Annotated in this window: 50 protein-coding genes and 2 tRNA genes (1 of these 52 running past the window's edge); 15 read left to right on the top strand and 37 right to left on the bottom strand. The window is 38.0% G+C overall.

Going from position 1 to position 57,671, the window contains the following annotated elements; all coding sequences use genetic code 11:
- The 5 genes from sucA to sdhC all read right to left on the bottom strand — a co-directional run.
- Window positions 1–1,320, bottom strand: the start of a protein-coding gene (sucA, locus tag I6F43_RS15195) for a 2-oxoglutarate dehydrogenase E1 component (protein ID WP_010552673.1). The gene continues 1,500 nt to the left of window position 1, outside the view; only the first 1,320 of its 2,820 coding nucleotides appear in the window; it begins with the start codon at window positions 1,318–1,320; the stop codon falls past the left edge of the window.
- A gap of 94 nt (window positions 1,321–1,414) precedes the next feature.
- The gene (locus I6F43_RS15190; RefSeq protein ID WP_007375751.1) at window positions 1,415–2,131 is read right to left on the bottom strand and encodes a succinate dehydrogenase iron-sulfur subunit; all 717 of its coding nucleotides are present in this window, start codon (window positions 2,129–2,131) and stop codon (window positions 1,415–1,417) included.
- Window positions 2,132–2,141: 10 nt separating this feature from the next.
- Entirely contained in the window at window positions 2,142–3,914 is a 1,773-nt protein-coding gene (gene sdhA, locus I6F43_RS15185; RefSeq protein WP_007375750.1) for a succinate dehydrogenase flavoprotein subunit, read from the bottom strand.
- Window positions 3,915–4,262 carry a succinate dehydrogenase, hydrophobic membrane anchor protein gene (gene sdhD, locus I6F43_RS15180; RefSeq protein ID WP_007586873.1) on the bottom strand — a complete coding sequence of 116 codons (348 nt, stop codon included), beginning with the start codon at window positions 4,260–4,262 and terminating at the stop codon, window positions 3,915–3,917.
- Complete coding sequence (gene sdhC / locus I6F43_RS15175; protein WP_076914908.1) at window positions 4,253–4,630, bottom strand: succinate dehydrogenase, cytochrome b556 subunit; 378 nt, start codon at window positions 4,628–4,630, stop codon at window positions 4,253–4,255. The genes sdhD and sdhC overlap by 10 nt, the downstream gene beginning before the upstream one ends.
- A 420-nt stretch (window positions 4,631–5,050) precedes the next feature.
- On the opposite strand from sdhC, the gene I6F43_RS15170 reads away from it, so the two are divergent.
- The 3 genes from I6F43_RS15170 to I6F43_RS15160 all read left to right on the top strand — a co-directional run bounded on the left by I6F43_RS15170 (window position 5,051) and on the right by I6F43_RS15160 (window position 8,129).
- A complete protein-coding gene (locus I6F43_RS15170; RefSeq protein ID WP_007586875.1) occupies window positions 5,051–6,337 on the top strand; it encodes a citrate synthase in 1,287 nt (428 codons plus the stop codon).
- 115 nt (window positions 6,338–6,452) lie between these two features.
- On the top strand, window positions 6,453–7,679 hold the full coding sequence (locus I6F43_RS15165) for a SufS family cysteine desulfurase (RefSeq protein WP_197102987.1): 1,227 nt from the start codon (window positions 6,453–6,455) through the stop codon (window positions 7,677–7,679).
- A gap of 33 nt (window positions 7,680–7,712) precedes the next feature.
- Window positions 7,713–8,129 (top strand): SufE family protein, encoded by a 417-nt coding sequence (locus tag I6F43_RS15160; RefSeq protein ID WP_008172666.1) that lies wholly within the window; start codon window positions 7,713–7,715, stop codon window positions 8,127–8,129.
- A 6-nt stretch (window positions 8,130–8,135) separates the two neighbouring features.
- On the opposite strand, the gene tcdA is transcribed toward I6F43_RS15160, so the two are convergent.
- Genes tcdA through I6F43_RS15125 form a run of 7 tightly spaced genes read right to left on the bottom strand, consistent with a single transcriptional unit; the run spans window position 8,136 to window position 15,597 of the window.
- Complete coding sequence (tcdA, locus tag I6F43_RS15155) at window positions 8,136–8,933, bottom strand: tRNA cyclic N6-threonylcarbamoyladenosine(37) synthase TcdA (RefSeq protein ID WP_024603405.1); 798 nt, start codon at window positions 8,931–8,933, stop codon at window positions 8,136–8,138.
- On the bottom strand, window positions 8,934–9,614 hold the full coding sequence (locus tag I6F43_RS15150) for a TIGR01621 family pseudouridine synthase (protein WP_024604817.1): 681 nt from the start codon (window positions 9,612–9,614) through the stop codon (window positions 8,934–8,936).
- Window positions 9,611–10,372 (bottom strand): 3-deoxy-manno-octulosonate cytidylyltransferase, encoded by a 762-nt coding sequence (kdsB, locus tag I6F43_RS15145; protein WP_197102985.1) that lies wholly within the window; start codon window positions 10,370–10,372, stop codon window positions 9,611–9,613. The genes I6F43_RS15150 and kdsB overlap by 4 nt, the downstream gene beginning before the upstream one ends.
- Window positions 10,360–10,557: a Trm112 family protein gene (locus I6F43_RS15140; protein ID WP_197102983.1), complete on the bottom strand. Its 198-nt coding sequence runs from the start codon at window positions 10,555–10,557 to the stop codon at window positions 10,360–10,362. The genes kdsB and I6F43_RS15140 overlap by 13 nt, the downstream gene beginning before the upstream one ends.
- The gene (gene lpxK / locus I6F43_RS15135; RefSeq protein WP_024594729.1) at window positions 10,547–11,527 is read right to left on the bottom strand and encodes a tetraacyldisaccharide 4'-kinase; all 981 of its coding nucleotides are present in this window, start codon (window positions 11,525–11,527) and stop codon (window positions 10,547–10,549) included. Before lpxK ends, I6F43_RS15140 begins: the two co-directional genes overlap by 11 nt.
- The gene (gene msbA, locus I6F43_RS15130) at window positions 11,524–13,269 is read right to left on the bottom strand and encodes a lipid A export permease/ATP-binding protein MsbA (protein ID WP_197102981.1); all 1,746 of its coding nucleotides are present in this window, start codon (window positions 13,267–13,269) and stop codon (window positions 11,524–11,526) included. The genes lpxK and msbA overlap by 4 nt, the downstream gene beginning before the upstream one ends.
- Before the next feature lie 60 nt (window positions 13,270–13,329).
- Window positions 13,330–15,597: a DNA internalization-related competence protein ComEC/Rec2 gene (locus I6F43_RS15125; RefSeq protein ID WP_197102979.1), complete on the bottom strand. Its 2,268-nt coding sequence runs from the start codon at window positions 15,595–15,597 to the stop codon at window positions 13,330–13,332.
- Here I6F43_RS15125 and I6F43_RS15120 point away from each other — a divergent pair.
- Window positions 15,577–16,083 (top strand): DUF2062 domain-containing protein, encoded by a 507-nt coding sequence (locus I6F43_RS15120; RefSeq protein WP_007586895.1) that lies wholly within the window; start codon window positions 15,577–15,579, stop codon window positions 16,081–16,083. The genes I6F43_RS15125 and I6F43_RS15120 overlap by 21 nt on opposite strands.
- A 120-nt stretch (window positions 16,084–16,203) precedes the next feature.
- On the opposite strand, the gene I6F43_RS15115 is transcribed toward I6F43_RS15120, so the two are convergent.
- The 24 genes from I6F43_RS15115 to I6F43_RS15000 form a co-directional block, all read right to left on the bottom strand.
- On the bottom strand, window positions 16,204–17,949 hold the full coding sequence (locus I6F43_RS15115; RefSeq protein ID WP_197102977.1) for a DUF3466 family protein: 1,746 nt from the start codon (window positions 17,947–17,949) through the stop codon (window positions 16,204–16,206).
- Between the two features lie 11 nt (window positions 17,950–17,960).
- Complete coding sequence (uup, locus tag I6F43_RS15110) at window positions 17,961–19,874, bottom strand: ATP-binding cassette ATPase Uup (protein ID WP_197102975.1); 1,914 nt, start codon at window positions 19,872–19,874, stop codon at window positions 17,961–17,963.
- Window positions 19,875–19,889: 15 nt separating this feature from the next.
- Window positions 19,890–20,129, bottom strand: coding sequence for a glutaredoxin family protein (locus I6F43_RS15105; protein WP_007586898.1), 240 nt, complete (start codon window positions 20,127–20,129; stop codon window positions 19,890–19,892).
- The gene (gene rlmKL / locus I6F43_RS15100) at window positions 20,122–22,239 is read right to left on the bottom strand and encodes a bifunctional 23S rRNA (guanine(2069)-N(7))-methyltransferase RlmK/23S rRNA (guanine(2445)-N(2))-methyltransferase RlmL (protein ID WP_007586899.1); all 2,118 of its coding nucleotides are present in this window, start codon (window positions 22,237–22,239) and stop codon (window positions 20,122–20,124) included. The genes I6F43_RS15105 and rlmKL overlap by 8 nt, the downstream gene beginning before the upstream one ends.
- A gap of 357 nt (window positions 22,240–22,596) precedes the next feature.
- A complete protein-coding gene (locus I6F43_RS15095) occupies window positions 22,597–23,127 on the bottom strand; it encodes a cell division protein ZapC (protein ID WP_007586900.1) in 531 nt (176 codons plus the stop codon).
- A gap of 117 nt (window positions 23,128–23,244) precedes the next feature.
- Window positions 23,245–24,255 (bottom strand): quinone-dependent dihydroorotate dehydrogenase, encoded by a 1,011-nt coding sequence (gene pyrD, locus I6F43_RS15090; protein WP_197102974.1) that lies wholly within the window; start codon window positions 24,253–24,255, stop codon window positions 23,245–23,247.
- Window positions 24,256–24,375: 120 nt separating this feature from the next.
- A complete protein-coding gene (locus tag I6F43_RS15085) occupies window positions 24,376–29,217 on the bottom strand; it encodes an NAD-glutamate dehydrogenase (RefSeq protein WP_197102972.1) in 4,842 nt (1,613 codons plus the stop codon).
- Window positions 29,218–29,425: 208 nt separating this feature from the next.
- Entirely contained in the window at window positions 29,426–31,747 is a 2,322-nt protein-coding gene (locus I6F43_RS15080; RefSeq protein WP_007586903.1) for an efflux RND transporter permease subunit, read from the bottom strand.
- Window positions 31,747–32,742, bottom strand: a complete 996-nt coding sequence (locus tag I6F43_RS15075) for a WD40/YVTN/BNR-like repeat-containing protein (protein WP_197102970.1) — start codon at window positions 32,740–32,742, stop codon at window positions 31,747–31,749. Before I6F43_RS15075 ends, I6F43_RS15080 begins: the two co-directional genes overlap by 1 nt.
- Window positions 32,743–32,868: 126 nt before the next feature.
- Window positions 32,869–34,233 carry a DUF1329 domain-containing protein gene (locus tag I6F43_RS15070; protein ID WP_165726186.1) on the bottom strand — a complete coding sequence of 455 codons (1,365 nt, stop codon included), beginning with the start codon at window positions 34,231–34,233 and terminating at the stop codon, window positions 32,869–32,871.
- 13 nt (window positions 34,234–34,246) lie between these two features.
- The gene (locus I6F43_RS15065; RefSeq protein WP_197102968.1) at window positions 34,247–36,346 is read right to left on the bottom strand and encodes a DUF1302 domain-containing protein; all 2,100 of its coding nucleotides are present in this window, start codon (window positions 36,344–36,346) and stop codon (window positions 34,247–34,249) included.
- Between the two features lie 252 nt (window positions 36,347–36,598).
- Window positions 36,599–36,820, bottom strand: a complete 222-nt coding sequence (locus I6F43_RS15060; RefSeq protein WP_010552655.1) for a DUF2835 family protein — start codon at window positions 36,818–36,820, stop codon at window positions 36,599–36,601.
- The gene (gene pepN, locus I6F43_RS15055) at window positions 36,821–39,415 is read right to left on the bottom strand and encodes an aminopeptidase N (RefSeq protein ID WP_101216250.1); all 2,595 of its coding nucleotides are present in this window, start codon (window positions 39,413–39,415) and stop codon (window positions 36,821–36,823) included.
- A 47-nt stretch (window positions 39,416–39,462) separates the two neighbouring features.
- Complete coding sequence (gene nhaC, locus I6F43_RS15050; RefSeq protein WP_007586912.1) at window positions 39,463–40,926, bottom strand: Na+/H+ antiporter NhaC; 1,464 nt, start codon at window positions 40,924–40,926, stop codon at window positions 39,463–39,465.
- Window positions 40,927–41,107: 181 nt separating this feature from the next.
- The gene (gene prc, locus I6F43_RS15045) at window positions 41,108–43,132 is read right to left on the bottom strand and encodes a carboxy terminal-processing peptidase (RefSeq protein WP_007586913.1); all 2,025 of its coding nucleotides are present in this window, start codon (window positions 43,130–43,132) and stop codon (window positions 41,108–41,110) included.
- A 26-nt stretch (window positions 43,133–43,158) separates the two neighbouring features.
- Window positions 43,159–43,809: an RNA chaperone ProQ gene (gene proQ, locus I6F43_RS15040; RefSeq protein WP_007586916.1), complete on the bottom strand. Its 651-nt coding sequence runs from the start codon at window positions 43,807–43,809 to the stop codon at window positions 43,159–43,161.
- Between the two features lie 15 nt (window positions 43,810–43,824).
- Complete coding sequence (locus tag I6F43_RS15035) at window positions 43,825–44,103, bottom strand: hypothetical protein (RefSeq protein ID WP_002961910.1); 279 nt, start codon at window positions 44,101–44,103, stop codon at window positions 43,825–43,827.
- Window positions 44,103–44,561: a GAF domain-containing protein gene (locus tag I6F43_RS15030; protein ID WP_007586917.1), complete on the bottom strand. Its 459-nt coding sequence runs from the start codon at window positions 44,559–44,561 to the stop codon at window positions 44,103–44,105. The genes I6F43_RS15035 and I6F43_RS15030 overlap by 1 nt, the downstream gene beginning before the upstream one ends.
- Before the next feature lie 128 nt (window positions 44,562–44,689).
- A complete protein-coding gene (locus I6F43_RS15025; protein ID WP_007586920.1) occupies window positions 44,690–45,070 on the bottom strand; it encodes a hypothetical protein in 381 nt (126 codons plus the stop codon).
- A gap of 174 nt (window positions 45,071–45,244) precedes the next feature.
- A complete protein-coding gene (locus I6F43_RS15020) occupies window positions 45,245–45,490 on the bottom strand; it encodes a hypothetical protein (RefSeq protein WP_101216248.1) in 246 nt (81 codons plus the stop codon).
- Between the two features lie 13 nt (window positions 45,491–45,503).
- Entirely contained in the window at window positions 45,504–46,316 is an 813-nt protein-coding gene (locus I6F43_RS15015; protein WP_101216247.1) for a CPBP family intramembrane glutamic endopeptidase, read from the bottom strand.
- A 118-nt stretch (window positions 46,317–46,434) separates the two neighbouring features.
- The gene (locus tag I6F43_RS15010) at window positions 46,435–47,319 is read right to left on the bottom strand and encodes a LytR/AlgR family response regulator transcription factor (RefSeq protein WP_101216246.1); all 885 of its coding nucleotides are present in this window, start codon (window positions 47,317–47,319) and stop codon (window positions 46,435–46,437) included.
- Window positions 47,320–47,701: 382 nt separating this feature from the next.
- Window positions 47,702–47,792, bottom strand: a tRNA-Ser gene (locus tag I6F43_RS15005).
- A gap of 83 nt (window positions 47,793–47,875) precedes the next feature.
- Window positions 47,876–47,966 (bottom strand) — tRNA-Ser (locus tag I6F43_RS15000).
- Window positions 47,967–48,217: 251 nt separating this feature from the next.
- Here I6F43_RS15000 and I6F43_RS14995 point away from each other — a divergent pair.
- Genes I6F43_RS14995 through I6F43_RS14965 form a run of 7 tightly spaced genes read left to right on the top strand, consistent with a single transcriptional unit; the run spans window position 48,218 to window position 51,357 of the window.
- A complete protein-coding gene (locus I6F43_RS14995; protein ID WP_007580214.1) occupies window positions 48,218–48,883 on the top strand; it encodes a Bax inhibitor-1/YccA family protein in 666 nt (221 codons plus the stop codon).
- A gap of 55 nt (window positions 48,884–48,938) precedes the next feature.
- A complete protein-coding gene (gene tusD / locus I6F43_RS14990) occupies window positions 48,939–49,292 on the top strand; it encodes a sulfurtransferase complex subunit TusD (protein ID WP_165735216.1) in 354 nt (117 codons plus the stop codon).
- On the top strand, window positions 49,289–49,645 hold the full coding sequence (tusC, locus tag I6F43_RS14985; protein ID WP_007580210.1) for a sulfurtransferase complex subunit TusC: 357 nt from the start codon (window positions 49,289–49,291) through the stop codon (window positions 49,643–49,645). The genes tusD and tusC overlap by 4 nt, the downstream gene beginning before the upstream one ends.
- Complete coding sequence (locus I6F43_RS14980) at window positions 49,642–49,908, top strand: DsrH/TusB family sulfur metabolism protein (RefSeq protein WP_197102966.1); 267 nt, start codon at window positions 49,642–49,644, stop codon at window positions 49,906–49,908. Before tusC ends, I6F43_RS14980 begins: the two co-directional genes overlap by 4 nt.
- Before the next feature lie 3 nt (window positions 49,909–49,911).
- Window positions 49,912–50,241 (top strand): TusE/DsrC/DsvC family sulfur relay protein, encoded by a 330-nt coding sequence (locus I6F43_RS14975; protein ID WP_007580207.1) that lies wholly within the window; start codon window positions 49,912–49,914, stop codon window positions 50,239–50,241.
- The gene (locus tag I6F43_RS14970; protein WP_101163788.1) at window positions 50,241–50,927 is read left to right on the top strand and encodes a pseudouridine synthase; all 687 of its coding nucleotides are present in this window, start codon (window positions 50,241–50,243) and stop codon (window positions 50,925–50,927) included. Before I6F43_RS14975 ends, I6F43_RS14970 begins: the two co-directional genes overlap by 1 nt.
- On the top strand, window positions 50,920–51,357 hold the full coding sequence (locus I6F43_RS14965; RefSeq protein ID WP_024592558.1) for an NUDIX hydrolase: 438 nt from the start codon (window positions 50,920–50,922) through the stop codon (window positions 51,355–51,357). The genes I6F43_RS14970 and I6F43_RS14965 overlap by 8 nt, the downstream gene beginning before the upstream one ends.
- 45 nt (window positions 51,358–51,402) lie before the next feature.
- Here I6F43_RS14965 and I6F43_RS14960 read toward each other — a convergent pair whose 3' ends face one another.
- The gene (locus I6F43_RS14960; RefSeq protein ID WP_024592557.1) at window positions 51,403–52,674 is read right to left on the bottom strand and encodes a sensor domain-containing diguanylate cyclase; all 1,272 of its coding nucleotides are present in this window, start codon (window positions 52,672–52,674) and stop codon (window positions 51,403–51,405) included.
- Between the two features lie 360 nt (window positions 52,675–53,034).
- Here I6F43_RS14960 and mnmA point away from each other — a divergent pair, with 360 nt between their 5' ends.
- The 4 genes from mnmA (at window position 53,035) to I6F43_RS14940 (ending at window position 57,379) form a co-directional block, all read left to right on the top strand.
- The gene (gene mnmA / locus I6F43_RS14955; RefSeq protein ID WP_165722975.1) at window positions 53,035–54,135 is read left to right on the top strand and encodes a tRNA 2-thiouridine(34) synthase MnmA; all 1,101 of its coding nucleotides are present in this window, start codon (window positions 53,035–53,037) and stop codon (window positions 54,133–54,135) included.
- On the top strand, window positions 54,135–54,737 hold the full coding sequence (gene hflD, locus I6F43_RS14950) for a high frequency lysogenization protein HflD (RefSeq protein ID WP_101216242.1): 603 nt from the start codon (window positions 54,135–54,137) through the stop codon (window positions 54,735–54,737). The genes mnmA and hflD overlap by 1 nt, the downstream gene beginning before the upstream one ends.
- A 31-nt stretch (window positions 54,738–54,768) precedes the next feature.
- Window positions 54,769–56,139, top strand: coding sequence for an adenylosuccinate lyase (purB, locus tag I6F43_RS14945; protein ID WP_010552649.1), 1,371 nt, complete (start codon window positions 54,769–54,771; stop codon window positions 56,137–56,139).
- Window positions 56,140–56,227: 88 nt separating this feature from the next.
- A complete protein-coding gene (locus tag I6F43_RS14940; protein WP_169043730.1) occupies window positions 56,228–57,379 on the top strand; it encodes a ribosomal protein uL16 3-hydroxylase in 1,152 nt (383 codons plus the stop codon).
- Window positions 57,380–57,671: the final 292 nt, after the last annotated feature.

The raw sequence follows: 57,671 nt of genomic DNA, 5'->3' as shown, positions 1-57,671 counted from the left end.
AGCAAGTTGAGTAACAAATGCAACGGCTTCAGGATCATCAGAATTAACATGGAATATTGGAGACTGAACCATTTTAGCAATGTCAGTACAGTATGGCGTTGAGCGAACGTCATCTTGCTTAGAGGTTGTAAAACCTACTTGGTTGTTGACAACAATACGAATACTACCACCACAACTAAACGCATTAGTTTGTGACATGTTAAACGTTTCTTGAACAACACCTTGTCCAGCAATAGCAGAATCACCATGGATGGTAATAGGAAGTGCTTTAATGCCTGACTTATCACCTAAACGGTCGAGACGACCACGCACAGAGCCCATTACAACAGGGTTTACGATTTCTAGGTGAGATGGGTTAAACGCAAGCGCCATGTGTACATTGCCACCTTTGGTAGCAAAGTCAGACGAATAACCCATGTGATATTTAACATCACCAGAACCTAACGTTTCTTTATGTATACCAGCAAATTCATCAAATAATTCTGATGGGTTTTTACCAAGTACATTAACTAAAACGTTTAAACGACCACGGTGAGCCATACCAATAACAGCTTCTTGTTGGCCGCTTTCACCAGCGCGGTGAATAAGCTCTTTAAGCATTGGAACTAACGCATCGCCACCTTCAAGTGAAAAGCGCTTAGCACCAGGGAACTTAGACCCTAAATATTTTTCTAGACCATCTGCTGCAGTAAGCCCTTTAAGGATACGTAGCTTTTCATCTTTTGAGAATTTAGGCCTAGACTGGACAGATTCTAGACGTTGTTGTAACCAACGTTTTTCCTCTGTTGATGTGATGTGCATATACTCAGCGCCAATTGAACCACAATATGTAGTTTTTAGTGCTTGGTATAGTTCACCTAAAGGCATAGTATCGCGCCCTACGGCAAACGATCCTACGTTAAACTCGCGGTCAAAATCACTTGAAGATAGGTCGTGGTACTCTAGCTCTAAATCTCGTACACGCTCTCGTTGCCAAATACCTAATGGATCTAGGTTTGCATTTTGGTGCCCACGAAAACGGAAAGCATTAATAAGTTGTAGAACTTTAACCTGTTTAAGGTCACCGCCACTACCCTCTGCTACCACTACTTCTCTATGCTTGTTTTTTGCAAGCTGTGCAAACTGTGCTCGAACCTCTGAATGTTTTACTTCAACATCCACACCATCAACTTTAGGTAATTGTTCAAACACTTCTCGCCATTCGTCTGGCACAGAAGTCGCATCGTCTAAATACGCTTCATAAAGCTCTTCTACATAAGCAACGTTGCCGCCGTTTAAATGTGAAGATTCTAGCCATGCCTTCATCACACCTTCGTGCATTTATAAGCCCTTTTTTTTAGCGCAGAAATTAATAGTTATTATAACAAGATGGCTAATATAATTTAATATTAGCCATCTTACCTTTACTAAGCTATCAAACCGCTCGGTTTAGTAACATAGATTTGATTTGTCCAATTGCTTTGGTCGGATTAAGACCCTTAGGACAAACGCTAACACAGTTCATGATACTGTGACAACGGAACACACTGAACGCATCGTCTAAATCCGCTAAACGTTCTTCAGTTGCTGTATCTCGGCTATCAGCCAAGAAACGGTAAGCATGAAGAAGGCCTGCTGGACCAATGAACTTGTCTGGATTCCACCAGAACGAAGGACACGATGTTGAACAACATGCACACAAAATACACTCATAAAGCCCATCTAATTTATCACGTTCTTCAATAGTTTGAAGACGTTCGCCTGCTGCAGGCTGATCATTAATTAAATAAGGTTTAACTTTTTCGTACTGAGTGTAGAACTGACTCATGTCAATAACAAGGTCACGAACCACAGGTAAACCTGGTAATGGACGTACTACGATTTTACCTTTGCCATTTTTTTGTAGCGTAGATAAAGGAGTAATACATGCTAAACCATTTTTACCATTCATGTTAACACCATCAGATCCACACACACCTTCACGGCATGAACGACGGAAAGATAATGTAGGATCTTGTTCTTTTAGAAGAATAAGTGCATCCAACACCATCATGTCGTGACCTTCCTCTGTTTGCAAGGTGTATTCTTGCATACGAGGAGCGTTGTCAACATCTGGATTATAACGATAAACTGAAAATTGTACTTGTGCCATCGTCTATCTCCTAGTAAACACGTGCTTTAGGTGGGAAAGCTTCACGCGTTTTAGGCGCATAGTTTACATCACGCTTGCTCATTTCATCCGTTACAGGATTGAATACTGAGTGACATAACCAGTTTTCGTCATCACGATCTGGGTAGTCAAAGCGAGAATGTGCACCACGGCTTTCTGTACGGAAGTTTGCAGCTACTGCAGTCGAGTAAGCTGTTTCCATTAAGTTGTCTAGTTCAAGACATTCGATACGCTGCGTATTGAAGTCTGATGATTTATCATCAAGACGAGCATGTTGCAGACGTTCGCGAATTTCTTTAAGTTCTTGAAGACCTGCAGCCATTGAGTCACCTTCACGGAATACCGAGAAGTTAAGCTGCATACATTGTTGTAGGTCTTTTTTGATTTGAACTGGATCTTCACCTTGGCCAGCCGTTGAATTTTCCCAACGATTGTAACGTGCAAGAGACGCTTCTAAGTCTGATTCTGAAGCAGCTTTAGATATTTCAACGTCATTTAGGTACTTACCTAAGAAGTTACCCGCAGCACGACCAAACACAACTAAATCAAGTAATGAGTTACCACCTAAGCGGTTTGCACCGTGTACAGATACACAGGCAATCTCACCTACTGCAAATAAACCTTGAACTACTGTTTCGTTGCCTTGAGCATCGATTTGTAGCGCTTGTCCATTTACATTAGTAGGAACACCACCCATCATATAATGACAAGTTGGAATTACTGGAATTGGCTCTTTTGCAGGGTCAACGTGAGCAAATGTTTTAGCAAGGTCACATACGCCAGGAAGACGTAAGTTAAGTGTTTCTTCACCTAAGTGGTCAAGTTTTAACTTAAGATGTGGACCCCAAGGACCATCACAACCACGACCTTCACGGATTTCAGTCATCATTGAACGTGCAACAACGTCGCGAGACGCTAAGTCTTTTGCGTTTGGTGCGTAACGTTCCATGAAGCGTTCGCCATCTTTATTTAAAAGATAACCGCCTTCACCACGACAACCTTCAGTTACTAGCGTACCAGCACCTGCGATACCCGTTGGGTGGAACTGCCACATTTCCATGTCTTGCATAGAAATACCAGCACGTGTTGCCATACCAACACCGTCACCAGTGTTAATGTGAGCATTAGTGGTTGATGCAAATATACGACCTGCACCACCAGTAGCTAATACAACAGCTTTAGATTTGAAGAAGGTAACTTCACCTGTCTCAATCTCAATTGCAGTACACCCTACTACATCACCATTATCGTTTTTAACTAAATCAAGTGCATACCATTCAGAGAATACATTTGTTTTGTTTTTAACGTTTTGTTGATATAGAAGGTGTAATAAAGCATGACCAGTACGGTCAGCAGCTGCTGCAGTACGTGCGGCTTGTTCACCACCAAAGTTTTTCGATTGACCACCGAAAGGACGTTGGTAAACACGGCCATTTTCAAAACGAGAAAATGGTAAACCCATGTTTTCTAATTCGGTAATAGCTTCTGGGCCAGTTTGACACATGTATTCAATAGCGTCTTGGTCACCGATAAAATCGGAACCTTTAACGGTATCGTACATATGCCATTCCCAGTTATCTTCGTGTGAATTACCAAGCGCAACCGTAATACCGCCTTGAGCAGATACAGTGTGTGAGCGCGTTGGAAATACTTTAGATATTAATGCACACGTTTTGCCAGATTCTGTAATTGCTAAAGCAGCGCGCATACCTGCACCACCTGCACCAATTACTACGGCGTCAAATTCACGAACAGAATATTTCACTTAAACACCCCATAATACGATTAGACCAATAGCTACGTAAGCAACGGCCATTAGGTTTAATACAAAACCTAAAACTGCACGAAGCTTTGCGCACTTAACATAGTCTGTAAGAACTTGCCAAAGGCCAATGCGGGTATGAACCATAATGCAAACAAGGGTAATTAACGTAAACCCTTTCATTGCTAGGTTAGAGAAGAGGCCTGTCCAGGCTTCGAAAGTGACTTCTGGCGTCGCTAAAAAATAGCCGATAATAAAAATCGCGTAAGCGCTGATTATTAATGCCGTGGTACGTAAAGATACGAAATCTTGTACACCATCACGTTTTAGAGTTGCTTGATTTAAAACCATATCCACACCCCTGCCAATACGGCAAACACAACACCAAGAGCCATTGAAACTTTAGCGCTGAGGTTACCTGATTCAAGTTCTTCCCAATGTCCCATATCCATAATCATATGACGGATACCACCAATAAGGTGATAACCTAATACAGAAACAGTGCCCCAAGCTATAAATTTGGCAATGAATCCGTTAAACAGACCCTTGACGAATTCAAAACTTTCAGCTGAAGAGAGAGACTCAGACCAAGCCCAAATGACAAACGTTAAAGCAAAAAATAATGCAACACCGGTGACGCGGTGAAAAATTGAAGCTTTAGCCGTTGCCGGCATAGATATAGTTGTTAGATCTAGATTTACAGGTCTTTGCTTTTTCACAGTTACTTGCCCATCTTTGCTCACAGTGGAGCTCATCTACTTGTTTTTCTAAAAACCCACCAAATATTACTGATGGAACTATCAAAATAAACGTACCAAAACAATTAAAGTTCACAAACCTGTAAATTTTAAGCTGTTAAGAATATGTTTACCCAAATACAATACGGTTTAAAACCACCGTTAGTATATATACCCACAGGGCTTTTTACAATTCTTGTTTATTTAGAGATGTTTGCGAATTAGCCAATAGTATTATATTTAATTAATACCGAATATTTATTATACATATATGCATAATGTTTATAAAAATTGACTTTAACCCCCTCTTTCACGTTAAAATGAGAAGATGTGCTTAAAACAGATTTCAGAACTTTAAAATCTAAAAATCAGAATAGATATCTTAATAGGAGATACATAACGATGGCAGATAAAAAAGCCACAGTCCAAATTGATGGACTAGATCCAATCGAACTTCCAATTTATCAAGGCACTGCTGGCCAAGATGTAATCGACGTACGTACGTTAGGTTCACACGGTCACTTTACTTATGACCCAGGTTTCATGTCGACTGGTTCTTGTGAATCTGCAATCACCTATATTGATGGTGGTAAAGGTGTACTACTTCACCGTGGTTACCCAATTGAGCAATTAGCTGAAGACTCAAATTACATTGAACTTTGTTACTTACTTTTAAATGGTGAGTTACCTTCTAAAGAACAATATGAAGTTTTTAAGAATGAAATCACTACAAGCACTATGCTTGACGAGAAGATTGCTAACTTTTTCCAAGGTTTCCGCTTTGACGCTCACCCAATGGCAATGCTTTGTGGCGTAGTAGGTGCATTATCATCTTTCTATCATGAAGACCTTGATATTACTGATGCTGAACAACGTAAAACAAGCGCAGTTAAGCTTGTTGCTAAGTTACCAACAATCGCGGCAATGGCTTATAAAACAAATATCGGCCAACCGTTTGTATACCCACGTAACGATTTAAGCTACGCAGAAAACTTCTTACACATGATGTTCTCTGTACCTGCTGAAGAATATAAAGTTAATCCAGTAACTGCAAAAGCGATGGATAAAATCTTTATGCTTCATGCAGATCATGAACAAAATGCATCAACTTCAACAGTTCGTCTTGCTGGTTCATCTGGTGCTAACCCGTATGCATGTATTGCAGCTGGTATTGCATCTTTATGGGGCCCTGCTCACGGCGGCGCTAATGAAGCATGTTTAAACATGTTAGAAGAGATTGGCTCTGTTGACCGTATTGATGAATACGTAGCTAAAGCTAAAGATAAAGCTGACCCGTTCCGCCTTATGGGCTTTGGACACCGTGTTTACAAAAACTTTGACCCACGCGCTACAGTAATGCGTCAAACGTGTCACGAAGTTTTAGCTGAGCTGAATATCCAAGATCCACTTCTTGATATTGCTATGAAGCTTGAGCAAATTGCGCTTGAAGACCCATACTTTGTAGAGAAAAAACTATACCCTAATGTAGATTTCTACTCTGGTATTATCTTAAAAGCGATTGGTATTCCAACAAGCATGTTCACTGTAATCTTTGCAATGGCACGTACTGTTGGTTGGATCACTCACTGGGATGAGATGCTATCTCAACCTGGTCATAAGATCAGCCGTCCTCGTCAACTTTATACTGGTTACACTCAACGTGACTACGTATCAACTGACAAGCGTTAATTAACGTTGGTTAGTTTAAAAAGGCCGCATTTTGCGGCCTTTTTTATTAACAACACTTGAGAATTATCATAAACCGATTACAATTCCTGCCTTAAAAACACTATGTAGATGAGCCATGCTTGCTTTAAAGTTTGATATAAATAAAATTAGAAACGACTTCCCAACATTAAATCAAACAATAAACGGCTGCCCGCTTGTTTATTTAGACTCAGCAGCAACCTCACAAAAGCCTCAATCAGTTATAGATACAATTACTGAATTCTACACGTTTCAAAACGCTAATGTACACCGTGGACGCCATACACTTAGCGAGCAAGCAACTTATTCATATGAACAAGTACGGGATAAAACTGCAGAGTATTTCAATGTATTTAGTAAAGAGATTGTATGGACTAAAGGCGCTACAGAAGCCATTAACTTGGTCGCTAACGGATTAAAAAAGCGCTTAAATGAAAGTCATACCATAATGATATCTCCGCTTGAGCATCATGCAAACATAGTGCCTTGGCAAATAGTGAGTCAACAAACGGGTGCTAAATTAATAGCGCTTCCACTAAATAAAAATGGCACGCTGAACACCAAAGAATGCTGTAAATTTATAAAAGAAACAAAACCTGCCCTATTAGCTATTACACAAGCATCTAACACACTGGGTAATATAACCGATTTAAAACCACTAATTAGAGCTGCAAAAGACGTCAATTCTCTTGTTCTAGTGGATGGTGCACAAGGTGCACTGCATTTAAAACCCGATTTACGTGAATTAAACTGTGACTTTTATGTCTGCTCAAGCCATAAAATGCTCGGCCCAACAGGATTAGGTGTGCTTTATGGTCGATATGAGCAATTAAATACCCTTGATATTTACCAATCAGGTGGGGAAATGATCGATAAAGTGTACTTAACTCACAGTACTTATCGTCCTGCGCCTGCAAAATTTGAAACTGGAACACCAAATATCTCTGGAGTTTTAGGCTTTGGTGCCGCATTAGACTATTTAAATGAATTAGATCACGCAAAAATCCAGCAATATGAGCAAAAATTGTTTAGTTATGCCGCTCAAAAATTGGTAAAGGTTGATGGTATTACAATATATAGCAACCTATCTGACAATATTGGTACACTCTGCTTCAACTTAAATGATGAACATCCTTATGATTTGGCAACTTTACTTGACGGGTACGGGGTTGCATTAAGGAGTGGACACCATTGTACACAGCCATTAATGACACATTTAGGGCTTAATGGAACGCTAAGAGCGAGCTTTTGTTTTTATAATACCTATGAAGATGTAGATATATTCATTGATTCACTTAAAAAATGTATCGCTTTACTGTACTAAACGTCACTTTAATAGAATTAATTAGGATAACTCATGACAAATACGTTTAACAAAGTCACAGAATCTATAAAAAATGCGCCCGCTTGGCAGCAAAAATATCGTGAGATAATGCTTTTAGGAAAAACTTTACCTGTTTTAGCTGATGTTTTGAAGACTGATGATGCACTTGTACCAGGCTGTGAAAGCAAAGTATGGATGTTTGTTGAATTTGATTTAACAGAAAATACACTTGTTGTAATTGGTGACTCAGATACACGTATAGTAAAAGGATTATTAGCCATTATTTTAGCGCTTTACAATGGCCTCACACCAGAGCAAGTAGTGAATAAAAATGCGTATGAAGAATTTGAAAAGCTCGGCCTTATAAGCCACTTAAGCGCATCACGTGGTAATGGTATTAAAGCCATGGTTGATAAAATACAAACCATGGCACAACACAAGCTTAGTTAGCAAAAACTAAGCTTGCGAGCGTTGTTTTTTATCTAGATATTTACGCACCGCTTTTGCCGCAACAAAAAAGCCAAAGCTTCCTGTGATCATAGTCACAGATCCAAAACCATTATTACAATCCATATTCATCGAGCCATCAGCACTTTGCTTTGCATGACATACGCTGCCATCGCTTCCTGGGTAAACCAATTGCTCTGTTGAGTAAACACAATCAATATTAAATTTACGTTTAGGATTATTACTAAAATTATATTGCTTACGCAAAATATAACGTACTTTTGCAAGCAATGGGTCTTGCGTAGTTTTGGCTACATCACCAAACGTTATTTGGCTAGGATCTGTTTGCCCGCCAGCACCACCAGTTGTAATTATAGGTAGTTTATTACGTTTACAGTGAGCAATTAATGCTGCTTTTTCTTTAACTGCATCAATACAATCAATTACATAATCAAAACCTTGAATATGCTCTTGAATATTATCAAGCGTAATAAAGTCATCTATTACATTAATTTGGCACTCTGGATTAATAAGCTCGCAGCGCGCTTTCATTGCATCTACTTTAGCTTGACCAATAGTGCCCGTTAACGCATGAATTTGTCTATTGACGTTAGTCGCGCAAATATCATCCAAATCAATCAATGTTATTTTACCAACACCAGTACGTGCAAGTGCTTCTGCTGTCCAGCTCCCTACACCACCAATCCCTACTACACAAAAATGTGCTTCTTGAAGCCAATCAAACTGTTGATGACCATATAAACGTTTAATACCACCAAAACGTATATCTGTAACTTTTTCGCTCATTTACCAATCCAGTTGCCATGGCGATTGCCATGCTTGAAAATCTTGATGTTTAATTAACGCCAAATACTCATCACCATTATCGGGTAATAAAGTTAGCTGTATTTGTTCACCTAGCCATAAAAAGCTCAATGCATATGCATGTAAATAGGTACGATTTGATGGCGTGCCTGAATACATTGCATCGCCTAAAATAGCAGAGCCAATACTTTTTAGTGCCACTCTTAATTGATGCGTCTTTCCTGAATAAGGCTTTAAAATATACCCTCTAAATCCCGGCTTATAACTTAGCGAATAAAATCGGGTGATTGCAGGGTTAAGCTTACTCGTTAGTAACTTAAACGAGCCACGGCGAGATTTAGCCATATCGCCTTTAATCCAACCTTGCTTCTTTTTTGGTTTAGCGTCACTAATCGCTAAATAAAATTTAGCAATCGCATGCTCAGTAAACATAACAGTAAAGCTGGCCGCAGCGGCTTTGTTTCGCGCTAAAATAATCAGCCCTGATGTCACTTTATCTAAACGATGAACGGCATAAAGCTTTTGCGCTAATTGTTGTTCGGCTAACACAACAAAGCCGGGGCCCTCTTCCGAATGAAAATTAAGACCCGCTGGCTTTTCTAAAATATAAAAATCGTTATGTGTAAAAACGATTTTTAATATTTTACTTACTTGTTCACTCACGCGCTTGTACTTTTAATATGCGCTATCACTTTCGCTAAGTCATCGGGCGTATCGACACCTGCATGAGGGGCTATTTGAGCTTGTTCTATTTTGATTTTATAACCATGATACAACACACGTAACTGCTCAAGCGATTCAAGTAGCTCAAGTGGCGATACGCTCAATTCTATATATTGTTTAATAAAACCCGCTCTGTACGCATAAATACCTACGTGGCGCTGAAATGGCGCTAAATTAAGAGCACTGCTGTCATTCATCATTGTGCTTCTATCAAACGGAATACTTGCACGAGAAAAATACAGCGCATTTTTATTTATATCGCTAACCACTTTAACGGCATTAGGATTAAATACTTCATCACGCTCTTCAATAGCAACACTTAACGTTGCCATTGGTGCTGTTGAATCACTTAATAGTGCAGCAACTTGAGATACGTTTTCTGGCGCAAGTAAGGGCTCATCGCCTTGTACATTAACCACAATTGTATTGCTGTCGAGATCAAGTAAATCAACTACTTCGGCTAAACGCTCAGTACCCGATTGGTGATCTTCGCGAGTCATTACAACATCACTAGTAAATAAACTTACTGCATCAAACACTTTTTGATGATCGGTTGCTATAACCACTTTACTTGCACCTGATAAACATGCTTTTTCGTAAACATGTTGAACCATTGGCTTACCGCAAATATCAGCAAGCGGCTTACCAGGTAGTCGGGTTGATGCAAAACGTGCAGGAATTACAACTACGAATTCCACTTTTCAACCTCTTCTAAAGATAACTCACGTGCTTCGTTTTCAAGCAATACTGGAATATCATCTTGAACGGGGTAAGCAAGCTTAGCTGCAGTACTAATTAGTTCGTTGTTTTTTCTATCAAAGCGTAATTTACCCTTACAAACTGGGCAGGCAATTATCTCGAGTAATTTTGTATCAAAGGCCATTGAGTATTCCTTTTTCTTTTAATAATGAATTTAATGTGTTTATTACGCTATCGGAAGGCTCTGCATCTACAGGTAAATAATACCAATTAGGTTTTGCAAAGGACTTACATTTAACCGCGTCTTTTTCGGTCATTATAATGCAATCATCACCAAACTGAATAAAATCATCTGCTGTATAAGCATAATGATCTCTAAAGTGATGAGTCGACAATAGCTTAATATTTTGTGCTTCTAATGAGTTTTCAAACCGTTTAGGGTTCCCAATTGCACTTATTGCATGCGCCTCGCTTACGTTACTTTTTGCATCATCACTTGAATTAACTAAGCGAAGGTTACTTACTTGCAGCACGTAGCTATTATTAGCCTCACCGCCATTTTCAATTACTATATCAACACTTTGTAAGCGTTTAGTTGTTTCGCGTAGTGGCCCTGCGGGCATAACAAAACCATTACCAAAGCGGCGTTCACTATCAACAATACAACACTCAATGCTACGAGGCATTTTATAATGCTGCATCCCATCATCAGAAATAATGACATCTAGCGTATAATTTTTTTCTAATAAATCGATATTGTGTTGTCTATTAGGGCCAACTGCTATTGGGCACTTTAAACGATGGTATAAAAGTACAGGCTCATCTCCAGCCTGTTGGGCGTCAACAACTGAAGTGACTAACAGCGGGTAATTATCTGATTGCCCACCATAACCTCTACTAATAATACCCACTGATAAACCTTGCTGTGTTAAATGACTATACAGCCACAAAACAAAAGGCGTTTTACCATTACCGCCAACGCTTATATTGCCAACTACAATTACAGGCGTTTTGCACTCAAAAGATTTAAGTATTTTAGCGCTGTATAAGTATTTTCGAAATGACGATACAACCCAAAACAAAGCACTTAATGGTAATAACAGTAAAGTAATTAGACCAAATGGTTTATACCAGCTTTGCTCTATTTTGCTCACGCCTGATCACCAAACTGCATTTTGCAAAGTGCTGAATAAGTACCGTCATTTGCTAATAAGCTACTATGATCGCCACTTTCTATCACACTACCGTTATCAATAACATAAATTCGGTCACTGTTTTCAATAGTAGATAAGCGATGTGCTATAACAATAGAGGTTTTATCTTTCATTAGCGTTTCTAATGCTTGCTGAATAAGCTTTTCTGATTCGGTATCAAGTGCTGATGTTGCCTCATCTAAAATCAAAATAGGTGCATCTTTTAATATTGCACGCGCTATCGCTATTCGCTGGCGTTGACCACCTGAGAGCATTACCCCATTTTCGCCTACCATGGTGTTTAATTGCTCTGGCAGGTCTTTAACAAATTCCCACACGTGCGCTTGTTTGGCAACTTGTTCTAACTCTTCAACAGACACATCGTGCTTTATGCCATAACAAATATTATTGGCAATCGTATCGTTAAATAACACAACTTGCTGAGACACTAAAGCAAATTGGCGACGCAGATCAGTTAATTTATAGTCCTGCAGTGCTATGCCATCAAGTAATATTTCACTCGGTAGTTCTAAATCATAATAGCGGGGTAACAAGTTAGAAATTGTTGACTTACCAGAGCCTGAGCGCCCTACTAAGGCAATACTTTCACCCGCCTCAATCGTTAGCGACAAATCGTTTAATACGGCTTCATCTTTAGTTGGGTACTTAAAGGTTACGTTCTTAACTTCAATTAAACCTTTAACTTTATCAACCGAAACAGTGCCTGTATCTTTTTCCATTTCTTCGTCTAAAACTAAAAATATACTTTGCGCTGCAGAGATACCACGTTGCATATCACTATTCACATTGGCAAGTTGTTTTAGCGGACGTAATAACATCATCATTGAGGCAATTAATGCCATGAAGTCACCAGATGTAATCGTATCAATCATTGATGGCAACGACACCGCCCACAAAATAACTGCCATGGCACTTGCCGCTAAAATTTGAATTATAGACACACTAAGCGCTTTAGTTGCGTCCATTTTGATACGTTGCTGACGATTATGATTATTAATTTTCGAGAAGTGATTAATCTCTTGATCTTGACCACCAAAACCATGAATAACTTTATGTCCGCTCAGCATTTGTTCTGAGCTACGGGTAACTTGCCCCATGGCAGATTGAATGTTTTTAGAAATGTGGCGAAAACGTTTAGAGACGACGGCGACAATAATAGCAACAAGTGGGATGATCACTAAAAATATCAGTGATAGTTGCCAACTGGTATAGAACATTACCGCAAGTAAAAATACAACAAATGCCCCTTCACGTACAACTATTAGCAAGGCTTTAGTAATCGCCTGTTGAACTTGTTCTGTATCAAATGTGATTTTTGAAATTAAATCTCCCGTTGAGTTTTTGTCATGAAAAGAAACGGGTAAGTGCAATATGTGCTCAAATAACTCTTGGCGTAAAGAACGTACAACTTGGGAGCCTACATAACTTAAGCAGTAAGAAGACATAAAGTTAAAAACACCACGCCCTAGAACTAACGCGATAACGACAAAAGGAGCGTACTTTAAAACTTCTGTATTACGCTGGTTCAAACCTTGATCAATAAACGGCTTCATTAATTGAATAAATAAAGCATCCATTGCTGAATAGCCTATCATCCCAATAATTGCGACAAATGCGACGCTTTTGTAGGTGCCAACATATGAGACAAGACGTTTATAAATTTGTGTAGTACTTTGATCCATAACACTCTCTAAATACAGTAACAATCTGTATTGTATCCTCCGATGAGATAAAACTAAACGTCAATCTTTGATAAACCAGTAACTTTCCTGCCCTCTTGCTGTTTCTATAGCCAAATTCTTTGCATAAAATTTAATACTAATTTGCCCTTCAACGCCTGTCGTAAATTGCTGAGCGTTTATTTGGTTATAACGTTCGACGACAAGAGGCTTAGGGAATTCCCATTGCCCTTTATAGGCACTTGAATGAATAACTACTTGGGGAGCAACGTTATTTATAAAATTAACACTTGAGGATGTATCGCTGCCATGATGCGGGCTTAACATTACTGTACTTTTCAACGATTTATTATCCGCTAATAGCGATGCTTCACGCGCCTTTGATATATCACCGGTAAGTAACACGCTATGAGTATTATCTGATACCCTAACAACGCATGAATCATCATTTTCATTTCCAAACCCTTTTGTACTAAAGCTTTGTACTTTTAATCCAGCAAAATCAATGTTTATGACTTCACATACATTATGTGTATTTTTAGGATGAAATTGTTGTAATGTTTCACCAAAGCCAGCATCTATGAAATGTTGTAATCCTCCAGCGTGATCATTATCTTCATGACTTAGAATCGCCGTTTTCACTGTTAAATTATTTGCTTTAATATAAGGCAATAAAATACTTCGCGCACGGCTAAAGCGATTGAAATAACTGGGGCCAAAATCATAAATAAGCACTTGTTTATCTTTTTCAATTAATGCCATAAGTCCATGCCCAACATCAAATACATGTAGTTGCCACTTAGACTTTTCTGTTAGCCAATAATTTAATAAAAGCGTTATTGCTGGAATAAAAGCGAGCCATTTATAAGGAAGAAAATAAACCATCAACATAATAATATAAGTAAAAACGACAAATATTGAGTCAATTCTGCCAGTCGTTATCCATCTTAACGATTCTGGTATTTCATTAAGCAATTTAAATAGCGCATATAAGCCTGTATCAAACAGGTTTATTAAAATACTTATATCTAAGAAAATACTCAGTAATGTAAAAACAATTAAAAAAGGTAAGATAATGATTGAAAGCAGCGGTATAGCAATTAAGTTTATTATCAAACCTGCAATACTTACCCCATTAAAAAAATAGAGTGAAAGTGGCAATAAACCAATAAATAACGCTATTTGAATAACAAACAGTGAAATAACTTTGTTTTTTATGCGAGTGTTTAATATTGGTAATTTATTAATAACTGTAAAAATGATAGCAACAGCTAAAAATGAAAAGTAGAGACCTGGATTGAGTAAATTAAATGGGTTAACAATAAAAACAATAACCAAGGCAAATAAAATGCTCCGCCAACGCAGCGGCTGCTTAGCAAGAAAATACAATAATAAATAACAACCCAGCATGATAAGCGCTCGCGTTGCCGATACTAAAAAGTCACTTAAGTACACATAAACCAAGGCTACTAAAAATCCGCATGAACTGTAATAAAGAGTCAGGTTGAATGATTGCCCAATCGAAGAATTAATTTTTGCAAAAATGAATCGAGTAAATAGATAACCGAAGCTAAAAATCAAACCAATATGTAACCCCGATATAGCAAGTAAATGACTTAGCCCAAGAGATTGCATTAATTGTTTGTCAGCGTAGCTCATCAAAGATTTTTCACCGCTAAGCAATGCATAATAGAGCCACTGTAATTTTGTATCCGTATAAGTGTTTTTAAGGAAGTGCTGATAATCTAAAATTATGCTTTGTTTGTCGCTATTTATAATATTAAGATTTTTATTAAGCACTTTACCTTTAAATAATATTCTACTTATAAAAGCATAACGTTCATTATCAAATACATTAAAATTTTTATTACTACGAAAATGTTTTAAATGAATTAAAGCAGAAAATTCATCACCTACTATTAAAGGCTGTGCAGAATTAACACTGAGCATTGCTTTGGGTGCTCTAAAATCCGAAAAATTACTCCCTTCTAATGCCACTATTTTAACTTTAATATATTGAGGTTTTTTGTCAGAAATAACCTCTTCAACAATTAATGTAGAATCAAGTGCATACTTTTCATCCGGTTTTGGTATTTCAAAACTATAAAAAACGTAAAAATGCAGACCAACGAAGCAAATTGCACAAATAAAGCCTAACAATACATTTAAAAACGGCTTAAAATAAGCGCTCACTATAACAATGAAAATTGTAAATACTGTAAATTCGAGAGTTTGATAATAAAATACGGTTGCTATACAGCCAATTACAAACCCAAGACTTATCCACACTGATGTAAATGGTTGCTTTAAATGGCTAAAAAAACGATCCAAAGATTTTTACCTGATCCAAATAAAATTAGACATCATAAATCACTAAGAATATTTGGACGCCTTTTACAAGATGCAAATCTTTGGCATTTAAATAGACGTTCTGCTCGAGGTGCATTTGCAGTCGGGTTATTTTTTGCTTTCATCCCTGTTCCTTTTCAAATGGTTTTAGCAGCAGCCGGCGCTATATTATTTAGAGTTAATTTACCTATCTCAGTAGCATTAGTATGGCTTACAAACCCTCTAACTATGCCACCTATTTTTTATGGCTCATACTTAGTGGGTACATTAATACTTAATCAGCCTGAGCAACACTTTGTATTTGAAGCTAGTTGGTCTTGGTTTCTTGAGAGCATAGAAACTATTGGTCCTGCATTTTTACTAGGTTCGTTAGTATGTGCTTCTATTGCATCAATTATCGGCTATTTTGGTATTGATATTATTTGGCGCCGTTCTGTTAAAAAGGCTTGGTTATCGCGAAATAATTAGTAGCGTTAAAGCTAAATAATAATTATAAGATTCATGGCAATCCTAATCTTATAAAATATTATAGACGAAAAAAAACCAACTTTATTAAGTTGGTTTTTTTATAATCAATATTATTAAACTTTAAAAGCGAAATATACGTCTTAAGCCAACTAATGGTAATAGCAATAATGTATACCAAGGAAAGCTAGCAGAGTTACGCTCATACACTTCTGCTTCTACTGGAGCACAGTTTTCTACTTCACCATTTGCAATTGGCGTTAACTTAACTGCAACTGCAATACTTTCGTATTCAATTTCACCATTGATATCAGTTACAGCACCGCCTAAAGAATCAAGTTTTTCAACTGTCTTAGTCGCAGTACCAAATATTTCATTATTTTCATTGATAGCTGTTGCTTCAACCATTGAGTAAGCGTAGTCAGTTTCGCCATCAGTGTCATAACAAGGCAGTAAATCATTCAAATTAGTGATTTTATCTTCACCAATTTTGTAAATAAAGGCTTCTTTGAGTCGTGAACTATCAGATACACCCACTTCCCCTTCGCCTACAATATATCCTTGATTATTTATATCGTTGCCATAAGAACTTGAACTTGAAAAATAATCAGTTGGAAAAACTGTATTACCTGTTTCGATGTCATGATAGAAGAATTTATTACGAAGAGTGCCTTCAATACGCTTTGTCGCATAACCTGTAATTACATCATTATCATTAATAGCGATTGATTTACCAGCCTGCCAATCGTCTTCTTGATTAATAAAGTCAGTGACTGCACCGTCTTTAAAATAGACTGGCATTGTAAGAATCGTATCATCATTTTTGTAATAACGCGTATTTGATGAACCTACAATTGTACCGTTGTTGTTCACTGCTAAAGCAGTACTCGTAAATGCGTCATCTTCCGTTTCACCTTCATCAGGTGTAAGTGCCATACCAAGCTCTTCAACAGAAATAATATTTAACGATTCATCAAGTTCCCATTTAACAGCACGCTTATTAAATAAGCCTCGTGAAATATTAGAATTTAATAAGTTGATACACACTGACGTTGGTTCGTCTTCATTATCACAGTTATCATCAATATTATCTTGTCTGTCATCAGGAATACTTGTAGAAATATTACCTACAACAGTGTAACCACTATTTGTTTTGACTATATCGTTAGCCCGGCTTGTGCCGCCATATTCATTAAACTCAGGCTCTAACTCAACACTTATACTGCCATCAGCACTTATTACAATCCCACGTTCTATAAACTCATGTGTGAACCACGTTTCTGCATCATCTTCACCATCAGGTGTAAAAGACACTTTATCGTAAGGAGCACCGCCCCAACCAACAGTAACGCCGTCTTCACTTACAGCATTAAAAAGGTTAATAGTTGAACGCGTTAAGCCATCATAATCAACAGATGCAACATCAAATAACGGTTGCTCTGTTACTTGTGTGTCATTGTACTTTATGCCAACTAATGAGCTTAATTTTTGATATTCAAAATTTGTAGAAATTGAAGATAAAAAACTAACCATGAAAGTATGTGCATCAGAATTAGTAAGTACTGCATCATTATTTTCAATGTCATCAAGTGTAAAGGTAATCTCTTTATCACTTAAATCAAATGCAGCCTCTGTATTATCGTAGCTATTTTCAATAATATTTTCAGTAAAATCTATATAGCTGATATCAATAGGTAAATTGTATAAACCATTTGCGAAACCAATAATATGCCCGCTTTCGCTTACATCTGTTACATAAGAATATTTAGCGTCTTCAAGAGTCCCTAATTCACTTAACTGGTACGTAGCACTTGTTGCTGAAGTGCTTAATGTCGCTAAAATACTGGCAGCGAGTAATTTATATTTCATTTTAGTCCTTACTACTGATTCTGTAATTCTTCAAGTTCTTCCCAGCGCTCAAGCGCAGCTTCAAGGTCAGACTCAAGTTGTGCCAAATGGTTCAATGCTTTAGTTGTTACATCACTCTCTTGTTTAAAAAAGTCTGAGTCACTAACTACAGCTTGTTGAGCTTCAATTTCAGCTTCTAGTTTTTCCATTTTATTCGGTAGTTGCTCTAATTCAAGTTTTAATTTGTAAGAGAGTTTATTTGTTTTAGCTGCAGGTTTAGCAACTGGAGCGACTACTTTTTCAACTTTTTTTACTGGTTGCTGCTGCGTTTTTTTTTCTTGTTCAGCTAAATAGTTAACGTAAGCCTCATAGTCGCTATAGCCACCTACAATATCTGTAACTTTACCGTTACCTTCAAACGCCCATACACTTGAACATGTATTATCAATAAATTCACGGTCATGGCTTACAATCAGCACTGTACCTTGGTATTGATTAATGATGTCCTCTAGTAACTCTAACGTTTCAATGTCTAAGTCATTTGTTGGCTCATCGAGAACAAGGATATTAGACGGTTTTAAAAACAATTTAGCTAATAGTAATCTGTTTTTTTCACCACCAGAGAGTGCTTTAACAGGGGTTCGAGCACGTGCTGGCGGGAATAAAAAGTCTTGTAAATAACCTAAAACATGACGTGAGCGGCCGCCCATCATCACTTCTTGTTTACCTTCGGCAACGTTATCTTGAACTGTTGCTTCTTCATCAAGCTTTTCACGATATTGGTCAAAGTAAGCAAACTCTAAATTAACACCTTGCTTAGTTATGCCGCTATCTGGTTCTAAATCACCAAACATTAGCTTTAATAGTGTTGTTTTACCAATACCATTTGGGCCTACTAGACCGATTCTGTCACCGCGCATTACCAGTGTAGAAAAATCATCAGCAATAACTTTGTCTTTAAATGCATGACAAAGATTCTTAGCTTCAAATACTAACTTACCAGAGCGATCTGCTGTTTCAATATTGAAATCAGTTTTACCAACTTGGTCAACACGTTGCTTACGCTCTGTACGAAGCTGCTTTAACTCACGAACTCTACCTTCGTTACGCGTTCTACGCGCTTTAACACCTTGGCGGATCCATGTTTCTTCTTCGGCTAAACGCTTATCGAACAATGCATTTTGGCTTTCTTCTACTTTTAAATCATGGGCTTTTTGCTCTAAGTACGTAGCGTAATCACCAGGGTACGAAATAAGCTTACCACGGTCTAAATCTAAAATACGCGTAGCAACAGCGCGAATAAACGCACGGTCATGCGATATAAATACGATTCCGCCCTTAAACTCTTTTAAAAATTGCTCAAGCCACATGACGCTTGCCATGTCTAAATGGTTTGTTGGCTCATCAAGTAATAATAAATCAGGCTCACTAACAAGTGCACGTGCAAGTGCTACTTTACGTAACCAACCACCAGAAAGAGACTCAAGTTTAGCTTCTGGCGTTAATTCTAATTGTGTTAGCACTAATTGAATTCGGCTATCAAAGCGCCAGCCATCAGCCGCCTCTAGTTGATTTGATAAACGTTCAAGTTTGTTTAATAACTTATCGTTACACTCTGTTTGAAGCTCATTACTTACATGATGAAAATCAATGAGTAAGTTTGCAATCTCAGGCATACCTTGCGCAACATAATCAAATACAGTGCCATTTGCGCCTTTTGGTGGATCTTGTTCTAAACGAGAAATTCTAATCCCGCCTAGCTGATTTATTTCACCATCATCTAAAACAACTTCGCCATCAAGCACTTTTAATAGAGTTGACTTACCCGCGCCATTTCGACCAACAACACACACTCTTTCGCCACTTTCTATAACGGCATCTGCTTTGTTAAGCAAAGCATGCGTACCAAAAGCAAGTTGTGCTTTTAAAATTCTAATTAAATCCATAGTTCTTATTTGCTCTTATTCTGCTTGTGCTAAAAATTCGCGCACAGTGTGTAAAGTAAAAGGCCAAAATAATTGCTCGCCTTTTTCACTTTTTAATACAGGAATAGTAATTTGATACTCAGCTATAAGCTGCTCATCAGTCATAATATCGATTAGTAATAACTCACTCGTATTACTAAGTACCTCAGTGATAAGTTGCTCAGCTTGCTCGCACAAGTGGCAACCATCAGTGTGGTATAAAACCCATTTAGCCATGTGTGATTAACCAGCTATTATGGATTTTTTTATTACGTTTAAAGTCTGGTGATAACGTTTTATCTGAAATATTAATGGCTTTTAAACCTAAACCAATCAGACCAACTTCATCTATCACAAAGCCACGTTTGTTATTAGAGAAAATTAAGGTACCTGATGGGCTTAAAATCTTTTTAACCCACGTTAATAATTTAATGTGATCGCTCTGTACATCAAACGCGTCTTTCATACGTTTTGAGTTTGAAAACGTTGGAGGATCTAAAAATATCAAATCATATTGTGCTGTCGCGTGCTCTAACCATTTTAAACAATCAGCTTGTTCAAAACGGTATCGTGTATTACTAATACCATTTAAATCAAAGTTATCTTGGCCCCATTTTAAGTAGGTCTTTGATAAATCGACTGTAGTAATGGCTTTAGCACCACCAAGAGCAGCATGTACAGAAGCTGTACCTGTGTATGCAAAAAGGTTTAAGAAACGTTTATCTTTAGCATTTTCTTGAATATAACGGCGCATTAAGCGATGGTCTAAAAACAAGCCTGTGTCTAAGTAGTCAAATAAATTAACTTTGAACTTAGCACCAAACTCTTCAACAACCATAGTACGGTTTTGTTTAGACATAGCGGTGTATTGATCTTCGCCCTTCTGCTTTTTACGTACTTTTACAGCAATGTTTTCAGGTGAAATCTCAAGCTGTTGAGCCGTTAAACTTATTACGTCTTGCAGGCGTTTTTCTGATGTTTTTTCATCAATTTCTTTAGGCGCTGCATATTCAAAAATTACAGCAGAGTCACCATAAATATCTACAGCAACATTGTATTCAGGGATATCTGCTTCATAGACGCGATAAGCATCTATTTTATTTTGTTTAAGCCAGTTTTTTAAGCCTTGCTTATTTTTTTTCAATCTATTTGCGAATGACGTTGAGCCTTCAAAATTGAGTGCTTTTTTGTCATCTGTGGTCAAACTTACTTGCTTATCATCTAATTGATATAAGTTAAGTTCTACATCAAGCGGGCCATTTTTAAATTTATAACGCTTGAGGCGCACAAGTTTTAAAAGTTTAAATAAGCTCTCGTCCATACCCAATAAGGCAAGTTTCCAGTGATTGAAGTGCTTTTTAAAGCCAACGCCTAAATTACGGTGTAAATCAACAAGCTCAGCCATAGAGCCAATACGCTCACCATAAGGTAAGTTCGAAATTACAACACCCGGTAATTTTGCAACAGCTGTAAGTTTAGTTGCATCACTTTGCTTAAACTTAATCACGTCGTCAAGCTCGGCTCGTTTAGCATTATCAATTGCTTTACTTAATACTTGCTCATCGTAATCGTGGCCAATTAACCACAATTTAGGATCAGTAATATTAGCGAGTAACTCTTCTTTAAGCTCTTTAAACTTAGCGGCTCTAAAACTGGGTAAACGCTCAAAAGCAAAACCTTCACGGAATAATCCTGGCGCTTCGTTTCGCGCCATACCGGCAGCTTCTATCAAAATAGTACCCGCACCACAACATGGATCGAATAAAGGCTGTTTTACATTTTCAAGCCAGCCACTTCGCTTAATTAATGCAGCAGCTAAGTGCTCTTTAATTGGCGCTTTACCTTGGCCTTGGCGGTAACCACGTTCTGACAAACGAGGACCTGAATAGTCAATATACATCGATACGCCGTAACGATTTAATCGTGCAACTACGCGCACGTTAGCATCTTGCTTATCAACGTTAGGACGTTGCTCGTATAAATCATTAAAATAGTCAACAATCGCATCTTTGATTACAAGACCCGAAAATTGCGTGTTTTTTAATGAGTCATTGGTACCGTTGAAGTCGACAGCGAATGTTTGCGTAGGTCCAAACCATTCTTGCCAAGGTTGCGAGCGCGCAAAATTATACAGGCTATTTTTGTCATCTACGCCTTCTTTTTCTTCAATAAGCATAAGCACACGCGTTGCAAAACGAGTTGATAAACAAACCTTTTGCGCAAGTAATGAGTCAGCCTCAAAACGAACAGAACCAACAGTTTGCTTAGACACGGTTGCGCCAAGTTCTGTTAGTTCATCAACCAATAAATTTTCGATTCCGATAGAAGTAAGTGCGATAAATTGCAAAGTAATAACCCTTAATAGCTAATTGCGCAGGATTATAACATAGGTTGGGCGACAAACACGCCATAAAGACACGCTTAAAGCTTAATTTTGATGAGGGTCTGTTGAACTTTCAAGGTTAAATTTGCAGCAGTCTGTTTGGTATTTAGGCAAGGCAGAGCCTATGCAGTGTGGTTATTCCCCATAAATGGGCGAGAACGTAGCATTAATGCCAAACAGGCGCTGCCCAAAGGGTTCTTCCTAGGGACTATTTACTCTTTGTTGCTCGGTTTTTACTTAGCCCACTAGGTTACAAATCTCGCGCTGCGATTAAATAGCCCCTAGTTTGAACAAATTTTAATCCGCAAAGATCAACAGACCCTACGCGGTTTGACTTTGATATTGCTGATTTAGGATGGGGTGGACTCGATTATTCAAAATACGGATTACTTCAAATTGCGCTAAAGATAAGTTTTCGTCTAATTTAAAGGTTTCACTTAAATTCAAACAAATAGATGCATCAGGACAATGCTCTACAATTAAAAAATCACCTGACTGCGCTTTAGATGTTAATTTTACTATTGCCTCTACGCTTGGCTCTGTCCCGGTATATTCTTCAAAAAACCAACTTTTTGCTAAAACGGGTTTTAAGTGATACTTAACAGCAGTAGCATTTAATGATATTTGACAAATTTGAGCCGCAGACCACAATTCAAATCCATCCAGATAATTATAAACTTGTTCGTAAAATGCAGCATCTTCGAGACTAAAACGTGGATTTTTAAAAACAGAATCGGTGAGCTGTCTTAATTTATAAGGCGTGCATAATTGCATGTCGTCATTTAAATCAAGTAACAAACGATTTTTATCAGGACAAGTAATCCACTGCCATTGCTTTGATGCTTGTAACATTTACTCCTCCTTGGGTATGTTGAATAATTATTGCTCAGAGTATAACCGCTTTTGACCACTTTTAAAATGTTTGCTTAGAACATTTAGCTAACGATCAAAAGCTTAGATAACTGATCCTTATAAGCCGTTAACGATCGACTTTACCAATTGTGGACCTTTGTAGATGAACCCAGTATAAACCTGAACTAAATTTGCGCCTGCATCTAACTTTTCTTTTGCAGATATAGCATCATCAATACCGCCGACTCCGATGATTGGTAGCTGACCTTGTGTTAAGCGTTTTAGTTCACTTACTACCTCTGTAGAGCGCATTCTAACAGGGTGACCTGATAAACCGCCCGCCTCTTGTGCATATTGCTGCCCCATGACTGCGGCTCGTTCAAGCGTTGTGTTTGTGGCAATTACACCATCAATTTTATTATTTAAAAGTGACTCACTTACTTGCTCTATTTGTATTTGATCGAGATCCGGTGCAATTTTTACAAGCATAGGAACTTGCTTATTATGCTTTGCAATTAAATCTAACTGTTCATTTTTAAGACTTTGCAATAAATCATCAAGTGCAGCACCATATTGTAAATCACGAAGCCCTGGGGTATTTGGTGATGAAATATTTACCGTAATATATGAGGCATGCTCAAATACTTTACGCATACAATGAATGTAGTCATCTTTACCTTGCTCGTTAGGTGTATCTTTATTTTTACCAATATTGATACCGAGTATGCCACTGTACTTTGCTGCTTTTACATTTTCGACTAAATTATCAACACCTTTATTATTAAAACCCATACGGTTAATAATTGCGTTTGACTCTGGAAGTCTAAAAATACGTGGCTTGTCATTACCAATTTGAGGACGCGGTGTAACCGTTCCAACTTCAATAAAACCAAATCCCATTTGACTAAATGCATCTATACATTCTGCATTTTTATCCAGGCCAGCGGCAAGCCCTACTGGATTTTTAAATTCAAGACCTAAAAAGTTTACGGGTTTATCTGAAACACTTTGTGACCAAGCTATATTTAGAGGCGTATTAGCAAAACGACGAAGATTATTAAGTGCAAACTCATGCGCCCACTCCGCATCACGGGTAAACATAAAACGGCGAGCTAAATCATAAAACATCAATATAATCCTCTTTTTAAATTTCAGACAAAAAAATACCTCAGACAAGGCTGAGGTATTGTATAACAATTTTAACAATCAGTTATTTATTTACTAAACAAATAACTGATTAAAGCTAAATTATTTTCCTGATGTATCACAGTTGTGACTTAATAACATAAGTTCACGAAGTGCAACTGAGAACTTAGCAAAGTCATGGCTTTGTGATGTTTTAAACTCAGCCAACATTTGTTTCCAACGCTGAAGTAATAAATCTTGGCTATCCATCCACTCATCTATTTGGCTATCAACATCGCTCTCGTCACCTTCAAAGCTATTTAGCACCACTTCAGATAACGTACGTTGCTGCCAATCAAGCTCTTCACGGTAAGATGAACGAGCAAGTGCTTGCCAATGATTTGCTACTGGTTGCTTAGTTATTTGCTCTAAGAACCAATGCAGACCCATTCTCGCGCCTAGTTTAAAGTAAGTATTCGATACCATCGAAATACTCTTACCTGAATTATTAGCAACCTCAGCTAAATCCATCACAGAGAATAAGCTTGATAACGAAACAATACGCTTAGCTATATCTGCAGGAACGCCGGCATCAATTAACTTATTAGCTTCAATTACAATACGGTCATTTTCTTTTTCAATCATGTATGTATTTAAATTATCGCTTAAATCTTTAAACGTTGGCGCAAAGAATTCAATTCCTTGTTCAATCGTTTGTGACTTATTACGATGACGTAAGAACCAACGCGTAGTACGGCGAACAGTACGACGAAGTTGGTAAAGCATTTCAGTTTGTACCGCTGCTGGTATTTTATTATCCAGTGCGCTGATAGAAGACCATGTATCGCGCATTTCAAATATTTCGCTAGCAATTGAGTAACACATTGCAATTTCAGCTTCGTTGGCACCGGTTTCTTCATGCATACGTACCATGAAGTTTAAACCCATATCATTAACGATACTGTTAGCAAGTTTAGTTGCAATAATTTCTTTACGAAGTGGATGGTTGTTCATCGCATCGTTAAACTTCTCACGTAGAGGACGTGGGAATGACTTCACAAGCAATTGACGATAGTAAGGGTTTTCAGTAATTTCATCACTTACTAAAGACTCTTTTAATACCATTTTTGCGTACGAAACTAGCACTGAAAGCTCAGGGCGAGTTAAGTCTTTACCTGCTGCTGCACGTTCTGCCAATTCTTCATCACTTGGAATGAACTCAATAGCACGGTTTAACTTGCCATCTTTTTCAAGTGCATGAATAAAGCGAATCTTTTCTTTAAGCGTGGAAGTACCTTTAGACTGCGTAATTGAAATAGTATGTGTTTGTCGGTAACAGTCTTTTAATACTAATTCAGATACTTCATCTGTCATTGAATAAAGTAGCTCATCACGTTGTTTACGTGTTAAGTCGCCTTCAGCAACCAAGCCATTAAGTAAAATCTTAATGTTAACTTCGTTATCTGAACAGGCAACGCCCCCTACGTTATCAATAAAGTCAGTATTAACACGACCACCCTTAGCTGCAAATTCAACACGACCTAATTGAGTTGCACCTAAGTTACCGCCCTCACCAATTATTTTAGCGCCTAAATCTCTACCATTGATACGTAGTGCATCGTTTGCACGATCCCCTACATCTGCATCAGTTTCTTTAGAGTTTTTAATGTATGTACCAATACCGCCATTCCACAGTAAATCGAACTCCATCATCAATGAAGCTTTCATTAACTCATTTGGGGTCATACTTGCTTTTTTAGTACCCAACATTTTTTTCATTTCTTGGCTGAGCGTAATTGATTTAGCAGCACGAGAGAAAACACCACCACCGGCAGAAATTAACTCTTTGTTGTAATCTTCCCAAGATGAACGCGGCATATTAAATAAACGTTCGCGCTCTGGGTAAGAAGTAGCAGCATCTGGGTTAGGATCAACAAAAATGTGCATATGGTTAAAGGCAACTTGTAAACGAATATGCTTAGATAACAACATACCATTACCAAATACATCACCCGCCATATCGCCTATAGCTACCACTGTAAAGTCAGTCGTTTGACAATCGATATCCATTTCACGGAAATGTCGTTTAACTGACTCCCATGCGCCTTTAGCTGTAATACCCATTTTCTTATGATCGTAACCAACCGAGCCACCTGATGCGAATGCATCGCCTAGCCAGAAATTGTATTCATTAGCTATGCCGTTTGCGATATCAGAGAAAGTAGCGGTTCCTTTATCGGCTGCAACAACTAAGTAAGCATCATCTTCATCGTGGCGAACAACATCGCGAGCTGGCACTACTTCACCGCGCTCTATGTTATCTGTAATATCTAGAAGACCACGGATAAAGATTTTGTAACACTCTTGGCCTTCTTTTATAAACGCTTCGCGCTCACTAGGTAATTGTTTACATACAAAACCACCTTTAGAACCAACAGGTACTATTACTGTATTTTTAACTTGTTGAGCTTTAACTAAGCCAAGTACTTCAGTACGGAAATCTTCACGACGGTCAGACCAACGCAGACCACCACGCGCTACTTTACCGTAACGTAAATGCACACCTTCAACGCGCGGAGAGTATACAAAAATCTCAAACGCAGGAAGAGGAAGCGGTACGTCAGGAATTAAGCTAGGGCGTATTTTAAACGATATATACGCTTTAAACTGACCTGCATCATCTTTTTGGAAATAGTTAGTTCGTAGCGTCGCAACAATCATATCTACGTATAAACGTATAATACGGTCATCATCAAGGTTTGCTACATTTTCAAGTTCTAAGTAAATTTGCGTACTTAACTTTTCAAGTGTTTTAGCACTTGCTGGGCTCTTAACTGAGAACTTTTTAGCAAATAAATTAACAATTTGCGCTGCAATGTTTGGATAATTTGCAAATGTGCTTTCAATGTAACTTTGTGAGAACGTTACACCAATTTGACGCATGTACTTAGCGTAAGCACGTAAAATAGAGGCTTCGCGGCCAGTTAGCCCACCCATTAACACTAAACGGTTAAAACCATCATTTTCAAGGCGGTTGCCCCACACATTTGTTAATGCAGCGCGAAAACGTGCTGAAATTTTATCAAAGTCTGCCATCCCTTTGCTGTCAATAAGCATCGAGAAGTCCATGATCCAGTTAATACGACCATCGCTAGTTTTAACTGAATATGGTGTTTCACCAACAACGCGCAGACCAAAGTTTTCAAGCATTGGCATAACATCAGATAAGTGAATTGGCTCATCTTTATGGAATAAGCTTAATCGTACAATATTACTGTTTGCTTCTTCTTGAGGACGGTAGAACAGCATTTCTAGCTTGTTTTCATCGCTAAGTAGTTCTAACTTTTCAATATCAACAACCGCAGCACTTGGAAGCACTTCATCTTTGTATGAGCGTGCAAACGCATTACAGTATTTACGATTTAAATCGTTACCACGTGCTTCACCCGCAGACTCTAAAAGTGCAGATTGAAGTTTATCTTCCCACGTACGTGCAGCTTCTACTAAATTGTTTTCGATGTCTTTCACGTTATATTCGATCTTGTTGTCGGTCACACGAACGGTGTAATGAGTACGCGCCAGTGTTGACTCAGAGAAATAAGTAGTAAATTCGACTTTATCGTCAGAATTAAATGCATTAGCTAATATATCTTGCGTTTCACGACGAAGAGCCGTGTTATAGCGTTCGCGAGGAACATAAACCATGCAAGATAAAAAGCGACCATACGCATCTTTACGTACAAACAAGCGACACATATCGCGCTCTTGTACTTGTAAAACACCCATAGCAACTTCAAGTAGCTCACTTTCGCGCGCTTGAACTAGCTCATCACGTGGGTAGGTTTCTAAAATATTTAAAACAGCTTTGTAAGCGTGTGTACCTTTAGCAAAATCACACATTTCCATAATGCGGTTAATTTTACTTTTTAAAACAGGCACATCAGTAGCACTATTATTGTAAAAGCTTGATGAGAACAAACCAATAAAGCGGTCTTCACCAATTACATTGCCTTCATCGTCAAAACGCTTAATACCTACGTAATCAATGTAGGCTGGACGGTGAACGCGAGAAACAGAGTTTGTTTTTGTCAAGATCAGTAGGTTGCTGCTGCGTGCTTCTTGGCGAGCAACTTCTGGTAATTCTGATAATAATCGTGTGTGTTCTTCAGTAGAGTTTTTCATCAAGCCAAGGCTTGATTCCATTTTACCTTTTAATTGGTAATCACCTTGAACTGGGCTTAGCTCATATTCACGGTAACCCATTAGGGTAAAGTTATCTTTCGCTAACCAATCTAAAAACTCAGTTGTTTCTGAAACTTCTTCTGTCGTTTTATTATGATGACGTTTAGGTAACTCTTTGGTTACTGCAATCAATTTTTTACGAATTGGCTGCCAATCATCAACAGCAACTGACACATCAACAAGAACCGACTCTAACTCTTTCTTGAAAGACTCAATCACAGAAGAATCTGTTTGACGGTCAATTTCAATAAAAAATACTGTTTTAGTAGATGAGGATTCTTGCTCTGCTTTTAAATTTGATAATCCAGAAATTTTAGCGTTTTCATCGCGCTTAATTTTTAATGGGCAGTGAAGTAATAAGTGAGAGGCGATATTTTCACGAGTCATGGCCATACGAACAGAATCAACTAAAAACGGCATGTCTTTAGTAATAATCTCTACGATTGTATGTGATGACTGCCAGCCATCTTTTGCCACTTCAGGGTTGAAAACGCGGATAACAGCGTCGTCGGTAGTATTTTTTTCTAGCGAGTTCCAAAGGCTTAATGCTGCGCCATATAGGTCACTATCGTTGCGGTTTGCCAAATCCTCTTTAGACATATTGCTGTACAAGGCTTTGGCGAATTTCTCAACGAGTAACACATTATCAGCGCGAACTTTTTTCTGGATCAGCTTGCAGACATTATCTAGGATAACCGAGGCTTGGCCTTCATTTCGTGTCATTGTATGTTCCTTAATCTATTACTGCTCAGGAGCAGGAATTTGTACAGCTATTCATTAGCGTGGAGTCAATTAAATTCTAACCCTTTTACAGCTAATAAACAGCCTTTTCGATGAAAACATTTTAAGCATTTCAGCTATTTGGTCATCTATTCACAAATTGTAGATATAAATGGCCTTTACAGGCCATTTAGGAGCAAAATTATTCACATTATTTTTTCTGGTCAGTCCAGAGAAGGCTACCAATAGCGGGTAATAACAACACTGCACCTAACATATTTACTAAAAACATGAAGGTTAACAGTATACCCATATCAACTTGGAATTTAAGATCTGAGAATATCCACGTACTCACACCAATCGCAAGTGTAATACCGGTAAATAGAACCGCACTTCCACGTTCAACAAGCGCATTTCGATAAGCAACACTTAATGGTACATTTTGCTTAAGCTGCCCCATCATCGACGACAGTATATAAATACCGTAATCGACCCCAATACCTACTCCTAGAGCAATAACTGGCAAAGTAGAAACGGTTAAGCCTATTTCTAATTGCACCATAAGTGCTTGTGCAAGTGTTGATACGATATAAAGCGGCAATACCACAGCAATCGTTGCTTTTACGCTTCTAAAGCTCATTAAACATAAGATGATAACGGCACCATAAACATAAAGCATCATTGGTATTTGCGCTTCTGCAACTGACTCATTAGTCGCTGCCATTACGCCAACAGGTCCTGACGCTAGTTTAAATGCTAATTTATCAGTGCCCTCTTCTTGTGCAAATTGCTTAACACTTTTAATCACAGTATCGATAGTTTGTGCTTTATGATCATCTAAAAATATAATCACTGGCATAACTGAACAATCACCGTTAAGTAAACCTGTACTAGTTTCAACTCGAGACGTTGACTGCACTAAACTTGCTGAATTTCGTGGCAAGCTTTGCCATTTCAAATTGCCTTCGTTGTAGCCTGCGTTAACCGATTGAGCTACAGAGCTCAAACTTACAGCAGACTGCACACCTGCTACATTCTCTACTTTGTATTGAAAACGGCTTATACGCTCCATCACATCATGCTCAGTACATGCTGCAGGATATGCTTCTACAATTACCTTTAAGATATCAGACGAGATAGTATATTTATCAGATATTAAGAATGTATCCTGATTATAACGGGCATCTTGATGCAGTGATGGCGCGCCTGCATGTAAGTCACCTATACGCATTTTATCTGCTTGCCAGTAACCTAAAGCAAATAGAACAAGTGTAAAACCAATAATCATTTTAGCTACTTTAGGATCAGTCGCTTTAACAAGTAAGTCGCGGATTTTATCGAGCATGTTTGGTTTTGCTGCATCACCAGATTGAATATGTACACTGTTTTCAAAGTTCATGTACGAAGCCCAAACTGGCAATAAGATTAAATTAGTAAATATAATTACTGCTACACCTAAACTCGCTGTAATGGCAAGTTCACGGATAATACCAATATCGATGGTAAGTAATGTTAAGAAGCCTACGGTGTCTGAAAGCAGTGCAATACCGCCTGGCACTAATAAAGCCCTAAAACTTGACTGACAACAAATACGTGTTGTTTTACCTTCACCTACTTTTTTACCAATCGCATTTATCATCTGCACGCCATGGCTTACACCAATAGCAAATACTAAAAACGGTACCAAAATAGACATAGGGTCTAGGCCAAAACCTAAACTTGAAAGCAGGCCTAATTGCCAAATAACAGCAATAATGGAACATGCGATAGGCAAAATAGTCAGCTTTAAACTGCCACAAAATAGCCAGACCATAATAAAGGTAAAAGCGATAGCAATGGCAAAAAATACAACCACCCCTTTAGCGCCTTCAGCTATATCACCAGCCATTTTTGCAAAGCCAATAATATGAATACTTACTTTGTCCGTACTTAAAGGCTCTCTTAAATCACTTTCTAGCTTTTGTGCAAAAGCTAATGTGTCTAATTTTTGTTGTGTTTGAGGATCAGTTTCTAAAAGTTGAGCAGTTACCATTGCACACGAGTAATCGCTGGCAATCATACGTCCTACAACTTTTGCTTTTTCGATATTTTCTTTTACAACACCTAAGCCACGTTTGTCAGCTTTAAAGTTGGCAGGAATAATTGGACCGCCTGCAAAGCCATCCTCGACTACTTCAACAAAACGAGCACTGGGTGAAAATATAGAGTTAACTAATGGACGATTTACACCTGGAATAAAATAAAGCTGATCGTGGACCGCTTTTAACTGAGTAAAGAATTCTGGATTAAATATATCACCGCTGTCATCACACACTGAAATCAAAATACTGTTTGCACCACCAAACTGTTTTTCATGCTTAGTGTATACTTTCATATAGTCGTGGTTTAACGGAATATTTTTATTAAACGATGCATCTAATTGAATTTGAGTCGCTTTGAATACAAGTAAACAGGTTATAAGTGCAAAACTTATAAGCATAATTAAGCGATGTCTAAAAATCGCCTTTTCAATAAAATCGAGTAGTTTATGCATTAAGGGGTTAACTCCTTCACTTTAATGCCATCTTCTGTAGCCATGATCAGTCTGTTATCTAAAATTACACCATCAAGAATCGCTTTACCGTCAGCAAGCTGCTCATGGGTGAGTAACCCATCTTGAAGATGAAAAATAACGCCACTGTTGGCAAGCATAAGCCATTGTTTGTTATTATAATTAATGATGTTGTTGATCGTCGCTGTTTTAACATTTTCGAAATGCTGCCACTGCTGTTCACCATTTTGCTTTGCAAAAACATTACCTCGAAGCCCTGCCACAATTTCTTGTGTGCTATCTGATGCAACTGCAAAGAATGAACCAGGATAAATTTCTTCTATCCTTTGCCAAGTTTGACCATCATCAATGCTTCTGGCCATCAAGCCCATCTCACCAACCAGCATTAAACCATTATCTGTTTTTTCGATTCGATTAAAGTGCGGTAAAATTGAAGCAGTTTCGGCTTCGTATCCTTCGGGGTCATTTTCTTTTAAATCGTTCAAGTAATCACGATCATCACTAAATAATAGCGAATCTAAAAAGCGTTTTTGCCAATGTTTACCACCATCGGTGGTTTGATAAAACATGCCATATGCGCCCACTGCAAAACCTTTTAAATCATCTTCAAATAGAATATCTAAACATGGTTTGTCTAATTTTGGTTGTGCTTGTTGTAGTTGCCAATTAACACCACCGTCAGTAGTATTTATTATTGTTGCATCGTGGCCACACGCCCATCCATTATTTTCATTACTAAAATCAACGGCAGTTAATAGCACTTGAGTTGGGACTAGCTCAGCTTGTTGCCATTTATCACCCAAGATACTTTTAATAACAGTACCGTGTTTACCTACTGCAATTAGACTATTGCCTGTGTTGGTTATTTCGGTGAGTAAGGTTTTAGCTGCATTTGTTGCACTGATTGCATTGTTAGGGGCTTCTTGTGCAACACTCGCACCGCTTATTATCAGGCTGGCATATACCAAATACTTCATAAATTTTAATCGCCTTGTACGAGAGAGTTGTTTGTCTTTTTACTGGGGAAAGCGTTGCGCGCTGTAAGACAAACGCGATGAGAAAGGAAAAGGCACTTAACAAATTGTTAAATGCCTAGTTTAATACTATCTACCTGCGCGACGTAAAGCGCTTGAAGTAAATTCGTTATCGTTAAATGACTGTGAAAAATCGTACATTTTTTCTTGGTTATCTAAACCAATTGCTAAATAACGACGAGAATTCAAATCATGATAAACCTCAAGCGTACTCCACTGTGTAGGTACTTCGTAGTAGTTAAGGCCATAAGCCATTGCTACACGGTAAAGTTGGTCGCGGTTATCATAAATATCAGTAACCTGTACTTGCCAGCTATCTTCATCGATGTAAAACACACGTTTTTTATAGATATGACGTGTATCATCTTTTAAGTTAGCTTCAACAACCCAAACACGGTGTTTTTCGTAACGTGTATGTTCTGGGTTAATATGGCCAGGCATTAAAATATCATCGTACTCTAGCTTATCACTATGAAGTTTATAGCTGTTGTAAGGTATATATAACTCTTGCTTGCCTTTTAGTGTCCAGTTGTAACGATTTGGCGAGCCATTAAACATATCAAAATCATCGGTAGTACGCAGGCTATCTGCAGCTGTGCCTGGTGCATCATATGCAACATTAGGTGCACGACGAACACGACGTTGTCCCGAGTTATAAGTCCATGCTTGACGCGGCGTTAATATTTGATCCATTGTTTCATGAACTAATAATGCAGTACCCGCTAAACGAGCCGGTTCTGTAACGCTTTGTTTAAACTTAAACAAAATATTTGAGTCTTGCAGCTCTGCTGGTGTTGCACTAGGGTCTGAGTATTTAACTAATAACTGCTCATCAAAGCCAACATAGTTATAAGAACCAGATGCAGTCGGTGCAGCTTGACCACCAAAACGCTCAATAGACTGGCCACGGTAACGTAATAAGTGATTCCAAATTGCCTCTAAACCCGTTTTAGGAATAGGGAAAGGAATACCAATCGCCGTATTTTTAATACCGTTACCGCCTTCGATTAATTCAGCAGTCGGTGCAAACTTTTTAGTCGCATCATACACAAACTGAGGGTAAGACGCAGAACGACGTGTTTCATACACAGGCATTTTAAATGTGTCTGGATATGCTTCAAATAAAGCGATTTGACCCGGACTTAAATTAGCTTTGTACTTTTCAATATTACTTTTATCAATAGTGAAAAGCACTTTATCAGCTGTAAATGGGTCAAGGTGATGCATACCAGCTTCATAACCTGCTGGGGCTGTTGTAATGCCATTATTCCATTCTGGAATAGAGCCATCAGCATTAGCTGCTTTTTCTGCGCCCATTGGCGTTAAATTTTGACCTAATTGAGCAACTTCATCAGCGTTTAATTTAGCTAAAGCTGCGCTGCTTGCAAACAAGCTACAAAAAGCTGTAGCGATGAGGGTAGGTTTTTTAATCATAATAATGTTACCCCTAAATAGAATATTTTAAGTTAAAAGAAACGTAATCGCGATCCGAGAAAGTATTAATATCGCCGCCGCCCCAAAACGAGTTATAGCTCACATCAAGTGACCACGCATTTTGGTAGTTAAAGTTCATGGTTGCACCTAAAGATTTACGATCTTCAATAAATAAGAACATAGGATCTGGTGTATTACCATTTACGTCATGAGAAAATACAAAACGTGGAGAGAAGTTAATACCTTTGTAAAGGTTAAAATAATCACCTTTAGCAATTAGGCGGTAACCCCAAGAAGATGCTGTGGCGAATGATTTTTCTTCAGCGCCATTTGATAAACCAAGTTGCAATGTTGAATAATCATTAGTACCTGGGCCTGTAATTGTGCCACTACGGCCAGTACCGGATACATTTAAACGCATTTCGTCATATTCTGGCATGTTATGAATTTTTACAGCACCCACTTCACCAACAACAGCCCAACTATCAGCCCCTAATGAAGGTCCAAATAAGTGAGTAGCCGTGAATTGAATTTGTGATGTATCACGTTCTATATAGCCTTGAGCAACTTCACCCGCTCCAACAGAGCTTATAGCATCGCCAAAACTCATTTGCGAAATACCCGCAAAATCAGGACGAATACCGGCAAGCGCCAATTGCTCAGGCATAGCTGTGTAAAGTAACTCTACGTCATCAATTTGCAGTGGTTCATCTTGACGAAACGCAAACTCACCCGCAAAGGCTGTTTCACCAATAGTGGTGTTAAAACTTAAACCATATAGTTTAATATCTTCTGGGTAGTCGTTTTCAGCTTTAGAAAAAGCGGTTAAATCAGCAACATTATCTGACGTAATTTCTGTCGTCATGATCATCGCTAAATCTTGGGCAATTGCAGCTTGTGAAAAGTTTGATACGCGACCAGATATAAGCGGACGACGGCTATGGTAATTCACATGATAGAGTGCAATTTCAGTATCATTAAATTCAGGTAAAAACACACCTAAACGTAAACCATACTGGCCGCCATCTTCAGGTTCTGTTTTACCATTATCCCCTTTGCCTTTTAATGCAACCTTAGTTGGGTAAGCAAGATACATTTGGGCTAATAAAGCGCTTCCTTCAGCACTTGAAGGATCAATACCTTGAGCAGCTGCTGCTAATGCAAAATCAGATGTTAGGTTATTTAAACTATCCGTTAAAAAAGCAACATCAATATCAGGATTAGACGTAAAGCCTAATTGAACATTCTGCTGATAACCATTTTCTGCTGCAAAGTCATTAGTAGAAAAGTATGTACCTGCTGCTGGTAAACGTGTTTCTTGCCATTGATATTGGTAGAAACCTTCAAGCGTAATGTTCTCAGTAATTCCGAGCGATGCCCAAAGCATACCGATTGGTATAAATGCTTCTTTTAGCTCAGCGCCAGGTGCTTTTAATCGATCTATATCAACTGGGTTTACGTTAATACCATGAGATATAAGCGTACTTTCACCCCAGTTAACTACTTGCTGGCCTAAACGGACAGATAAAGGGTTATTACCATCATTTAAATCAAAATCGGCCCATACAAACGCGTCTAATAAACGTATGTCGGCACAACTTTGTGCTTTGGTGTCTTTATCGTCACATGGATCAACACCCTGCCCTGATGTAGGATTTGAATATGCATGATTGCCATCCATCAACGCAAAGTCATAAAAATACATGAAGCGAGTGAACAAACCGTAGTTATCTTTGTTTATTGAAAGGTCGTGTGTGCCCTTCAATAGTTTTGAGAAGGAGTCACCACTATCAAAATTTAAATTACCCGCATCACCATTGTTTGAGTAAGAGCCCGGTTGTGCCCATACATCTTGTGATGAGTAAATAGTATTACTTAGCGCTGGGTTGTATCCTGTCCAATCAAATGCTGGGTTATTACTTTTGCCAATTAGGTTAAAGTCTCTGTCTTCTACGCGAACACTTTGCCCATATGAAAAGGTTGAATCGAAGGTAATATCAAAACCTCCAGCTTCAAATGTTACAGCTTGAGTACTTGCTGCAGATAAACCTAAACTAGCGGCTGCTAAACCTATAGCGATTCTATTTTTAACAAAAAGCGATCTTCTTATCATTTTGGTTCCCCCCTGTCGCGGGTCATTTTGTGTGATCAAGTTATTGTTTTTAGTGTAATCATAACGATAGAAGCGAATCAGTAAAATTACAAATACTCGCTCTAATCTGTCATATACTTCTTATTCTGGTTAACGCTTACGTATTGGTAAGACGTCGTACCAGATAATTTATACACGTAATTTAACAATAGGACAAATTGAAATTAACAAAAATACAATATTTTTATGTATATATAACATAAAAACCGAGTGTCAGGCCACTCGCTCTAGGCGGATGAACTTGTTTTCGGGGGTTAATAAGAGTCTAAAACGGCCACGTACACCCAAGCTCGAAATGAAGGGCCTCAAATGCGTAGCAGCAAAACGAATTGTTTTACCGCCATCCTCTACAACTTGTAAAGAGCTAAAACGGCCATGGTAGTAATCCATGCACTCGTTATAGCTCAATCTTAAGGTAAAATAATACTCAATCATTTATGCGAGCGCTTTTTCAACCTTTTCATACAAGTCAGCACTTAGGCCATCTAAGTTGGCTAAGCGTTGTAATTGCAGCTTCATTGCTTGTGAGCGTACATCATCGTAACGCTTCCACGACATAAACGGTGTTAACATACGAGATGCATTTTGTGGATTAATTGCATTAAGTTTTATTAATAAATCACCTAATAACGCATAGCCTTGAGCATCTGCTCGATGAAATTGTGCTGTATTAAAGTGGCTAAAACTTCCTACAAGTGCACGTACACGGTTAGGATTTGAAAAATCAAAACACGGGTGTTCGTAAAGTGCCTTAATATCATCTATAGCAGTACTGCCTGATTGCATAGCTTGCAGTGCAAACCACTTATCCATGACTAAAACATCATGACGCCACTGACTATCAAAATGACTCAAAAGCTCATCTCTAACAGGGTGTGAAGCTTTTACCACAGCGCTTAGGGCACCAAGTACATTAGTCATATTAGTCGAGCTTGCAGCTTCTTTAATAAAGGTTACAGCTTCTGGACTTTGTGTTTTAGCAAGGTAGTGCAGACATATTTGCTTTAAAGCACGATTCGCAACAGCGCTTGCACTTATACTGCCATCATCTTCAAGAGATTCGTAACAACTAAGCAGCTCATCAGCAAGTTCATCAGCAATTTGTTGCTCAAACTTTTCTGTTATTTCAATAATGTCATCTACAGGTATTACATCAAATTCAGCAGCTAACGTGTCAAAACTCGGCAATTTAAACAGCTCTGCAATTAAAGCTAAATCGCCCTCTTTGGTGTTTATAAGTACACGTAGCGCATTTATAATTTCGCTGCTTAATACGCTATTCGTTGCATCGGTGATTTGAGATTTAATCGCCTTAATGAATAGCTGCTGTTGTGCATCCCAACGTGAAAAATCACTGCGCGCAAAACGCATAATATGCAATAGTTCGGGCTCTGTTGTTTGCTGGTTTAAAATACAAGGAGCAGAAAAGTCTTCGAGTAAAACCGCAACAGGCTTTTCTAAAATATTATCAAAGCTAAATGTTTGAGTCGCATTAGTTACATCGAGTACATGATCTAGCTTTTTACCTTTATATTGCAGAGCAATACTTTGTCCATTGGCATCAAGTAGTTCAATAGCAAAAGGTATATGAAGCTTTTTATTCTCTGGCTGATTAGCTGGCGCTGTTTGCTCGATTGTCAAAGTGTATGTATTTGAGCTGCTATCAAATTCTTGAATTGCATTTAAACGCGGTGTACCTGATTGGCTGTACCATTGTTTAAATTGCTCTAAATCAACACCTGATGCATCGCTCATCGCACTTACAAAGTCATCACATGTAACTGCTTGCCCATCGTGGCGCTCAAAGTAAAGCGTCATCCCTTTTTGAAAGTTAGTTTCACCCAGTAATGTGTGCATCATACGGATAACTTCAGCACCTTTATCGTATACAGTTACTGTATAAAAGTTATTCATTTCAATAACTTTCTCAGGGCGAATTGGGTGAGCCATAGGGCCTGCATCTTCGCTAAACTGATGCGTACGCATAACTTTGACCGCATCAATTCGGTTAAGTGCACGAGAGCCTAAATCACTACTGAACTCTTGGTCTCTAAATACAGTTAACCCTTCTTTTAGCGATAACTGAAACCAATCTCTACAAGTAACTCGGTTACCTGTCCAGTTATGAAAGTACTCATGCCCTACAATGGATTCAATCGTATGGTAGTCTTTATCTGTGGCTGTTTCTTGATTAGCTAATACGCATTTACTGTTAAAAACGTTTAGCCCTTTATTTTCCATCGCGCCCATGTTGAAAAAATCGACGGCTACAATCATATAAATATCAAGGTCATACTCTAAATTAAAGCGTTCTTCATCCCACTGCATTGCCTTTTTGAGTGAGGCAATAGCATGGGGTGTTTTAGATAAATTACCTTTATCAACAAACAATGCTAATTCTACATCTCTGCCGCTTTTAGTCGTGTACGTATCTTTTAAAACATCAAAATCGCCCGCTACAAGTGCAAATAAATAGCTCGGCTTTTTAAATGGGTCTTGCCATTTCACAAAATGACGACCATCTTGTGTTTCACCACTGTCTACTTGATTACCATTAGAAAGAAGTTGTAGATACTTTTTATCGGCAATAATAGTTACATCAAACGTGGCAAGTACATCAGGGCGATCCATGTAATAGGTGATCTTTCTAAAACCCTGCGCTTCACACTGTGTACAATACGCACCGCCAGATAAATACAAACCCTCTAAAGAAGTATTCGTCTCAGGCGATATCTCGGTCACAATACTTAATTGGCAACTATCCGGTAGGTTATTAATTATTAGCTGCTCGCCAATAATTTCATAATCAGTTATATCAACCGTATCAATAGATAAAGACAGTAAGCGTAAATCAATACCATCAAGCACTAAAGGTGCTTTTTTATCACCAACACGCGTAAGCGTTAGCAAAGAGCTTACTTTGGTTGATAATGGCTGTAAGTCAAAGGTTAGCTCTGTGTGGTCAATTAAAAAATCAGGAGCTTTATAGTCTTTAAGATATTGTGCTTGAGGTTTACTTGATTCAGTCATAGATACTCCAAAACAGCTCCTTTTAAGTTAAAAGGAGCAGTTTAAAATTAGGCGGATTGTTTTGGCTTAATACGTAAAATTTTAATGCCCAAGTAGGCATAAACCACCGCTAAAACAGGGTTAATTAAGTTAAAGAAAGCATAGAGTGCATAATCAAAAGGATTTATTAGTAAAACGCTTTGCATATATGCGCCACACGTGTTCCATGGAATTAGTGGGCTGGTAATTGTACCGCCATCTTCCAATGTACGAGATAAGTTAACAGGCTTCAAACCACGTTTTTCATATTCATCTTTAAACATACGACCAGGTACAACAATTGCAATATATTGATCGGCCGCTATCACGTTAGTACCAATACACGTTGCTATTGTTGCCGCAATTAACGATCCCGTACTTTTAGCTATTTTAAGTATGCTTTTAACAAAAATATCCAAAAGGCCTGTTTTTTCCATAATGGCACCAAACATCAGTGCAGTCATAATAAGCCATGTGGTTGTAAGCATTCCGGACATACCGCCACCACTGAGTAGGGAGTCCATTTTGTCATCGCCTGTACTTATGCTAAAACCATCAAAAAACGTCGTCCAAACAAGCTTAAAATAGCCAACTAGCTGCCCTTGAGAAACATCAATTTGGCTAGCAATTAAATCAGATTGAAACAACATGGCCCAAACAGCGCCCACAACAGCACCGATAGAGATAGCAGGAAAGGCTGGCATTTTTTTAATCGCTAAAACTAAAAGTACAATTAGCGGGATTAGCATTTCAAAACCAATATTAAAGTTTTGCTGTAAAATAGCCGTTATTTCATCAATGCGCCCCGCTTCGCTTGAAGCAGTTGCGTTAAAGCCCATGAATATAAATATAATCAGTGCAATTACAAAACTTGGTACTGTCGTCCACAGCATATGTTGAATATGCTCAAATAAATCAGCGCCTACAACTGCTGGCGCTAGATTGGTTGTTTCTGACAGCGGGCTTAACTTATCACCAAAGTACGCACCAGATATAACAGCGCCTGCTGTAACTGTTTGTTCAAGTCCAAGACCCGTTGCAACGCCTAATAAAGCAACACCTATCGTAGCGGCAGTAGTCCAAGAACTACCTATACTCATAGCTACAATGCCACAAATTAAACAACTCGCTGCATAAAACCAACTTGGGTTTATAACTTGCAAGCCATAATAAATTAAAGTTGGTACAGTTCCAGAAAGTAGCCAAGTGCCAATTAACGCACCTACCATAAGTAAAATTAGGATAGCGCCAAGTGAAAGCGTTATACCTTCGATCATGGCTTGTTCTAATTTTTTCCATGTATAACCGTTTTTAAGCCCAATTAAAGCCGCTGCAAAAGTAGCAAATAAAAGTGCAATTTGGTTAGGGCCTGATGAAGAGTTATCACCAAATAAGTAAACTGCAGCACCAAGTAAACAAATTAATACAGAGATAGGAATTAATGCATCAAAAAACGAGGCGGGCTTGATTGGTTTGTCATCCAATAGCTTCAAAGTAGAGACTCCTAGACACACTTACTGTGTGTTTAATTATTATTTTTAGCACGTAAAGCGCATTAATTGAGCATGATTGATCTAGCTCAACTTTATGTAATCAAATATTATAACAATTTAGTAAATTTTAGGTAGTAAAAAAGGCGCTAATGCGCCTTTTTTATAGAGGTAAAACCAGTTGTTACTTCTTAGCTATACGACCATAATTAATATAATCTTGAGTAATTAATGCAGCTTCTTCCAAAAATGGGTCAAGCTCTTCAATTACTTCAGGTAAATCGTCTAAGTTTTCTACCGGATCTTTACCTAAACGCTTAAGACGTTCGTTAGTACGTACAAGTGCACGTGCTTCACCTTCATCTTTTTCTTTAATACGCGTAGCTTCAACTAAAGAGATAGTTTTACGGTCTTTCTCTTCGTTGTATAAGGTAATGTCATTAAATACATAACCAAATTCTGGTTCTGATTTAATTCGTACTTCGTGTTGTTTCTCAAGGTACGTAATAATAGGTGTTAAATTACCTAATTTTTTGTATTTCGCTTTAACAATGCTGTCCCAAGGAAGTGCATTATCTTGCTTACTTTCGCCCCACTCTGCAGGATCGATTGCTGATGGAAACGAAATATCAGGGATCACACCTTTATGTTGCGTACTACCACCGTTAATACGATAAAACTTAGCAATCGTATATTGTACGCTACCCAGCGCATTATCGTATAAATCGTAAGCGCGGCCTAAGCCTTTGTGCTGCTGTACTGTACCTTTACCAAAAGTTTGCTCGCCAATAATAACTGCACGACCATAATCTTGCATAGCTGCTGCAAATATTTCAGAAGCAGAGGCACTGTAACGGTCAACTAAAACAGTTAAAGGACCGTCGTAATAAGTTATACCATCACGATCTTTTTGCTCTTCAATACGGTTATTTAAGGTATGAATTTGAACAACTGGACCTTGGTCAAAAAACAAACCAGACAGTTGTGTTGCTTCATATAAAGAACCACCACCATTTTGGCGTAAGTCGATAATAATACCATCAACTTTTTCTTCTTTAAGCTTAGCCAGCTCAACTTTTACATCTTTCGAAAGATTATTGTAAAAGCCTGGAATTTCAATCACGCCAACTTTACTTGTTAAATCAGAGTATTTGGCTTCAAATACTTCTGATTTAGCCGCTCTATCTTCAAGTCGAATTTTATCACGCGTGATTTCAACAACTTTAGGTGCGCCGTGAGCGTCAACACCTTTTAAATACTGTAGACGTACTTTAGTCCCTTTAGGACCTTTAATTAAATCAACTACGTCATCTAAACGCCAGCCAATTACGTCTACAAATTCTTCGCCATCTTGGGCAACACCAATAATGCGGTCATCAGCTTTAATTTGATCTGTTTTATCTGCAGGGCCTCCCGGCACTAAGCTGCGAATAACAGTGTAGTCTTCATCAGGGCTTAGTACGGCACCAATGCCCTCAAGCTCTAAATCCATATCCATTTTGAATTGCTCTGCACGACGTGGCGATAAATAAGATGTATGCGCCTCAATACTACGTGCTAGCGAATTCATAACAATTTGAAAAGCATCTTCTGAATTAGATTGTACTAAACGTTTTTCTGCATTTTTATAGCGTTTGGTCAGCACTTCTTTAATGCCTTCCCAATCTTTACCCGTCATTTTTAAACGCAGTGCGTCGTACTTTACACGCTCACGCCAAATTTCATCAAGCTCAGCTTGTGACACAGGCCATGCTGAATCTTCACGGTCAAAAAAGTATTCATCTTCTTTATCAAACGTCATTTCTTTTTCAAGTAAAGTAAGTGAATACTCGTAACGTTCAAAACGGCGTTTAAGACTTAAGTTAAAAATATCAAACGTAAAGTCTAATTTACCGGTAGTAATAGCGTTATCAAAGTCATCACGATATTGCTCAAAAGAAGCAATATCGCTGGCTAAGAAAACGCTTTTATTAAAATCAAGGGATTCGATATAACGATCGTACACTTTACTAGAAAGCTCATCGTTAAATCGAACCGGTGTATAGTGTGAACGAGCAAATAAGCTGGCCACTCGTTTGCTAGCAGTACCATGTTGACTCTCTTGCTTAAGCTGGGGTAAATCGTCAATTGTAACGGCTTCTACAGCAGCAAATAATGAACCTGAAAACAGGGCAGCAACTAACGGAATGAGCGTAAACTTTTTACTCATACACAACTCCTTAATTTATTTACAACTTAAACGATGTATAAGCTGTCAGCTTTGGTTTTAACTTGCATACCTGTCACTAATTCAACATGAACGTCATCTTTGTTCACTTCAGTGATTACTGCATTTACAAGTGCTTGGCCAAGTTTAACCTTAACCTTATTATTAACCTTGACCTCAGTTGCTGGTAAAGGTTCAATTTTTCCTGAACGTTTAACTGGCGCTGCTTTAGCAGGTTTGTTAGCTGCAGGTGCGTTTTTATCGCCTGCTTTGCTAGCATGAGCTGGTTTTTTCTTGAAAGATTTAGAATCAGAATCTTGGCGAGGACGCTGTTGTTTTTTGCGTTTTGCCATTTTAGCGCGGCTTTCTTCCAATGCTTTTTGTGCATGGTCGATATGCTCTTGCTCAACTTTTTCACCTTGATTACCATCAAGATCAATACGAAACTCTGACTTTGTCACAGCTTCTAAATAACGCCAATTAGACGTGTATTTTCTAAGCGCTTGACGAACTTGAGTCTTACTTACTTTTTCAGACCCTTCAATACGCTCAGCAATATCTTTAAAAATACCTACTTTAAGCGGCTTGATGCCATCTTTTTGTTTAAAACATTGTGGGAATTCTTGATATAAAAATTCCAACACTTCATTAATATCTTTTAGCTTGTTTGTGGTTTCCATTTTAGAACCTATTTTTCACATCTTTTCATCAAGGGACGAATCGACGTAGTGTGTTACCCAGTCGACCAACTCTTCGAAATCGGCTTCTATTACAGCCATATCACCCCGAAGGTGTTCCCAAATACCATTAATTGTTTCATCAATAAATTCACATTCTGAATCATCTGGAAGACGATCCCATGCAATATGAATTAAATCATTGAGCGTTTCCGCTACATGCTCTTCTTCGCCTTCCCAGTCGCCAACATCTTGCACAGCAAATAGGTAGTCTTGAACATTTAGCAAATCTTTCATTACAGGCTCGCCTCTAAGCATTTCACTAATGCTTCAAGGCCAGCTTTATCATCAGCATCAAATCGGCCAATACTTGGACTATCAATGTCTAGTACTGCGAATACTTTACCATGTTTCATGATAGGTACAACTACTTCAGAGTTAGACGCTGCATCGCAGGCTATATGCCCGTCAAAAGCGTGAACATCTTCAATTAATTGTGTTTCAGCGGTTGCCGCAGCTGTTCCACATACCCCTTTCCCAACGGGAATACGGATGCATGCAGGATTACCTTGAAACGGACCAAGTACTAATTCAGTAGGAGAATCCATAAAGTAAAAGCCCGCCCAATTTACATCTTCTAAAGAGGTAAATAACAGCGCGCTTATGTTTGCCAAATTGGCAATTACATTAGATTCACCAGCTATCAGCGATTCAGTTTGCTTAACTAATGACTGGTAAAAATCGTGCTTTTGCATACCAAACTACTTCTTATTAAACATACAGTAGCTAAAGGTACTCTTTGTCGTGAAAAATTGGAACCTTTTGGAGGTAAAAAAAAGGAAATCGCACCGTTTATCAGCGTGCTTGGTTAATAATGCTGCGATTATTTTTTTACCGATTTGCGAAGACCAAATAAAAACAGTCCGGCTGCAAATGCTGACATAACACTATTAATCAAAAATATCTCGCCAGTTGAGGCACTTAATAAGTAACTAAATATAGCGCCACCTAACAAACCAAGCGTTAATACACCTGAATAATTAACTTTAGAATACTTAAACATTAGTAAATACCCTGGCACAACAAAGGCCGCCATCGTTAAGCCTACAATATGTGCATTTGAGATAGCAGTCATCAACAGTTGAAAAAATACGGATAAGAAATCACCCTGTAGCGTTAGTGCATAATACAATCCTAACAAGCTGCCAATAATTACCGGGGACAATAATGAAAGCGCGACGCTTTTTGCGAGTTGATGTTTCATCTAATAATCCTTAATACAGAGTATAAATTTTAATGTATTAAGCATGCACCAAGATCTAAAGCTTAGAAATAGAGACTATGGTCGTAATTTATGATTAAAAATAAACCTTATTGCAGTATGAGCCTATTAATAAATTAATAGGCTCATACGTTTGGGTCATACTTATCAAAGTGCTTATAACTGAGCTATTTTATTTGATAACTCAAAGTGGCGAGATGTTACTATTTCCTCTAGCACTGCCAATCTTTTGTTCAACATCGCTCTTTGTTCCTCTAATTTTGTTATCTTATTATTATTCAGTCCATTAAATTTTACTTGCGCTGCCATTATTGTAGTTTTATAGGTGAAATAACGTTTAGTAATAGTAAGAATCAAAAAGGGTGAGCTAAATATAATTATTACAATAAATAGTTCTAGCATGGTCGTTTCCCAATCAATTTAAGTAAGCTTGTTGCGTATAAAGGCCACTTTTAGTGCATTGAAATAATTTTGATAATGTAACTTCGCGCTGCTTTCCTCGTCGAATTAGCATCTCAACATACACAATACTTAACACAATGGCTGTTGCTTTAAATAAGTTACCTTGTAGATCACCTGCTGCGCCGCCCGACATACCAAATATTCCGTAAGCTGCATTCATAAAAATATGCATCCACATAGGAAACCAAATACGATAACCACATTCACAATATAGCCACGCAAACCATGTACCTGCTACAGTAGTGATCGCAACCGCCATCAATGCAGAAATCGCATCATTACCTTGATAAATATGGCCCAGGCCAAATATTACTGAACTAATCAATGCCGCAGGCACAAAGCCCCATCTACAATATTTAAATAAAACACCAAACAATGCAGCCCTAAAAATTAGCTCTTCAAAAAAACCCGCATAAACTGAGCCGGTGATTATTGCTGGTATTGATAGGTTAAGTTCATCACTCAAAAATCCATAACCTATTGCCATAGGAGCACAACAAATAATTGCTGCGAGTGCATAGTTAATAAAACCAGAAGAATTAAGCCCTATAGATTCAAAAGGCTCACTTTGTTTAAACAAAATAATAGCCGCAATAACTAACGGTCCATATAAAAAAGTATATTTAGCGGGGGTAAATAAAATGCCAGTTAGATTATCAAGTTCAGACAACCAGCTAGACCAACCTTCTCCCCAAAACTGCCTCATTACATAGTGGCAAAATACAAATATAGAAATTATTACAAGTGCCTTGATAGCGTATTTCATATCTACTTTCCTCGTTAAGTTGTAAATTTCAACTTAATCTTCGCAATAGTAAAAATACAAAGCGACTTATTAGGTCTCAATTACAAGACGAGGTATAAAGCCCATGTTTTAGGGGGGATTAACATGTTTTTGGGATTAATGACAAAGCATCTTTTATTACTTTTACATAAGAACGAGACACCGGTATTTTAATATCAATTGTATGCAGCGATAATTGCAACCCTCCAGCATTACCACTGTAGTGCTGAATGTTTTGCAGGTTGACCGCATAAGAACGGTGGCATCGTAATATAATTGTATTTTCTGGAAGCTGCTTTAATAAACCGCTAAGAGATACACGTAATAGTTTACGTGAAGTTGAAGCTCCTTCCAGTATTGTTATTTCACAATAGTTGTCTGAAGATTTAATAAATAAAATATGGTGATGAGCCGTGTTAATTTCGTCGTTTTTATTATCGCCTTTAAGAGTAATTGTCTTTAATTCAACTTCTCTCAACTGCTCTTGAACGACGCTAACTGTACTTGGCTTAGTTAAATCTATTACATGCCTATTTACCACAAGTAAAAAAATAAGAGGAAATACACCAATACAAAAAATATACCCTACAAAAAGTAATTGATTCTGCCAATGCCAAGACCCAAGTACAGCAACCACAAAATACCCATGATTGAATAACGCAGTAATTAAAATATATGTGACAGGAATAATAATTAAACGGCTTAATTTACTTAGCTTAAACTTAAGTAACACTATTTCTATGAAACCTGACAATAGCAAAGCACAAAAGGTTACTAACCCATAGCCAAAAAGCCGCAGAAACTTGTAAGACTCGGTATCGCTTGAAGTGCCAAAAGGTTGAAATACAAAAAGTACAAAAAGCGCTATAAACGAAAACATGACGGCACGATATACAACTAACTTTCTCGAATCTAGATCATCTTTGAGCCACAACATCCTATTTTGCATACCTTTAATCCACCAATGTTTAAAAATAGCACACATTAATATGTGCATTCCAACTCATTTAAAATTTTTGTGATGGTAGTTTTATTAAAAACAAAAAAAGGAAGAGAACATCAACGTTATTTAACAGCAGAAGATGGTGTGTGAGCAATTCTATCTGCTTTTAAGATTTTACTAATGAGAGATAAAACATGTAATACCAATTCGCTTAATTAAGTGGTCTATTTTGAGGGCGGAAAAACGTGTTGATAGCTAGGCAAAAAATCCGCTATTTAGTTGTTCTAAATGAGAATTTTTTAACGCAGCGAGCGACACGTTTAGCCCCGCAAAATGATTAAGTATTATTGCGGATTGGTATAAGTGCACTGATTTTGTTCCAAACACAAAAAAGCCCGCTAAATTAGCGGGCTATTTTGTTATATGGTGGAGAGATAGGGATTTGAACCCTAGATGGGCTATAAACCCATGCCGGTTTTCAAGACCGGTGCATTCGACCACTCTGCCATCTCTCCGATACTGCTAAGTTAAAAGTAAGAGTGTACTAATAACTATTTAAATGAATGATACTTTAATTACCACACACTTATTAAATAAGTGGTGGAGAGATAGGGATTTGAACCCTAGATGGGCTATAAACCCATGCCGGTTTTCAAGACCGGTGCATTCGACCACTCTGCCATCTCTCCGCACGGCCTGCATAATAGGGAAACCCATCCCTTTTGTGAAGCTTTTTTTTAAATTAATTGTTTAAGTGCTTAAAAAACAATTAATTTGTCTAAAGTTAGAACAAAGTGTTTTTAATTTAGCCGTCAAAACTCTTTTATTTAAATATTTAACTCTATTGATCTACAAAGGTTTGCCCAAACATATAAGAGTTGGTAATCTAATTTTAGTTAAATTATCGAAACACACACGTTTCACTTAAAGGAGCTCTACAATGGCGTTTAATCAATCGTACAATACCGCGAAACCGGTAATGTCTACCATTGAAACAAACAAGGTACTTAAAAACACCTACTTTTTACTAGCTATGACACTTGCATTCAGTGCTGTTACAGCCGGTATTTCAATGGCACTACAATTACCTTACTTTATGGGAATTGTGTTTACACTTGTTTCGTTCGGTTTATTATTTGTTGTAAATAAAAAAGCAGATACAGCATCTGGTGTATTTTGGGTGTTTGCTTTCACAGGTTTAATGGGGGCTGGCTTAGGTCCATTGCTTAACCATTATGCTGCAATGCCTAATGGCCCAATGCTTATTATGCAAGCGTTAGGTTCTACGGCGCTTATCTTTTTTGGTTTATCTGCTTATGCACTGAACACTAAAAAAGACTTCTCATTTATGGGTGGCTTTTTAACGGTTGGCTTAATCGTTGTGATTGTAGCTAGCATCGTTAATATTTTTGTTGGCAGTTCACTTATGTTTATGGTGCTTAATGCGGCAGTTGTATTGATCATGTCTGGTTTGATTTTATTCGATACAAGCCGAATCATTAATGGCGGCGAAACCAACTACATTCGCGCAACAGTGTCTTTATACCTAAGCGTATATAACTTATTTACGTCTTTACTTGCTCTACTTGGCGCAAGTGATGACTAATTAAATAGTTCTGTTAAAATAGCCCCTTAATTGGGGCTTTTTTATTGGAATTGTTTTGTCACGTTTTGTTCTTTCATTACATACACCACCATCCGATCACGATACAACGCAAAGGTTAGTTAAGTTTGCGAATGCATGTTTAGCCCAAGGGCACACCATTGATGCTGTTTTTTTATACCAGCAAGGTATTTATCATGCATCTACCCACTTTGATTTATCCTCAGACGAACTTCAAATTTCAGCACTTTGGCAGCAACTCGCCGATCGAAAACTAAATTTAATGCTGTGTGTTACCGCCGCTGAAAAACGCGGGTTAGATATTAAAAACACAGGTGTATTTGCAGTCGCAGGGCTAGCTGAATTTGCAATGCTTGCAAGCGACGCTGATAAATGGGTGCAATTTAAATGATAAACGTATTAGTAATGAGTCAGTGCAGTCCATTTGACGATTTAAATATTCGTGATGCACTTGATATGACATTGATATTTGCTGCCGTTGACCAAAATGTGAGTTGGTTGTTTAGCGGCCCCGCCGTTTTGGCTTTAAAAAAACATCAACAACCAAACAATATTGGCTTAAAAGATTTTTTTAAAAACATTAAAACACTCGAAATCTATGATGTTGAAAACATCTACGTGTGTGAAAAGTCATTGCTTGATTATGGTTTAAATAAACATGATTTACTCATAGAGGCAAAAGCACTCAACTTTAGCCAACAACAAACATTAATCAAAGCGCAGCAACATGTGGTGAATTTATGAGTACATTACATATTTTTTCTAAGCCGCTTAACTATTATTCGGCTAATCAGCTAGAGAACTTAATTTTATCACACGATAACGTGCTACTTGTTGGTGATGCCTGCTTTGCAAAAAAACAATTTAGGCAATTTGCAGATACACTGTTAATACTTGAACAAGACGCGCAAGTACGTGCAATAAAATTAACAGATAACGATAAAGCCATTAGCTATGAAGACTTTGTAGCACTCACTTTATCAACTAATCAATCAATTACGTGGTAACTCATGCTTGAATTTAACAACCAACAGATTGAAACCGACAAACAAGGCTACTTGCTTGACCATACTTTGTGGTCAAAGGAGCTTGCACCTGTAATTGCTATCCAAGAAAACATTACCCTTAGCGTTCAACACTGGGAAGTCATTAACTTTGTTCGTGATTTTTATATTGAATATAACACCAGCCCAGCAATTCGGATGCTTGTAAAAGCAATGGCTAAAGCACTCGGTGAAGATAAAGGAAACAGCCTTTATTTATATAAATTATTCCCTAAAGGTCCTGCTAAGCAAGCAACAAAAATCGCCGGATTACCAAAACCAGCTAGGTGCATATAATGAGATCTAAATCAGGCAATAATCAAGTAACTGAATCCAAGCCAAAAAGAAGTACAGGGCGTACTTATTCACGCAGTGCACTTAACAAAACGCCTTCAGGTAAAAGAGAGATAAAGCCGCAAATAGCATCTAAAGACAGAAAAATTGTGTTATTCAATAAACCATTTGATGTGCTATGCCAATTTACGGATGACGCAGACAGAAAAACTCTCGCTGAGTTCATCCCTATTAAAGAGGTTTACGCAGCAGGAAGATTAGACAGAGACAGTGAAGGTTTATTACTTTTAACAAACTGTGGGAAATTGCAAAACAGCTTAACTGCACCTGATAAAAAAACGAATAAAACATACTGGGCACAAGTTGAAGGTGAACCAACAAGTGAATCAATTAATGATTTATGTAATGGCGTAGAACTTAAAGACGGGCTTACACTCCCCGCTAACGTTAAAATAATTGATGAACCTACAATTTGGACGCGTAATCCGCCTGTACGAGAGCGAAAAGCAATCCCGACTACTTGGTTAAGTATTACCATTAACGAGGGTAAAAACAGACAAGTTCGCCGAATGACCGCGCATATTGGACACCCTACACTTCGCCTCATTCGTTATAGCATTGGCAACTATACCTTGGATGATATTAATTGTGGTGAATACAAAGTAATTAAGGGCGTAGTTGATGCATAAACCGCATGTAACAGTTGCGGCAATAGTAAAAAAGCAAAATGAGTTTTTACTTGTAAAAGAGCGCGATAAATTTACACAGCAGGTTTGTTACAATCAACCTGCGGGTCATTTAGAGCAAAACGAAACTCTTGCACAAGCTGCAAGCAGAGAGTTGCTTGAAGAAACAGGCTTAGCGCTTGAGCCAGTCGGCTTTTTAGGTGTGTATAATTTGCATGCCGAAAATGGAGTGCACTATTTACGATTCTGCTTTTTATTTGAAGCGCCTGATAATATAAAAGCGCCAACACCAATAGATACCGACATTATCAGCGCTAACTGGTACACATTAGAGCAAATAAAATCACTACCGCTTAGAAGCCCTTTAGTATTGAAGTGTATTAACGACAGCCTGAATCGACCAGTATTAAGCCTAGAAACTATTTATAATTAGCTATATTGGGGAGTAGCTTAAATAAAATAATTAACTCTATTTTATTTACTCGGAGCTTAGCGCTATGCAGTTACGCCCTTGTTTTTTAGCATAATACAGGGCGTTATCAGCGGCTTTAACAAAGCTAATTTCATCACTATTTGTATAGTCACTGATGGTATTAATACCCATACTTATAGATAAAAATCCGGTAAAGCTATCCTGGTGTGCAATAGCTAAATTTTCTACAGCTTTTTGTATTTGCTCAGCTATAAACAACGCCCCTTGCCTATCGGTTTGAGGTAATAAAACAACAAATTCCTCTCCCCCATAGCGAGCAACAAAATCTTCTGGGCGACTAACCGTTGAAGCAATTGTTTGAGCCACATCATATAAACACGTATCGCCCGCTACATGCCCATACCGGTCATTAAATTGTTTAAAATGGTCAATATCGATAATAATCATCGATAGCATGCCTTCGCATTCTTTTGCTCGTTCGTACTCATGCGTTAGTTTTTCATCAAACCGACGCCTATTTGCAATTTTGGTTAATGCATCCAAAAAGGCCATATCCCTAAGTATATCCTCTGCTTCTAAACGCTCTGTAGCATCATTAAAAACAGCTAAAAACTCTTCACCTATATCAATTCCTGAAATTTCCATCATCACTTGTGAACCATCACGACAAGAAACTCGATAGTTATTTGCGGGTATATCGTTATTATTATTTAGCGCCTTTTCAAGTGAGTCTTGCCACAGATCTTTTACAAGTGCTCTATATTGCGGATCTGGATACGCTTTTTCCCACCACGATTTAAGATTAGGTACATCCTCTACCGTATAACCAAAAACATCTACAAAGCGTTGATTAACTTTTAAAATATCACCCGTTTTAGCACACACATTACATACCGGCATTGGCAAAACGGTAAATAACCTAGCGTAATGACTTATCTCATGCTTGCGCATAGGGTTGAGCGTACTTTGAGGTAAGTAACTCATTGGCATATCACTTTTTTCAATACTAAGCTTTTCGTCCATTTCTAAAGCAAAATACCATTCAAGCCACCAGTGCTCTACATGCTCAAGCACCTTTAGCTCAATGTTCTTTTTAGCAGTTGAGCCCTTAATTAAACTAAATAACTCATGTACATGATTTGGTTCTTGGAAAATGTGAGGGTTTTTGAGTTTTATTAACTCATAAAAAAGGTGATAGGCTGACTTTTTAAACTCTGTCGTTTTACTGGAGAGTAATTCACTATCCACAAAATCAGATTCGTTTGTGTAGTGTTCAACTAAAGAATTTATCTTGTTTATTTGATAGGCGTAATTCATATATTCATTCCATTGACTATATATCAAGCGACTTAAAGTGGTTTACATTCATATACTCACCACTATTTTTATTTTATTAAGTGTATATTTACTCTAGTAGTTTTAAAAGAAAATACTATTAATAAAACTCAATAACTACATGAATTATTCTATAGTCTTAATTTATTAGTAAAGATCACTTTAATATTACTAAAGTTACCGCCTGATAACGCGCTTAAGTCTAGTTTGCTATTTGTTATATAAATAAAATACTGACTAATTCCCCTCTTTGCGCCCTTAGTCTCTTTAAGCACAAACAAAATACATGCTATAATCGCGGCCTTTCCAAGTTAACAGCAATCTGTATAAGCGAAATTATTCATGAGCGAAAATAGTCACATTAAAGTCATTGTTGGCATGTCCGGCGGTGTTGATTCTTCTGTATCTGCATATTTATTACAACAACAGGGCTACCAAGTAGAAGGCCTGTTTATGAAGAACTGGGAAGAAGACGACAATGATGAATACTGTGCTGCCGCTGATGACTTAAAAGATGCACAATCAGTGTGTGATAAGTTAGGCATTGAACTTCACACAGTAAACTTTGCAGCAGAATACTGGGACAACGTATTTGAGTACTTTTTAGCTGAGTACAAAGCAGGTCGTACACCTAACCCAGATATAATGTGTAACAAAGAAATTAAATTTAAAGCCTTTTTAGAATTTGCTGCTCAAGCACTCGGTGCTGACTTTATTGCAACGGGTCACTATGTTCGCCGTGAGCTTCGCGATGACAAATACGTAATGTGTCGCGGACTTGATAACAATAAAGATCAAAGCTACTTCTTATATACTCTAAGCCATGAACATATTGGCCAAACGTTATTCCCTGTAGGCGATATCGAAAAACCAGAAGTACGCCGCATAGCAGAAGAACAAGACCTAATCACTCACGATAAAAAAGACAGTACAGGTATCTGCTTTATTGGTGAGCGTAAATTTAAAGACTTTTTACAAAAGTTCTTACCAGCACAACCTGGCGTTATCGAAGACACTGACGGTAATAACGTAGGTGAGCACGAAGGCTTAATGTACCACACACTTGGACAACGCAAAGGCTTGTTAATTGGTGGTATGAAAGAAGGTTCTGGTGAGCCTTGGTACGTAGTAGATAAAGACCTTGAGCGAAATGTACTTATTGTGGGCCAAGGTAAAGATCACCCTCGCCTATACAGCAACGGTCTTAACGCAAACCAACTTCACTGGGTAGACCGTATTGGCCCTAAAGGCACAACTCGCTGCACAGTAAAAACGCGTTACCGCCAAGAAGACTTAAGCTGTACCCTACTTGTAGGTGAAGACGGCATGGCCCGCGTATTGTTCGACGAGCCACAAAAAGCAGTGACGCCTGGTCAATCTGCCGTATTTTACGCAGAAGATATCTGTTTAGGTGGCGGTATTATTGATTCGGTGATTAAGTAATGAATGAACACCAAGTCATGGCGCTTGCCGCCATGTGCCAGGCTGCTAAACAAGTTCAAAAAATTGCCCAGTACGGCAACAATAACGAACATGATTTAGAAATCTTACTTTCAAGTATTATTCAAACATCTCCGGCATCGCCAGAAGATGTTTACCAAGGTACTGACAACTTACGTGATGGTTACAAAACATTAATGGCGCAGCTAACCGCAGGCGCTCAAAAAGATGTTGAAATTGTAAAGTACGTAGGTGGTTTAATGCAGCTTGAGCGAGCACTAAGTGCAAACGGCAAAAGCTTAAACGAATTAGGTAAACGAATTGATGATATTCATCGTCGTTTAGACCACTTTGCTATTACCGATGAGAGCGTTGTTGCCGGTTTAGCAGATATATACTCGTCGGTGCTGAGCCCCCTTGGGCACCGAATACAGGTTTATGGCAAACCCGAGTTATTAAAACAGCAGCTCACTCAAAATAAAATCCGTGCGTTATTATTAGCCGGCATTAGAAGTGCAGTATTATGGCGACAAATGGGCGGTAAACGCCGTCACTTTTTCTTTGCAAAAAGAAAAATACTCGCTATTGCTAAAACAAAAATTTAACTATCGTTCAAACTAAAATTTAGGAGTTATTATGGAGCTTTCAGCGTTAACGGCTATCTCTCCAGTGGATGGTCGCTACGGCAGCAAAACCACTGAACTACGCAGTATTTTCAGCGAATTTGGCTTAATCAAATACCGCGTAATTGTTGAAGTGCGTTGGTTGCAAGCGTTAGCTGCAGCAAGCGATATTAAAGAAGTACCTGCATTTAGCGAAGAAGCTAATGCACTTCTAAACGCCATTGTAGATAACTTCAGTGAAGCTGATGCACAACGCGTTAAAGATATAGAACGCACTACAAATCACGATGTTAAAGCGGTTGAATACCTACTAAAAGAAAAAGTAGCCGATAACAGTGAGCTTCATGCAATAAACGAATTTATTCACTTTGCTTGTACTTCAGAAGATATTAACAATCTATCTCATGGTTTAATGCTAAGCGAAGCGCGTAAAAATGTTTTACTTCCTTATTGCGATGAACTTTTAAGCGCAATTAAAGCTAAAGCAATTGAATACAAAACAATCCCAATGATGACTCGTACGCACGGACAACCTGCTACACCATCAACTATGGGTAAAGAGTTTGCTAACGTATATATGCGTTTAAAGCGTCAACGCGGGCAAATTGCACAAGTAGAGATGCTAGGTAAAGTTAACGGTGCTGTAGGTAACTACAACGCACACCTTAGCGCATACCCTGATTACGACTGGCATACACATGCAGATAAATTTGTATCAAGTTTAGGCTTAACACTAAACCCATTTACTACACAAATTGAACCGCATGACTATATTGCAGAATTGTTTGACGCAATTGCACGTTTTAACACTATATTGTTAGATTTTGACCGTGACATGTGGGGTTACATTGCCCTTAATCACTTTAAACAAAAAACAATTGCTGGCGAAATTGGCTCATCAACAATGCCACATAAAGTTAACCCAATTGATTTTGAAAACTCAGAAGGTAACTTAGGTTTAGCAAACGCTATTTTTGCTCATCTTGCACAAAAATTACCCGTTTCTCGCTGGCAGCGTGACCTTACTGATTCAACCGTATTGCGTAACTTAGGTGTAGGTATGGGTTATGCGATTATTGCATACCAATCAACACTTAAAGGTGTAAGTAAGCTTGAAGTAAACGAGCAACGTTTAGCTGACGAGCTTGATCAAAACTGGGAATTGCTAGCCGAGCCGATTCAAACAGTTATGCGTAAATATGGTATTGAAAAGCCATACGAAAAACTTAAAGATTTAACACGCGGCAAACGTGTAAATCAAGAAATAATGGCTGACTTCATCGATGGTTTAGACCTTCCTGAGCACGCTAAAGTAGAAATGAAAAAACTAACACCTGCTAATTACATTGGTCGTGCTGTTGAGTTTATTGATGATTTAGTTTAAAAACTAAATTGCTCTTTTAAAAAGCGAAAGGATCATCCTTTCGCTTTTTTTGTTTTAACCCCATTGCACTAACTAGTAGGCATAATGTATGTATCAATTAAAAATAAATAATTTGTCTGAGCAAGAGTTTTTAAGCCATTTTTGGCAAAAAAAGCCGCTTTTAATCAAACAAGGTTTTGCTAATTTTCAAGACCCGCTTGATGCTAATGAACTTGCCGGCCTAGCAATGGAAGAAAGCATAGAGTCGCGTATTATCACCAATCATAAAAATGATTGGCAAACGCACCAAGGTCCATTTGAAGACTTTGAGCAGTTAACCGACGATCACTCCACTTTACTCGTGCAAGCAGTTGATCACTGGCATAGCGATGCTGCACAACTGCTAGAACCTTTTAGGTTTATTCCCAACTGGCGCATAGATGATTTAATGATCAGCTATTCAACGCCTAATGGTGGTGTTGGTCCACATTTAGACCAATACGACGTATTTATTATTCAAGGCGAAGGTAAACGTCATTGGCGTGTAGGCTTACCCGACCCAACACTTAAGCAGTTTGCTCAAAACAAAAAGTTACTGCAAGTTGAACCTTTTGAAGCCGTAATTGATTGCATATTAGAACCAGGCGATATTTTGTATATTCCACCTGGGTGCCCTCACGAAGGTTACGCTGTAGAAAACGCACTAAATTATTCAGTTGGTTTTAGAGCGCCAAATCAACAAGATTTATTGTCGAGCTTTGCCGATCATATTATTGATACCGAAAGCGGACAAAAACGTTATACCGATCACAACATCACACTAAGAAAATCAAAAGGTGAACTTACAAACCTTGAAGTTGATAAAGTTAAAACACTGATGGCGGCACTTTTAGAAAATGACGATTTATTTAAACAATGGTTAGGCTCAACGCTTAGTCAGCCCAAACATGAAATGGATTTAGCACCAGTAGAACCTCCATTTACACCTGAGCAAATAAGCGATGATTTAAGTGATGAAGAAACTGTGTTTGAGCGTTTAGGTGGCACGCGTGCTATTTATCAGCAACTCGATACCGAAGTGTTATTAAGTGTAAACGGTGAAAATTACGCTATGCCATTAACTGACTTAGCGGCGGTAAAACTACTTACCGATAATACTGAATTTGAAAGTTCAGCATTAAATTTAACAAACCCAAGTTTAGTTTTTACTCAAACTTTTACTACACTTGTTAATGAGGGGCTTTGGTTTAATATAGACTAAGAGTAATAATACCAATTTTATTAATAATGGTGAGCATTTTGCAGCGTAAAATATTATGTATACAGGTTAGTTAAAAATTTTAATTTTCACCTGATATTGGCTTAAATAATTTTGCTGTGATTGCTTACTCATTTTAATTGGCTATCAATAGGAGTTTGCAATGGGCTATCTTGTAGTGGTCAATAAAATTTGGCCACAGTTTTAGAGTCTTTGTATCTAATCTCAGATTCATTTGGCGCTAAACCAGCATTATAATGATGCGGTCTAACGTTGTTGTAATATCCGTTGATAT

This window comes from Pseudoalteromonas sp. NZS71_1, assembly GCF_015864305.1.
GTDB lineage: Bacteria > Pseudomonadota > Gammaproteobacteria > Enterobacterales > Alteromonadaceae > Pseudoalteromonas > Pseudoalteromonas arctica.
The sequence above is the reverse complement of the archived record's forward strand: the minus strand, read 5'-3'. Positions and strand labels throughout refer to the sequence as shown.

Excerpts from the sequence above, each read along its gene's own strand:
- I6F43_RS15020 (WP_101216248.1), bottom strand. The coding sequence starts at position 45,490 with ATGCTAGAACTATTTATTGTAATAATTATATTTAGCTCACCCTTTTTG.
- I6F43_RS14970 (WP_101163788.1), top strand. The coding sequence starts at position 50,241 with ATGAGATCTAAATCAGGCAATAATCAAGTAACTGAATCCAAGCCAAAA.
- I6F43_RS15160 (WP_008172666.1), top strand. The coding sequence starts at position 7,713 with ATGACAAATACGTTTAACAAAGTCACAGAATCTATAAAAAATGCGCCC.
- I6F43_RS15115 (WP_197102977.1), bottom strand. The coding sequence starts at position 17,949 with ATGAAATATAAATTACTCGCTGCCAGTATTTTAGCGACATTAAGCACT.
- I6F43_RS15120 (WP_007586895.1), top strand. The coding sequence starts at position 15,577 with ATGGCTAAAAAAACGATCCAAAGATTTTTACCTGATCCAAATAAAATT.
- msbA (WP_197102981.1), bottom strand. The coding sequence starts at position 13,269 with ATGGATCAAAGTACTACACAAATTTATAAACGTCTTGTCTCATATGTT.
- I6F43_RS15140 (WP_197102983.1), bottom strand. The coding sequence starts at position 10,557 with ATGGCCTTTGATACAAAATTACTCGAGATAATTGCCTGCCCAGTTTGT.
- I6F43_RS15015 (WP_101216247.1), bottom strand. The coding sequence starts at position 46,316 with ATGAAATACGCTATCAAGGCACTTGTAATAATTTCTATATTTGTATTT.
- prc (WP_007586913.1), bottom strand. The coding sequence starts at position 43,132 with ATGAGTAAAAAGTTTACGCTCATTCCGTTAGTTGCTGCCCTGTTTTCA.
- I6F43_RS14980 (WP_197102966.1), top strand. The coding sequence starts at position 49,642 with ATGAGTACATTACATATTTTTTCTAAGCCGCTTAACTATTATTCGGCT.
- I6F43_RS14975 (WP_007580207.1), top strand. The coding sequence starts at position 49,912 with ATGCTTGAATTTAACAACCAACAGATTGAAACCGACAAACAAGGCTAC.
- I6F43_RS15080 (WP_007586903.1), bottom strand. The coding sequence starts at position 31,747 with ATGCATAAACTACTCGATTTTATTGAAAAGGCGATTTTTAGACATCGC.
- I6F43_RS15075 (WP_197102970.1), bottom strand. The coding sequence starts at position 32,742 with ATGAAGTATTTGGTATATGCCAGCCTGATAATAAGCGGTGCGAGTGTT.
- I6F43_RS15030 (WP_007586917.1), bottom strand. The coding sequence starts at position 44,561 with ATGCAAAAGCACGATTTTTACCAGTCATTAGTTAAGCAAACTGAATCG.
- I6F43_RS15105 (WP_007586898.1), bottom strand. The coding sequence starts at position 20,129 with ATGGCTAAATGGGTTTTATACCACACTGATGGTTGCCACTTGTGCGAG.
- sdhD (WP_007586873.1), bottom strand. The coding sequence starts at position 4,262 with ATGGTTTTAAATCAAGCAACTCTAAAACGTGATGGTGTACAAGATTTC.
- I6F43_RS15170 (WP_007586875.1), top strand. The coding sequence starts at position 5,051 with ATGGCAGATAAAAAAGCCACAGTCCAAATTGATGGACTAGATCCAATC.
- I6F43_RS15025 (WP_007586920.1), bottom strand. The coding sequence starts at position 45,070 with ATGAAACATCAACTCGCAAAAAGCGTCGCGCTTTCATTATTGTCCCCG.
- I6F43_RS15010 (WP_101216246.1), bottom strand. The coding sequence starts at position 47,319 with ATGTGTGCTATTTTTAAACATTGGTGGATTAAAGGTATGCAAAATAGG.
- I6F43_RS15070 (WP_165726186.1), bottom strand. The coding sequence starts at position 34,233 with ATGATTAAAAAACCTACCCTCATCGCTACAGCTTTTTGTAGCTTGTTT.
- I6F43_RS15035 (WP_002961910.1), bottom strand. The coding sequence starts at position 44,103 with ATGAAAGATTTGCTAAATGTTCAAGACTACCTATTTGCTGTGCAAGAT.
- mnmA (WP_165722975.1), top strand. The coding sequence starts at position 53,035 with ATGAGCGAAAATAGTCACATTAAAGTCATTGTTGGCATGTCCGGCGGT.
- I6F43_RS15190 (WP_007375751.1), bottom strand. The coding sequence starts at position 2,131 with ATGGCACAAGTACAATTTTCAGTTTATCGTTATAATCCAGATGTTGAC.
- proQ (WP_007586916.1), bottom strand. The coding sequence starts at position 43,809 with ATGGAAACCACAAACAAGCTAAAAGATATTAATGAAGTGTTGGAATTT.
- I6F43_RS15085 (WP_197102972.1), bottom strand. The coding sequence starts at position 29,217 with ATGACACGAAATGAAGGCCAAGCCTCGGTTATCCTAGATAATGTCTGC.
- tusC (WP_007580210.1), top strand. The coding sequence starts at position 49,289 with ATGATAAACGTATTAGTAATGAGTCAGTGCAGTCCATTTGACGATTTA.
- hflD (WP_101216242.1), top strand. The coding sequence starts at position 54,135 with ATGAATGAACACCAAGTCATGGCGCTTGCCGCCATGTGCCAGGCTGCT.
- I6F43_RS15060 (WP_010552655.1), bottom strand. The coding sequence starts at position 36,820 with ATGATTGAGTATTATTTTACCTTAAGATTGAGCTATAACGAGTGCATG.
- purB (WP_010552649.1), top strand. The coding sequence starts at position 54,769 with ATGGAGCTTTCAGCGTTAACGGCTATCTCTCCAGTGGATGGTCGCTAC.
- I6F43_RS15165 (WP_197102987.1), top strand. The coding sequence starts at position 6,453 with ATGCTTGCTTTAAAGTTTGATATAAATAAAATTAGAAACGACTTCCCA.
- I6F43_RS14960 (WP_024592557.1), bottom strand. The coding sequence starts at position 52,674 with ATGAATTACGCCTATCAAATAAACAAGATAAATTCTTTAGTTGAACAC.
- I6F43_RS14995 (WP_007580214.1), top strand. The coding sequence starts at position 48,218 with ATGGCGTTTAATCAATCGTACAATACCGCGAAACCGGTAATGTCTACC.
- I6F43_RS14965 (WP_024592558.1), top strand. The coding sequence starts at position 50,920 with ATGCATAAACCGCATGTAACAGTTGCGGCAATAGTAAAAAAGCAAAAT.
- pepN (WP_101216250.1), bottom strand. The coding sequence starts at position 39,415 with ATGACTGAATCAAGTAAACCTCAAGCACAATATCTTAAAGACTATAAA.
- pyrD (WP_197102974.1), bottom strand. The coding sequence starts at position 24,255 with ATGTTTTATGATTTAGCTCGCCGTTTTATGTTTACCCGTGATGCGGAG.
- I6F43_RS14940 (WP_169043730.1), top strand. The coding sequence starts at position 56,228 with ATGTATCAATTAAAAATAAATAATTTGTCTGAGCAAGAGTTTTTAAGC.
- I6F43_RS15065 (WP_197102968.1), bottom strand. The coding sequence starts at position 36,346 with ATGATAAGAAGATCGCTTTTTGTTAAAAATAGAATCGCTATAGGTTTA.
- I6F43_RS15095 (WP_007586900.1), bottom strand. The coding sequence starts at position 23,127 with ATGTTACAAGCATCAAAGCAATGGCAGTGGATTACTTGTCCTGATAAA.
- tcdA (WP_024603405.1), bottom strand. The coding sequence starts at position 8,933 with ATGAGCGAAAAAGTTACAGATATACGTTTTGGTGGTATTAAACGTTTA.
- uup (WP_197102975.1), bottom strand. The coding sequence starts at position 19,874 with ATGGATTTAATTAGAATTTTAAAAGCACAACTTGCTTTTGGTACGCAT.